Below are 57,671 nucleotides of genomic sequence, written 5' to 3' on the forward strand. Positions count from 1 at the left end.
GCCTCAGTATTCTTATTAACTTTTGCTGAAGCAGGAGCGAATTTCGATACATTTAAGAACTATAATCCGTTTAAGATGCAGCGTTCTGCCGGACTAGGAGTAAGAGTATTTATGCCGATGTTTGGAATGTTAGGATTTGATTATGGATACGGATTTGATGCAGTACCAGGAACAACTCAGAAAAGTGGTTGGCAACCTCACTTTATCTTAGGACAACAGTTTTAGTTTATTTAAAAATATAACTAAACCCATCATATAACTATGAAATTATTATTTGCTTCAATTGCGACTGTTTTAACTTCTATGAGCGTTTTTGCTCAGGGAGCTAGTGTACGTGTAGCCTATATTGACATGGAATACATACTCAAAAAAACTCCTGAATATATTGAAGCAAATAATCAATTAGAAGAAAAAGCTGCTATTTGGAAAAAAGAAGTGGACAGCAAAAAAGCAGAAATAAAGAAAATAAAAGACAATCTAAGTGCCGAAAGAACCTTATTGACCCGAGAACTAATTGAGGAGCGTGAGGAAAACATCTCGCTTTTGGAAAATGAATTATTGGAATTTCAACAAAAAAAATTTGGTGCTAAAGGTGATTTAATCACTCAGAAAATCATGCTGGTAAAACCTATACAAGACCAGGTATTTACGGTGATTCAAGAGATTGCAGACGCAAAGAGATTTGACTATGTTTTAGACAAGGGTACCGAATCAACTATGTTGTTTGCAACAAAACGGCACGATATTAGCGAACAGGTTATACAGCGATTAGCTCGTGCTAAGAAAAGGCAAAATATGACCGGTAAAGAGGTGGCTGCTTTAGAAGAGCAAGACAAAGCAAAAGACCAGGACGATTTAAGACGCGAGAGACGGGAGGAACAGGCTTTGAGAAAAAAAGAATTTGAAGACAGTAAGAAGACGCCTACAAAAGAAAATTCGGATGAATCTGAAAAAGAACCGTCCAAATCAAAAGAGGAATTGGCTGCTGAAAATCAAAAACTACTGCAAGAACAACAAAAGAGTGATGCCGAAGCTTTGAAGCAAAAGCAACTCGACTTGGCTGCTCAACGTCAAAAAGAAATTGAAGACCGCAAATCTCAATTGGAGCAAAAGCAACAAGAAATTGCTGAAACCAAACGATTGGCAGACGAACAACGAAAGCGCCTTCAACAGGAACGCTTGAAAGAACTTGAAGAACAGAAGGAAAAACTTGCCGTAGAGAACGAGAAAAAGAAACAATTGTTAGACGATTTAAAGAAACAACGCGAACAAGAAGCTTTAAATGTTGGAGGAAATAAAAACAAGGTTGATATGAATCAACTGGTTGAAGAAAGAAAACAACAACAAGATAAAATACAAAAGGAAATCGCTCGTAAGAAAGAAATCGCTTTAGCTGAAAGAAAAGCTGCGATAGAAGCCACTCGTAAAATACAAGAAGAAAAACGAGAAAGAGCGAAACAACAAAAAGAAGATGCTAAGAAAGCAAGAGAAGAATTGCTTAGAAATAGTGTAAAATAACCCAAAATAAATTATATAATAAAAATCCAAAATCAAGAAAAATGAAAAAAATGAAATCTTTATTAATTGCAGCGGTTGTATTTTTTGGAATCAGTCAAACTAATGTTATGGCTCAATCAAAAACTGCTCATATTGACGTTCAAGAATTAATGGCGCAAATGCCAGATATGAAGAACGCTGATGCTACTCTAAAAAAACTTAGTGAAGGCTACGAGAAGGATTATGGAAATATGATCACGGAGTATCAAGCAAAAATGAAAAAATTTCAAGATGAATCCAACACGGTTAGTGAAGTGATAAATAAAACACGTGTAGAGGAACTTGAAAGTATCGAAGGTAGAATTAAACAGTTTCAAACTACTGCTCAACAAGACCTTCAGAAAAAACAAGTTGATTTAACTAAACCAATCTTTGAGAAAACGAGATTGAGCATTCAAAAAGTAGCTCGTGCTAAAGGATTTGAATATGTATTAGACTCTTCTATCGGTTCTGGAGTTATTATGGCAGACGGACCAAACTTATTGGAAGATGTTAAAAAAGATTTAGGCGTTAAATAATCTAAATCCTTATAAAACTATATAAACTGCCTACTTTTGTGGGCAGTTTTTTTTTATATTTGTTTATGGACAACACAAAACCAATCGGGTTATTTGATTCTGGAATCGGAGGAACTACCATTTGCAAAGAAGTCAACCTGTTACTTCCCTACGAAAACACTATTTACTTAGCAGATAGCAAAAACGCACCTTACGGCCAACGTACCAAAGAGCAGATTATAGCCTTATCCATCAAAAATATCGATTACCTAATCAGCCAACACTGCAAACTAATTATTGTTGCCTGTAATACTGCGACAACAAATGCTATAAGTGAATTACGAGCCAAATACAGCCTTCCAATCATTGGAATAGAACCAGCAGTCAAACCAGCTACAATACTAACTAAAACAGCTGTTATTGGCGTACTAGCGACTAAAGGAACATTAACTAGTGAGCTGTTTTCCAATACCGTTAAAAAGTATTCCGATATCGTGATCGTTGAGCAAATTGGATATGACCTTGTAAAACTCATAGAAGAAGGCAAAATCAACGATCCTGAAATGGACTACCTACTCCAACAATACTTAGAACCTATGGTTATAAAAGGCATGGATACCTTAGTGTTAGGTTGTACCCACTACCCCTATTTAATTTCTAAGATTAAAAAATTAATACCCGAACATATTAACATTATCGATTCTGGAGCCGCTGTTGCCAAACACACCCGTAAAGTCTTGGAAGAGAATAATCTTTTAAACACTGGCAAAACAATAGGCAAACGACTCTTTTATACTAATAAAGAGGTTGAAATATTAAGGCTATTTGTCGAAGACAAATCTTCGGTACACTATTTAGATTTCTAATCCATACGCAAAGCATAACCAGCCCTGTGCCCCCAAACTTCTGTCGGCACGACTTCAGAGAACGGGAATAGTCACAAAACAAAACGAGGCGGTCTTTATAAGACTGCCTCGTTTTGTTTTATCTCAATACGGATTTAAGCGAAGTGACTAGCTAGTTCTTCAGAACTATTTAAACCAACTGGAATACATGACGTAATTATTCGATATACGGTCTATTTCTCCTGCGAAATTGGATTCGTCGATGTCTTTGACCTTTTTAGCCGGCACCCCTGCGTAAATCGCCCCAGATTCAACTATAGTATTTTGCGTTACTACAGCACCCGCAGCTATAATCGTATTACTATGCACTATACAATTATCCATAACAATAGCCCCCATACCGATCAAAACATTGTCGTGAATGGTACAACCGTGAACTATAGCATTGTGCCCAATCGACACATTATTACCGATTACTGTTGGATGTTTTTGATAGGTACAGTGAACCACAGCACCGTCTTGAATATTGACTTTGTTACCTATTTGAATAAAATTGACATCTCCTCTTAAAACGGCATTAAACCAAATACTACAATTCTCGCCCATACGAACATCACCGACAACGGTCGCATTTTCGGCTATATAGCAATCTACTCCTATTTGCGGAGCAATCCCATTCACTGCTTTTATTATCATGATATATTATAAATTAAAAAATCCCGATAAATATCGGGATTTTTATAAGAATTAAAAATTAACTGCTGGACAATTACAATCGTATTTACTCGGTTTACAAAAGAGATTAATCCCTAAAGTTAACTGATGAAAACCACCATTACCAAATTTTACATCGCCCGTTAAGTGTGTATAGGTATAAGCCAACATAAAGTTCTTATAGTTTATACCCACTATTGGAGTAATGTATTGCATACGTTGCGTAGCAACACTTTCCTTTTTAATATATTCCGCTCCTTCTAAATTTCTACGGTAAGAAACCCCACCCCAAACTTGTCCGAAGTTTAATTTTTGATAAACCTTCATATTGATATCAAACGCTTTTTCGCGAGTATCCTCAGTGTATTGAATCATAAAAGACGGTTCCCAGCTAAAGCCACTTCTGCTTTCAGTACCGAACATATAACCGGCAGACCACAAATACTTTCTCATATTATCGCTTTCAATATCAGAATACATATCGCGTTTACTCGCAATAGCATTCTTAACAGTGAAATGAGTATAAAACTCAAAATATTGGTATGAAGCACCAAAATCCACGTTAAAGTAAGAATCTTTCTGTTCCATACCACCAGTAATAAGCGGATCAAATCCACCAAACTTCGTTTGATCGAGGGTCGTTTGTACCATACCAGCACTCATACCAAAAGACAACATATTCAAATCATAGTAAGATCTTGAAAATTGGATATGATGTGCATAGGATAATTTACCACCAATTTGAGAATGGTAACCATTCCTGTCGTTAAAGGCAATTACTCCAATACCTGACTGCTCCCCCACTTTGGTGTTGAAACTCAAAGTTTGTAAAGCTGGTGCATCATCCTGTCCAGACCATTGTTGTCTGGCCGTTAATCTTAACTTACCGCAATTAGCTGCACCTGCCATAGACGGGTGAATCAAGTAGTAGTTGTCAGAGAGGTAGTCTGAATAGACAGACATCCCCTCTTGAGCAACACTAAATTGTGATATTATCAATGCTAATGCTAAATAGCGTTTCTTAAAAATCTTCATAAACTAATTATCTTTTTAATGAGAAATGACCTTTAAATTCTCTACGATTACCTTGGAGATCGTTATACTCTACTGTAAACCAATAATCCGTAGAAGGCACTGGTCTTCCTCCAAAAGTTCCATCCCATCCTTCTCCTGCAGGACTTACTTGTTTTAGCAATTTCCCAAATCTGTCAAAGATATAAATCTTAGCATCTGGTTGAGAAATCAATCCTTTAATGTTCCAAGTGTCGTTATGACCGTCACCGTTAGGAGTAAAGAATTTAGGATAATTCATAACAGAAACTAATTTAGAAACTGCACAAGCACCAGTTAATCTATCGCGTACCCATACTAAATGTTCACCTGCAGTAACGTCATAAAACACATTAGAATTTTGATAAACACCTTCGTCTAATGCAAACTCATAAACTCCCGGAGGTGTATTTCTGTCTAACACATTAACTACTATTGTTTGTTTTCCATCTTCTGACATTTCATCTCTATTACCTACCGTCTCATCAATGGTTACAGAGAACGGAGCAATTTTAGTAACAACAACAGTAATTACATTAAACGAATCACATCCTGTTACTTTATCGGTAGTACTTACGGTATAAGTACCTGGTGTCTTAGCGTTATAGTACGATAAATTTGCCCCTGCAATAATTCCACCATTCAACCTCCAAATAAAGTTATATAATTTAGAATCCAACCTCGTATCAATTAAGAATCCTGTAACTTCTTTAGAATTTAAATCCTCACAGATATAACCACCTGCTATAGGCAGTAATTCTGGACGTTTATGAACGATCACTTGAAACTGAACGTTTGCTTCACAAAACAACTCTGGATTTATATAACGAACAACAGCTATAATCGTCTGTGGACTGCTCGTGTTAATAAACTGTGTCGGATCAGCTATAGGTCTATTGTTTAAGAAATCTTGTTCTGAAGCAAAATAAACCACTCTAAGTTGATTCGCTGGTATATTTTGTGTACCAATGATATCAGCATCATTCACCGTCAAATCTATTCTAGTGAAACCATCATTTACAGGTACCACATCGTTATCGTCACAATAGATTAATGGCGATGTTTTAATATCAAAAGCAAATACCGCTTCTTCGACTTTAAGTCTTAAAGGAGCTACATAGAAACATCCGGTTTTCTTATTGACTAATCGAACCCAAATCGTTTCTTCTCCTTCTACCATATTCGTGTATATCAAGGCCATAGGAACAGCTATACCCTCATCAGCTAGAACACGAGTATGATAATAGAATATATCAAAATCATTGGCGTTTCTACCATTTAAAATCTCTCCATATTTATCTTTAAGATTGAAAGTATAGAAACCATCCGTCTTTTCTTCACAACCCATTAATGGTCTTAAAGGGTTTACAAATGGAACTGGGTTTACAATCAATTTTAGAGGAACAATTACAAAACAAGTATTCGCTCCAATCGTTGGTTGATTAGAAACTCTAATCCAAATTGTTCTGCTTACACTTACATATGCCTCTGGAAAATCAATTTTGCCAGCTTCGTCACCTGCAATTGCCTCTATTTCACTAGTATAATAATCTAACACTAAATTATTATCATGATTTTTAATATCCGCATCAGCTAAATGCAAGTCAAACCTACCTCTACCTCGACCCGCTTCACCTTCACAAACTTCTAGAGCTGCTGGAGTTAAATTAGGCTCTGGAAGTGGTGTTACTTTAACAGTTAGCGATACCATACTCTTACATCCTTCTCTGTTCGTAACTACTACCCAAAAAGTCTGTGGATTACTAATATTTGTATATCCATCTGGATTAGGTATGGCGTTGTTACCTCTTTCTGCATCATCTCTATTTAAGAAATATTTGAAATCGGTACCAAAGATTAACCCTCCCCCTAGAATTTGTAACTCACGTTGAGTCAAATCAAATACATGTCTACCGTTGTTTGGCAATGTTTCTTGACAAACAACAATCTGATTAGGTTGTACCAAAGGAAGTGGATTACTAATTTTAATAACAAAACTTCCAATCGCGTAACATTTAGTATCTACATTCTGTACTCTAACCCAAATTGTTTGTGGATTAACCGTATTTCTAAATGCGGTTGGGCCCGTGATACTTCTCGTAAGACCAATTTGTGCATCCGCTTCAGTCAAGTAATAACTCACTACTAAACTACCTGGGTCGTTTAGCGTTTGAGCAGCCAAGATTACTGGTGTCTTAACTGTTAAGTCAAAAATTCCGCGATCTGGTGTTCCTATTGCTGTACACTGTACAATATCGTCTAATCGTATCGGCATAATTGGTGCCGCTGTAACTACAAGATATAACGGTTTCACAACAAAACATCCCGTTGCAAAATTATTTGCTCTTACCCAAACCACTGGATTAATAGGGTTTAAGTTGTTATATTCTTGTGGATTTGGAATTCTATTTACTCTTAAGCCCTCTATAGCATTAGCTTGAGTTTCATAAAAATGAATATCCAAACCAGGAATTCCATTTTGTAAACCTTCTACTAATGAAAGTAAGTCAAAAGTACCTTGTCCATTTGCACTAGAATTACAAATAGCAACACGCGTAGTAGGAATATTTAATACCGGTAATGCAACCACTGCCAAATTCATCGGCTTAATAACTACACAACCAGATACTGTGCTTTGAACACGTACATAAATCGTTTGGTTATAAGCTACAATATTTTGGTAATTCGCAGGTAAATTCCCCGTATTATTTGCTGCATTATTTTGGTTTGCGTGGAAACTAACTAACAATCCCAATTGTCCATTGGTAATTGATGCTATTCTGTCGCTTAGATTAAATACTGCAAATCCATCACCTTCTTCACCATCACAAATGGTATAGTTAGCTATCGGTTGAATCACTGGCCCAAGAACAGATCTTAAACTGATGAAAACTACCGAATAACAACCTGTATTAATATCTTCAACTCTTACATATACAACAGCTGCAACAGCATTTGAAAAAGAAACAGGTGTATCTATAGGTAAAACCCCATTCTCGGCATGTGCTTGTTGTACGTGAAATGTAACCTGGTAATTAGCAGGATTTAATCCATTTAATATTTCTGGTATTTTTGTAGTTAAGTCATAAATCACTTCTCTTCCCAATACGTCAACACAACTTGAAAGTGGTGTAGGTTGTGCAATAACAGGTCCTTGAGTTACTCTCAATTTTACCGGTACCACTTCGAAACAAGTCGAGCGTGCAAAAGCAACTCTGGCATAAATCATTTCCTCAACAGGTCTGTTATTATTATACGGACTAGCTAAAGGTCTTAAATTTTGGCTTGCATCAGCACTCGAAATATGGTATGTAATTACCAAATCTGGAGTCATTGCTCTACCCAATATTTGTGTAGAAATTGCATCTAAAACAAATGTTCCAATACCGTCGTTATTAGCATCACAATAATCAATAACTAAACCTTGATTTAAAGCTGGTAAATTCTCAATGCGCAATTCTAATGGTCCTACATTATAGCAACCGGTTGTTGTATTTAAAGCACGTACCCAAATAATTGTCGGTCCAGAAATAAAGGTATCCGGCAGTGCAGTTAATGGATTTCCAAGTTCTGCTTCTAATTGGTTGCGGTAATACGATATTTCAACATTCGCAAGACCACCTGACAAAGCAAGATTATTTAGTGGCAGATAAAAACTAGCCAAATCTTTTTCAGGAGTAATTGGGCAACCAATTGTTGGTCCTACCGGGAAAACAGTCGGTTTTGGCGCGATGACCAATCTAAAATTTGTTGTAGCAAATTCTGTTGGTATTGCTTCATTTTGAACTCTTACATAAATAACTTGTCCGTTTGTACCCGGATAAGCCAATGTCAGTTGATCAATGATAGGACGCTGATTGTTTAACGCATCGTTTTGCGTTAAGTGATAAGTAACTTTATATCCAGGTGTATTATTAAATACTCTTGGCGTCTGCAAGGTTAAATTAAACACATTATCAACAGCATTTACAGATTCACAAATCTGAAGTGCTGGTAAAGGGTTTAGATTTAAGTCACAGTTATTAACAATCAATTTAAACGTTTCTATTAATGCACATGGTGTAACAACACCTATTTGATCCACTCTAACCCAAATTTGCTTTGGACCATCTGCGATATTAATTGTTTGTGCAAAAGGAATCGTATTAAGATTATTGGCTACCGCATCAGCTTCAGCACCGTAATATTTAAAGGTAAACTGATTGCTTACTGTTAAAGACGATTCTACATCACGCAAATCAAAAGTTGCGTTACCGATATTGTCTTTACATTGATTTAAATCGATTGGTGTTCCTAAAATAACTGGACCGACTACTTCTACAGTAATACTGTCAGTAAAGGCACAATCAAAATCATCAACCAATTCATAAGTATAGGTATAAGTACCCGGTGCACTAGGTCTAACCGTAGCATTACCTGTTGTACCTTGATTAACTAATCCTTCTGCTGGAAGCCATCTTTTAATATCTGCAACAGGAGTAAAAGATAAATCAGCTGGAGCTTGCTCATCGGAAAACTCTACCGACCACCAGAAAATATATCCGTCGTCTTGTGCTAAATTATCACGAATAAAAAGCGTCCAATTCCCATTTATAGGACTACCTATTAAGGCATCAAAGTTATTATCTATCGGTAAATAATCTCCCGGAATATAAGTTCGTCCTGGTGAATTAATGTTAGTAGGTTCGGTTTGTCCACCTGCAATCGTCGTAGCACCAGCCTCTGTAAAACAATAGGTCGATCCCAATCCTGGCCCCGAAACTAAATCATCGATAGGGTGTCCAAAAAAGTTACCTCCACCAGCTGGTCTAAACAACCAAGTAATCGCACCATTTGGTGCTTGTATCCACATATCCAAATCCCCCGTAAACGAATGCTCTAAATTAATACATATTTTAAAATCTCTCATGTGCTCTTCCTCCAAAACCTGATCTGCACAGTATTCATCTACTTTTATTGAAGTATTATATACTCTACCTAATCCATCGGGTAACCACGTAGTTCCTGCTAATGGAGGAGTGGGTACAAAAGGAAAAGCAATCATTTCCGGAGCAGCGGTCAGCTGAATATCTTCTCCTAAACAATATACTAGTTTATCGGAGGCTAAATTAAAATCTACATCTTTTGTCGTTGAAACCAAAACCGTAACTGTTGCTACTTGATCGGAACGACAGCCTGTGGGGTCTTCTATAATAAGACTTACTCTATAAGCACCCGGTTCATCGTAGGATGTTGCTACGCGTTGCCCTAAGCCACGAGTACCGTTTTTAAAATCCCACATGTATTTTGCTCCCTCCGCTGTTTCAGAGAATTCAGCTGCTCCAGTAAAAAAGATTTCTTCACCAACACAAATCTTTACAGTACCATAATCTTCCTCACATACTTTTCCCAGTGCAGGATTAGCATCCGGCGAGGTTTGTACAATTCGCGGTACCATTATTTGACAAGGCGGCGCACAAGTAATTCTAGCAGAAAAACCTGGAGCGGTATTGGTGTCATCTGAAGTAAACACTAAGGTAAGACAACCGGTAGCACCATCACCTATTAAGGCAGATACCGTACCCGGCGAATTGGTCCCGGTAAAAGGATCGAGTCCTATTTGCTGACCTCCTGTACCAATTCCATCAAAAATTGTAAGGAAATCGGCGTTATTTTCAAGTAAAAAGGTTGTGAAATCTAACCTAACGAAAGCACCGTCAACATCCGGACAGATAGTCATCGTAATGTTTTCGTCATTAGAGTAGTTTCCATTAAACCCTCCAGAATCGTATACGATTCCCGAACAAGTTCGAATGACCCGATTCTCCATCAGATAAGGAGTATTATCCTCCCCTCCCTGTGCAAAGGAAAACAATGAAGTAAATATTAAAAATAAAAATATTATTTGTTTCATCTTTATGGTTTATTATTTAGAAGTTGGATTAATCTTAATTATATAATTAGTATTATCAATACGATAGGAGATTCTAAAATTAGCGAAAAAATTCAAATCGTATTTTAGTACATTAAAATTATTGATATCAAAAGCCTCATCTCTTCTTAAGTTTCGATTGTACTTATTAAACAACGGCATGGTAGATAGCTTAACATCCTTCTCATCTGCTGAAGGAGCTACTTCAATGATCTCTATTCGCTCTGTCAGCAAACGTTCCAAAGCTTTTACTCGCCATGGATCACTTGCTAACAATTTCATATTATCCCGATATACTTCTTGGATCCGAGGATCAATTACCGCTGCTGTATCCACCTGCGCACTAGCACCGTAGAACATCATACTCGCAAGAAACAGAAAAACAAAACTAATTCCTTTCATTATTATAAGCTTTTTTGGTTGTTCAATAAAATAGGTATTTTCTCATTAATTTTCAGCTCGCTGTTAACACGGTTGTAATCAAATGTTAATTTTGAGTTTAAATTTCCAAATATAGCATTTCATACAATATAACTTCGTTAAATTTGAAAAAAATCAAAAAAAATGTCCCAAATAAAAACGATTGACAGTCAAAACCCCGCCATTGTTAAGTTTGTATTGCCAGACTTCATTATAAAAGGAGCGAGTTACGAGTTTAAAAATATCGATGAAACCGCGCTATCTCCGTTGGCAAAACAACTTTTTTATCTTCCATTTGTTAAAACTGTCTTTATTTCGAGCAATTTTGTTGCCATTGAAAAATTTTCAATTGTAGAATGGGCAGAAGTTAAGGATTTAGTTGCAGAACAAATACAAGCTTTTATAGAAAAAGGTGGCAAAGTGATTTTAGAACCGGAGAACCAACCAAAAAAACAACCCATTACTATATATGGGGAAACCACTCCGAATCCGGCTGTTTTAAAGTTTGTTGCCAATAAGATACTTACCAAGAAATCCGTTGAATACAAAAACATAGATGAGACGACCTCATCGCCTTTGGCTAAAGAACTGTTTCAACTGGCTTTTATCAAAGAAATATTTATTGACGAGAACTATGTATCCATTACCAAGTACGATACGTATGAGTGGCAAGAAATCACTTTGGAAGTCAGAACTTTTATTAAAAACTTTTTGGAAAACGGCAACTTAGCCGTAGAGGAAAGTTTGATTACAAACACTACGGAATCCGACAAAAAAACCGAAGCGCATTTTGATAGCCTGGATACCATCTCACAGCAGATTATCAACATACTAGAAGAATACGTTAAACCCGCTGTCGCCGCCGATGGTGGAAACATTGCTTTTCAGTCCTATGACGCCGATCAAAACACGGTAAATGTAATTTTGCAAGGCGCTTGTAGCGGTTGTCCTTCTTCTACTTTTACGTTAAAAAACGGAATCGAAAATATGCTAAGACAAATGCTTAACGACGAAAGTATTCGAGTAGAAGCTTCAAACGGATAATTTTTAAAAGAATGCTAAACATTTGAATTGACCATATAATAAATCAACTAAAAGACTGCCTCCTATTTGAGACAGTCTTTTTTTATACTCTATTATCTCCCCGTCTTTAAAATTCCTCTTCAATGAAGCGTTTTAAGCAAGACAATACTCCCTTCCAGCAGCCACCTTCTCAAATAACGTAGAATACTATAAAAACAAAAGAGGCTGCCTATAGACAACCTCTTTTAAAACCAAATTGATTAACCTTATTTTTTTACATGCAAATCAAATTCTCTAAACAACTCCAACAATCCCATAGTTGCTTTGATCAAGTCATCGGTCTCAAATAAAATAGAGAAATACAACTTACTGTTTTTAGGACTGGTTTCTGTCGTTCTTATACGTATAATCTGCTTTTGAATCAAACTGTCGACATAAATAATTAAAGTTTCTTTGTCCTTTAATAAATGTTCTATTTGAGAAAAATCTTCTTTGCTAAAAGTTCGTTCGATTTTTTCAAACAATTCTTGCAATTGACGGTCGGTACTTTTTAAATCGCGAATCTGATTAAACTTTAATTTCTTATGGTTGTTATCGACATGCGTATAACTGTTTTGCGCTATAAAGCTCACCGCCTTAACCATGTCTTGTAGATAACCCAAAGTCAATATATAAAACTTACTCGCTTCAACAGAGGTTTCGTCGAGATTCTTTACAAAGAAATACACATTTCCTTTTAGCTCTTCAATTTCTTTTTCAAGCTTCTTTAATTTTTTTCTACTCTGTTTTAATTTACTCAGTTCTTGCAGACCTAAACTGTCGATTACCGAGATATATAATTCTTTGGTTTTGCCGATTACCGTAGCAATTTGAGCAGAACTTTCAGACACAACACCTTGTATGGTTACGATATCATGGGAATTCAGTTCTGAGGCTTTAGTAGCATCTTTCTCTTTTGTCTTCTTTTGGTACTTCTTATTGCTTCTATACAACAATATTCCTACTAGAATAAATAAAGCCACCACAGCGTAAACCTCTCCTATTTTTAAAACATAGGCCGTAACAAAGGCTGCCAAAAAGGCAACTACAGCCGTTACTATCCATCCTCCTATTACATTAAAAACACCCGTCACCCTATATACGGCAGTATCTCGATCCCAAGCACCATCTGCGAAAGAGGTACCCATGGCAACCATAAAAGTAACATAGGTTGTGGAAAGCGGTAACTGCATAGAGGTTCCAATAGAAATCAAAATACTAGCCACCATTAAATTAACCGACGCCCGTACCATGTCAAATGCCGGCTCTTCTATTTTTTTATTTTTAACTTTATTGGGCTTTTCAAATTGTTTATCAATTTTCAGTTGAAGGGATTTCGGCAAAAAATAATTCACTCCCATTCCCAGATAAACCATCGCACGAACGATACCCTTAGACAAGACATTCGGCTTAAACTTTTCCGTAGTAGTACCCGTGTCTTGACGTGCCAAATTCATTTCTGTCTCTATAACGTTTCTGGCCTTTTTAGAAGTCCATAAGGTATATACCATAACCAGTCCGGCAATCAATAAGAAATAAAACGGAGCTTGAATATTATCGTTAGCCAACTCGCCCATCATATACGCGTTTGGATCTAAATTTCCCGAAGCCATAAAGAACTCATACGCTTGAAAAGCCGCTATAGGCACTCCTATAAAATTCACCAAGTCGTTACCTGCAAAAGCCAAAGCTAAAGCGAAGGTTCCAATAATGATAATTAATTTTAAAATATGAATTTTAAACACACTCATCAAAAGCTGCGACAGCAAGGTCCAGAAAACAAAGGACATCAGTACGATTTGAAATTGATGGTGGTTAATCCAGTAATAGGTTTCCTTAGATATAAAGGAAACGCCTTTTAATCCTTTTATTAAGATAAAAAAAGTAATTGCCGTAATCGCCACACCTCCAAACAGGGCTCCAAAATATTTTAGTCTTTTATCGATATGAAAGGTAAAAAACATTCTAGAGACATACTGTACCAGTGTACCTATAGTGAAAGACAATAAAACAGATAAAAATATACTATATACAATTTCGGATGCTTTCTCCGTATTGATATACTGTGGCAATGCCGCCAAAGTACCGTCGGTCATTACAATTTTCACTATAGCCAAACAAACCGCCGCTCCAAGTAATTCAAAAATAATAGAAACCGTGGTAGATGTAGGAAGTCCGAGGTTATTAAAAACATCCAACAGCAATACATCCGTTATCATAACAGCCAAGAAAATAATCATGACATCATTAAAGCTGAACATGCTGGGGACAAAAATACCACTTCGCGCAATTTCCATCATACCATTTGAAAACAACGCACCGACTAAAATCCCCAAAGTTGCGACCACCATAATGGCTTTAAATGGAACCGCCTTAGACCCTATAGCAGAGTTTAAAAAATTGACTGCATCATTACTAACCCCAACCGTTATATCGATTACGGCTAAAATGGCTAAAGCAATTAACATGATTACAAAAATCTGATCCATATACTCCTTTTTTATTCGCCTTGCAAAATTCAGGTATCGGTTTGAGTTTTACGTTAAGTTAATGTTATTAAACGATTAAACTCCCCAAAAAAAACATGGACTATCCACCGACTTTCCATTCTTTATTTCGTCTTGTATTTCTTATCTTTACCTTCTAATTAAGCCCTATGAATGAGCTATCCTCAGAATCCAGTCCGTATTTGTTGCAACATGCAGAAAACCCCATCTTTTGGAAGAGTTGGAATAAACAAACGTTACAAAGCGCTCTAGATGAGCACAAATTGATCGTTGTTAGTATAGGATATTCAACCTGTCATTGGTGCCATGTCATGGAGCACGAAAGTTTTGAGACCGAAGAGGTAGCACAGTTGATGAATTCGCATTTTATTTCGATTAAGATCGACCGAGAAGAACGTCCGGATTTAGATGCCTTTTATATGAAGGCAGTACAATTGATGACCAAACAGGGCGGATGGCCTTTAAACGTCGTGTGTCTTCCTAACGGAAGCCCAATTTGGGGTGGCACTTATTTCCCGAAAGAGAATTGGCTGGAAGCGTTAACGCAATTACACCATCTATTTAAATCAGACGAGGCTAAAATGAATGAATTCGCCTCGCAATTGCATGAAGGCATTACTTTTTTAAGCGGAATTCCACAAGCGAAGACAGTAGAAAACACATCGGATACAGAAGACCTTATCGACAAGTGGAAAAAGAGTTTTGACTGGGAATTTGGCGGCTACAGTAGAGCACCCAAATTTATGATGCCCAACAATCTTTCTTTTCTACAAAAATATGGCTACTTACACGAAGACGAATCCTTATTAAGTTATGTGGATTTGACTTTAACCAAAATGGCATGGGGCGGTCTTTTTGATACGGTACTCGGAGGTTTCTCCCGTTATTCCGTCGATCATCAATGGCACATTCCTCATTTCGAAAAAATGCTTTACGACAATGCTCAGCTTTTAAGTCTGTATGCCGATGCATACAAGCGAACTTCTGATGAATTGTATAAAAATTGTATCGAAAAAACAATCCGTTTCATCGAAGCTACTTGGGAAAATGGTGAAGGAGGTTTTTATTCCGCTCTAGACGCAGACAGCCTAACCAACGACAACCGACTGATTGAAGGCGCTTATTATTCGTGGACAAAAGAGGCCCTACAAGCCTTAATAGACAACGATTTTCCGCTATTCGAGCAGCTTTTTAACATCAATCCTTTTGGCTATTGGGAAGACGGTTTATATGTTTTAATTCAAAGTGAATCCTTAGAGATTATTGCCGCTAAAAACAAGCTTTCGCTAAGTCAATTAAAAGACAAAAAACAGCAGTGGGAGGAAATTTTATTAGAAGAACGCAACAAAAGACCCGCTCCGCGGCTTGACGACAAAACCTTAACCGCGTGGAATGCTTTATTGATTGTGGGATATCTCGATGCATATAGTGCATTAGACCAAGTGGAATACTTAGAAAAAGCTCAAAAGATTCATCATTTTATCTCCACTAAAATGTGGTCAGAAGAATCCGGTTTATACCACACGTATAAAAATGGAAAAGCGACTATTTCTGGTTTTTTAGATGATTATGCGATGTATATTCACGCCTTAATATCCTTATTCGAAAATACTTTAGACGAAACTTATATCAAACAGGCCAAGCAATTGACCGATTATTGTTTGGACGTTTTTTTTAACGACGCCCATCAGTTTTTTAATTTTAGTCAGCACAACGACCACAGCATCATAACCAATGCCATCGAAATAGAAGACAATGTTATTCCTTCATCCAATTCGTATATGGCGATGAACTTGATTAAACTAGGCATTTTATACGAGAATGCCCATTATAATAAGTTGGCAGAAAACATGGTAAACACCATTAAAACTCAAATTGATTATGCTTCCGCTTATTCCAACTGGCTTATAGCCGATCTATACCGCTCCAACCCGAGTGAACTAGCGATAACTGGTACCGATGCTTTAGTGCAAACTCAAGCTATCAAGAGGCATTTTATATCTAAAACCGCTATATTTGGTGCTACTACGGCCTCTACTTTAGCCTTTTTTGATCATCGATTCGATTCGGAACAAACTATGTTTTACTTTTGTCAAATGCAATCCTGTCAAAAGCCAGAAACGGATGCGCTGTTTTTACAAAATAAAATTTTATAATTCATGGAAAAAACCGACCAATTATTATCTAAGTACCTAGAAGCCATCATCGATTATATTCCCAACATCGTTGGTGCTTTAATCATTTTAGTTATAGGTTTGATAATTATTCGTCTGTTAAAGAAATTTGCTCAGAGAATTTTTCTAAAACAACATTTAGATCCGACTTCTATAAGTTTTTTACTAGACGGTATCATTTGGGCGCTGCGCGCACTACTCTTTATCGCTATTATATCCAAGCTCGGAATTGAAACCACATCTTTTGTTACCATAATCGGTGCCATGAGTTTGGCTATTGGATTATCTCTTCAGGGCTCTCTAGCAAACTTTGCCGGTGGTGTATTGATTATACTTTTTAAACCGTTTCGCATTGGCGATATCATCGAAGCACAGGCAGAGGTGGGAAAAGTATTGGAAATACATATTTTTTCAACCAAAATAGTGACTTATCAAAATCAAGTTCTCTATATACCCAACGGGATTTTATCCAATGGTAAAATAAAAAACTACTCTCAAAACAAGCTGCGAAAAACAGAAGTGCTGATTCAAGCACCTTTAACCAAAGACAGTGCTGTATTTATTGAAAAAATGGAAGTGTTGCTGCAAGCTAATGACCTGATAATAAAGAAACCCAACCCGAGAATTTTAATTAAAGAAGTATTGGATACCAAAATAACTTACAACATACAAGTTTGGGTTGAAAACCACAATCACACAGAGGTGTCGTCATTTATATTACAAAAAGGCAAAGAAATCTTTGCCACAATCGAATAGATAGAGATTATTGCTTTTTAGTCAACAACAAAAAATCTTTTAAATAAAAAGGTTCAAAATAAGCCACATCTTCAAAGTCATGATTCAAGTATTTCCCATAGGCTAAACCTCCCATATCCTTAGCAGACGGATACGTAATTCCGTCGTGATATACGAACATACCACCTTGTAAAACGTCTTTGCATTTTGCAGCACCATCGCCAATTAAATGTATTTTTTGTGGTTGTAAATAATCTAAAGCAGTTGGAGTTATAATCAATGCCTTAGTCTCTTCTACTCGCTCGTACTTCTGATTAAATACCGCTGTAAAAACTTCCATTCTTCGAGCGTCTATCATCGGAACAATCAAGCCATCGGCGTCCTTTAATTGCCGCGCCAATACATTTAGTGTATTAAGCCCTATTAATGGCAGCCCTAGAGCATAACACAAGCCCTTGACTGCAGATACGCCAATTCTAAGTCCGGTATATGAACCCGGCCCTTTGCTAACGGCAATAGCACTTAAATCACTGCAGTTTAAACCGGCCTGCTTTAAGACTGATTCGATATAGAGATGCAATTTTTCCGCATGACTAAATTGCGCTTCGGCCAATTCTTCATAGTACAACAATTCACCATTACCGGATAGGGAAACAGAACAATTTTTAGTAGCTGTTTCAACGCTTAATATATAAACCATTACTTTTTGGATATCTTTTTTATTTCTTCTTGTACTTGTTGCCCATTTTCCAATTCCCTATTCACAGTTGCATATGGACCTACGATAACGATGTCGCCTGCATCAAGACCTGCAATGATTTCAATATTGCGATCGTCTTGAATTCCCGTTTTAATCCATTTAAGCTTTGCAATTCCATTAGACAACACAAATACTGCTTCCTGCGGTTTTGTTTTATCTAAGTCCGTTAAAACCGCTTTAGGAGCATCACTTAGACTATCTTGCTCTGCCTTCATGACAATTGCACTGATGGGCACGGTATAAATACCTTCTTGCTTGTTGGTAACGATATCAACAGTTGCTGTCATTCCCGGTCTAAAAGGAGAATAATTAGAAGCTTTACCATCTAATAAATCTTCGTAGGACTCTTTTAATATTCTTACTTTAACTTTAAAATTGGTCACTTGGTCCGCTGTCAAGGTAGCACTAGCAGAATTAGAGATACTGGTAACAATTCCCTTAAACTCCTTTTTGAGATAAGCATCCACTTCAATTTTCGCTTCATTACCCACTTTGATTTTGACAATATCGTTTTCATTGACATCCACCTCTACCTCCATATTGTTCAAATTTGCAACGCGTAACAGCTCGGTTCCGGCCATTTGTTGCGTTCCCAAAACCCGCTCTCCCAATTCCACATCCAGTCTTGATATCGTTCCATCCACTGGAGCATAAATCGTTGTTCTATTTAAGTTATCCCTAGACTCTGTTAACGATGCTTGAGTACTTTGAACCGTATAATAGGCCGCATTTTTACCTGCTAAAGCCATTTCATAAGACGATACGACTTTGTCCCATTCCGCTTTAGAAATAACACCTTTTTCAAACAATGTTTGATTGCGATCGTAGTTTAATTTCGCCTCCTTCAATTGTGCCTCTGCTTGATTTAATCCGGCCTTACTATTGGACAAGGAAGCAATCATTCTATCTACTCCTGATTCATATAAATCTGGATTGATACGAACCAACAAATCCCCTTTTTTTACTACTTGTCCCTCTTTGACTGGCAGATCGATAATCTCACCTGATACTTCCGGTGAAATTTTAACTTCAATTTCCGGTTGAATTTTACCCGTTGCTGACACTATTTCGGTAATACTGCCTTTTTCTAACTTAAGGGTTTCTACCAATTTAACTTGACTCTTACTTCCCAACACATCTGTCTTATATAGGACCACGACAGCCAATATAGCCAAAACAACAAGTCCAATCCATATATATTTAGTTCTTTTTTTCATAAGTAGCTTTATATTTTTTATGGAAATACCGGATTACTGGTCTTCCCTTTACATTCGTTTCTATACCTAATTAATCAATTGATTTTAACAGTTATTAGTTTGTAAAAATAGGAATCCCAAAATAGTATTCCAGTATTTTTGTTTTAAAGATGTAATCGTATTTGGTACGAAGCACTTCGGACTGGGCGTTAACTAACAGGGTTTGCACTTGATTCAACTCAAAAATATTCATCAAGCCAACTTGATAACGTTCTTTTGCATATTCCAACGATAGATTTCGTGCCTCCAAAGTAATTTTTGCGGCCTCATAACTCTTTAATGAACTTTGAGTATCGGTATATGCGGTATAAACGGTTTGCTTTAATTTCAAATCGGTTAAATCCATGTCGTTTTTCACCTGTTGTAAAGCCACTCTGCTCATTCGAACATTATTTCTAGCACTCCAACCGTTAAAAATAGGAATCGTTATACCTACTCCAAAACTCTGCCCCTTATTACTATCAAACTGATCAAATAACGATTCAGGTCCTGAAATAATAGGAAGCATATTGGGTTGTACCACATTTTGACCGGTATTTTCGACCACGCCAATAACACGTGTCGGCGAGTTGGGATCCAAAGTTTGTCCAACAACCCTATCATTGTAAGCCGCACGAGTTGCAAAACTATAAAACCCCCTGATGCTAGGCAAAAAGACACCTCTCGCAATAGCAACTTCTCTTTCAGCTATAGCTACTTTGGTTTGCGCCAAACGTAAATCGACCTGAGTAACTTTGGCTTGCTCTAAGATTTCTTCTGCTGTTTTCAACAACACCTCACTAGGCGCTATTTCATAATCCTGATCGATAATATCAAATGATTGAAAGTCCTCAATTTGCAACAATTGAGCCAAGGCTAATCTGGAAATCAAAAGATTGTTTTCTGCTACTATCACTTTTTGCTGTGAATTAGCAACGGTAGCTTTTATGTCGAGTAAATCACCGGCAGGTACTACACCGGCAGTTACCAATTGTTGTGTACGACTTAATTGTTGGTTATCGTAAAGCAACTGAGCCCTATTGGTTAGCTGCAATTCCTTGTTAAAAATAATTTGAAGATAGGCATTGATTACATTCAAAGAAATATCTTCCCGCATTTTTTGAGATTGATATTGAGAAGACAACAAACTTAAACGCGATTTTAGCAATTGATTTTGATTCTGCAATCCTTTAAAAATATCAATACTCACATCCAAACCGGCTGATGTAAATTGAGTGGTTTGATTTTCCAATATTCCCGTGGTAATATTCTGATTCAGACCTAAAGTCCACGAGTGATTGGATTGTGCACTCAATGCCGGCAAAAAGTTCCCCCAAGCTGATTGCTTATTAATAAGAGCGCGATCTTGATCTAAGTCGATTTGCTTGATATCAATATTATGTTCTAAGGCATAGGAGATACAATCTTGTAAGCTCCAATTTTTATTTTGAGCGTATGTGTTGCAATTCCCCAAAAGGAACATAAAAAACAACAACCCTACAAAAGCAGCTTTAGTATGTTTAACTGTATTTTTAAAATCCATATGCAAGATACATTTTCTTATTTGACGCGAAAAACCGCTTTGCGTTACAAGTATTTAATATAAAAAAAAACCGTCTTAGAGACGGCTAATTATATCGTTTTTTTTTGTTTCTTTTTCTTCACTACTTTGTAAACAAAATATCCGACTACACCAACCAACAAATAGGGAAATATCATCAAATAAACAATCCCATCATTGACTGCCGCCGCTTGTACACCGGTTTCTTCGGTTTCCAAAGCTGCTCTACACATGGCACATTGAGCCGATACACTAACCGTAGATAAAATAAAGAATAGAAAAACTAAAATGGCGTTTTTCACAAAGGACGCTTTCATAAGCTTTTTTTTTATGGTCTTACTATATACCGTTCTAGATTAAAAACAGGAACAGCTGTATAAGGTTTATAATTTACTGTTTAATAAACATAATATGGAGAGATCATCAGATACACCACAACGCCAGTAACAGCTACGTATAGCCATAACGGAAAAGCATATCTCGCTATTTTTTTGTGCAAATCAAACTTGCCCAAAACAGCTCTTACATAAGTCACCAACACGATTGGAATAATAATAACCGACAGTATGATATGACTGATTAAGATAATAAAATACACGTTTTTCATGATGCCCTCACCCCCATAAGAAGTTGAATTGGAAGTCATGTGATAAGCGACATACATTCCCAAAAACAATACGGAACACAAGATACAAACCTTCATTAAATTTTCATGAAGTTTTCTATTGCCATTTTTAACAGCGATAACAGCCGCTATAAGCAATACCGCAGTAATACCATTGATGGTGGCATAAATAGGAGGTAAAAACGACAAGGGCTCTACATTGGGAATCTTAACTCCAAACAAAATAACAACTACTATAGGAATCACTATAGACAGTATGATGATCCAGGTATTATACCTTTTTTCTAATGTTTTATCCATTACTCTTCTAATAACAATTTAATATCTTCTTTTATCATTTTCACACCGGTGTCGTCAGTGCCATCGTAATACAAAATCGGGTTTCCAAATTCATCTTTTCTACAACGGATATTGCCTTCTTTATCAATTAAAGCAAATAAACCGGAGTGTTCAAATCCGCCAGGAACATTTTCATTAGCAGCTGCATACAAATTAAACTTTTTAGACAAGCTAAAGATATAATCGGCATCACCGGTTAACAAATGCCAGAAGGGCAACTTTACCCCTAACTCTTCTGCGTGCGCTTTTAAAGCTGCAGGTGTATCGTTGGTAGGATCAATTGTAATCGACGCCACACCAAATTTGAGGTTGCCGTAAAATTCTTTCTGAATTTTAAGCATATTTTGATTCATGATAGGGCAGATTGTTGGACACTTTGCGAAAAAGAATTCCAACACATAAACCTTTCCCTCATAATCTTTATTAGTTATGATTTTCTCATTTTGATCGGTTAGTTTAAACTCTGGCGCAGGTCCAATAACGCTTAAGTCTGCTTTTTCAAATTTTGCCACTATTTTGGGAACCGCCCAAATTCCAAAAATCAAGATGATAAACGAAATTCCGATATATGATTTATTTTTCATGAGTAACTTTTATTATTTATTAGAATCGCTAACAATTTTATTATACTTCTTAAGAGCAAGTCGGTATTCCGCAAGAATGACCTTCATATCATCCATCATTTCATTGTGTAATTCAGCCGCAGAAATGGTATTATAACCTTCTTTATACTCTTCAACTCCCTTTTTATCTTTTCCTTTTCTACCGCGAAGATTACGTTCTTTATCCAAGATATATACATTAGGAGTTCCTAAGTTTTGATCAAGCTGCCCTTGCATTTTAAACGAGTCGTAGAATTCTTGAATTTGCTCCGGTTCTAAAAACACATAATCCCATTTTTCTAAATCTGAAATGGGTTCCAATTCTTCACGAACTCTTTTCACTTCTTCTTCCGTGCCAATAGGCGCCACAAAAACAACTTGAAAATCGTTAAAATCTCTATAGCGTTTGTATATCTTTTGATCTAGGTTAAAAGCATTTCCACGGTCTCTAAACATATCCCTTCCAGGAAAACCAATCACCGTAATTTTATCTTTTAAAACAATAGGTTTCCCCGACCAGGTTTTACCTTCAGGTAATTCGTTGACCTTTTCTGTTAGGGTGGGTAGTTTTGCAAATTGGTTAACACCTGTTGCAAAAAAGAGATATGCACAAATTGGCATAATAAACAAAACTATAAGTATAGCGTACTTTTTCATATGTAAATAATATTTTCGCACTAAGGCCCTAGAATGCCGTATAAGCATTCCCCCGGTATCCATTACAACAAATACCTTTTTCTGGACACTATGCTAAGACGATAGCGCACGCTCCAAAGATACAACGCAAATGTTAAACCTCAATATAAATAGTTCAATAGTAAGTCCGCTTTTAAGCAACGAAACCGACAATTAACAAACTATACAAAAATAAAAAAAGGCGATTAATAAATCGCCTTTTAAATACTTAATATGTTATTAAAATATCCACTTGTAAATGGAGTTATGATTGAATACATCATATATATATGCACCTTCAACCAATAGCAAGGTAACTAAATAAGCAATTAAAAATGCTAGTATCCCTACAACGGACCATCTCAATGCTGCGGTCTCACCTTCTAAGTGCATGAACGCCCACATGATATAATAAGCTTTCCAAAGTGTCAATAAGATAAAAATCCAGTTTAATAAACTTAAATGAACCAGATGTGTAAAGTGTAAAACGTCTGGTTTAAAAATACCAAAAATCACCTCTACTATAGTAATCAAAGAAAGAATTACGAATACTTTCCAGATTCTCTTTGTATTTGAATGATGTGCTGTAGCTGTTGATGCCATTTTCTTAAATTTTAAAAAATTAAACTAAGTAGAAGAAAGTAAATACGAATACCCACACTAAATCTACAAAGTGCCAGTACAAACCTCCTTTTTCAACCATTTCGTAAGACCTTCTTTTTTCATAAGTTCCCAATAATACGTTGAAGAAAATCACTATATTAATCAATACTCCTGTAAAAACGTGGAATCCATGGAATCCAGTAATAAAGAAAAAGAAATCAGCAAATACTTTATGACCGTATTCGTTGTGTTTAAGGTTTGCACCTTCTACAACCATAACCGCATCATTCAAGCTTTTTTCCGAAGCTTCTCTTGACAATATTATTTTGTGTTTTGTCTCGTCCACAAATTGCGTTCTGATACGCACTGTAGGATTAGCTTCAAAACCAGCTTTTACCTCTTCCAAAGAATAAGTAGGAACCGTAGAGCCACTTATAAACCAAGCTCCCGTATTTCTTTCTTTTTGCACTCTTTCTTTATCAGCAGAAGGAATAGCGAAATCTGCCAAGGCAATTTGCTTACCGTCTTCACCAACGAATTGTAAAATAGATCCTCCTCGGGTTTCCACCGCTCCGTAAGATCCGTTAATAAAGTTTTTCCATTCCCAAGCTTGAGATCCTAAGAAGATAAATCCTCCAATAATCGTCAAAAACATGTAAAAGGCTACTTTACTCTTTTTAAGTTGATGTCCTGCATCTACGGCCAAAACCATAGTAACTGAAGAGAAAATCAAAATAAAAGTCATCAATGCCACATAGTACATTGGCGCATTTACTCCGTGTAAAAATGGAAAGTGATTAAACACCTCATCGGCAATTGGCCAAGAGTCCATAAATTTAAATCTCGAAAAACCGTAGGCAGCAAGGAATCCTGCAAATGTTAATGAATCAGACAATATGAAATACCACATCATCATTTTTCCATAGCTTACACCAAGAGGCTCATTTCCGCCGCCCCAAATTTTTTCCTTAGTAGCTGCTGTAGTAACTGTCGCTCCCATATAAAGTTGTTAGTTAAAAAGTTCCCAAATTTAAGTCTTTTTTCTATTTATAGAAAGTAAAAAACAAAAACAAATAAATCCAAATCAAATCTAAAAAATGCCAAAACATCCCACATAACTCTATTCCAAGAGTTTGACCCGAATTATACTTTTGTTTAAAATGATTATAAATTACAATTACTAGCGATATCAAACCACCAAATAGGTGGGCAAGATGCGCAATCACTACAACATACAAAAATGAGGTTGTAATGGTACTTTCACTACCCGTAAAAAAATAACCGGATTCTATAACTTGTCCAAATCCTTTGAACTGCAAAAAAACGAATAATAAACCTAATACCAAAGTAGAAATCAAGTAAATTGTTGTCTTCTTACGATCATCCACCTTAATAGCCCTCTGAGCCATTGTAATTGTACCACTACTTAGCACGATTGCTATAGTACTGTATAAAAAAGCTACCGGCAGATCAAAGTCTGTCAACCAATCTGGTCTTGACTTACTGATAACATAAGCACTAGTAAGTCCTGCAAAGACCATAATAATACTCCCCATAGCAAAAAGCAACATCACTTTGAGCGCTTTGCCTTTTTTCTCTACTTGTTCTTCAATACTTACATCCATAATTATCGCAAAAATTTATCTAATATATATATAATCTGAATCAACGAGATATAAGAAACACTGACCAACATGAGTGATCGCGCTGCTTTCTCTGTTCGAGTTCTATATAACTGTATTGCTGCGTAGAGCATCCACAAACCAGCTAAAAATACCAGTACAGCCGAAACTGGAGACAAAAACAATCGTCCCGTCAATCCCGTTGCTGGAAATATCGAAATAACAATTAACCAAACGGTATATAATATAATTTGCAAGGCTGTTTTTTTATCGCGTTTTCCAGTCGGAAGCATCGAAAACCCACCTCTTTTATAATCGTCATATAAAAACCATCCTATAGCCCAGAAATGCGGGAATTGCCAAAAAAACTGAATTAAAAACAGCGTTCCTGCCTCTATTCCAAAATTATTTGTGGCCGCAACCCAACCCAACATAAAGGGGATAGCACCTGGAAAAGCTCCAACAAAAACCGACAAGGGAGTAATGGTTTTTAAAGGGGTATAAATACTGGTATATAGAAAAATAGAAATTGCACCAAACATGGCTGTTTTCGGACTCACCACATATAAAATCACAATCCCTATAATCGTCAAAGCTACTGCCAATACAAAAGCAGCCGAAGGCTTCACACGTCCTGCTGCAATCGGTCTATTTTGAGTACGCTTCATCTTAGCGTCTAAATCTTTTTCTATAATCTGATTATAGACATTGGAAGCACCAACCATACAATAGCCACCAACAGCCAACATAGCTAAGGTCCATAAATTGACTTCACGCCAATCTAATACCGCTAAAAAATAGCCCGCAATAGTAGAAAAAACGACACTAATAGCCAAACCGGCCTTGGTCATTTCTTTAAATTCCTTAAATATAGATGTCTTGGTATCTTGTGGTGTGTTCAAAGCAGTTTTCATTTCAAATAAAAAGGGTCTGCAAATATACTCCAATTTTTAAAATAACTTCTAAAAACTGCGGTAGTTACTGTTAATCTTTATTTAAGTTTGGATTTAATAGGCCTGATTAGAATCGGAATTTTCAACAATTGCTTTTGCGGAAGAGGTTCCGAGTCTTTTTACTCCCAAAGCAATCATTTCTTCAGCATCCTGTCTGTTTCTTATTCCCCCTGCGGCTTTTACTGGTAAAGGATTGGCATTTTCCATCATCAATACCACAGCCTCAACAGTAGCCCCATTCGGTTTACCATCCGTTGTAGGATAAAATCCTGTTGAAGACTTTATAAATATTTTTTCAAACTGCCTTTCGTCAAACTTAGACAGCGCCACTTTCTTAATTAGAGTAGTTAACTGAACGATTTCTTTATTGCTCAATGCAGCAACTTCAATAATCCACTTTATGGTTTTTCCCGCATCTAAAGTCAATTGAGTACACTTCAAAATTTCTTGACGTACTTCTTCTACTAATCCCATCTGAAACAACCGATAATTAACCACAAAATCCAATTCATCCGCACCTGCTGCTATCACGCGCCTCGCCTCCTCCATTTTCTCGTGTAAACTCGCCTTCCCCTCTGGAAAATCAATTACAGTACCCACCAAGACCTTAGATTCCTGTTGATCAATATACGCTCGTGCTTGAGCAACATATTCCGGTCTTAACATGACCAACTTAAAAGACTCCTCTACAGCCTCTTCAATAACTCGACTTACAACAGCCGCATTTTCCTCTTCACTAATTCCAGCTTGGATTGCCGTTTTCAAATAGGTCGAATCCATGTAATTTTTCAAATCCATAATTCTTTAAAATGAAAAACCCCGCATAAGCGGGGTTTTGGTTATTTTTTTATTGTTGCAAATACAAATACGCATAAAAGTCCCAAAAAACTGCCTGAGCAATTTGCTAAAACATCTGCCAAATCCGCTCCTCTCGTCTCTGTGCAGCACCCTTGCAATAATTCAATAATTATCCCAAACACACTTGCACTGATAAAAACAGTAGCGTATATCTTTATCCTTGTCCATTTTTGGGCGTATAACAAATACTTAGCCCACAATATCGAAAAAACAAAATAAAAGCAAAAATGAACGATTTTGTCTTTGTTTGGAATATTAATACTGGGAACTGTCGGAATAGCACGAGCGTCTACCAAACAAGCAACTCCAATTAAAACAGTCCAGACCAATGCGATCCATAAATAAATATTACGCCCCAATTAATTCTTTATATGCTGCATCAGAAAGCAATTCTTCCACTTGTGAAAGATCTGAAATCTTAACTTTTATCATCCATCCTGCACCGTAAGCATCTGTGTTTACCAATTCAGGAGTACTCTCTAAAGTCTCATTAAACTCAATAATTTCACCTGAAAGAGGTAAAAATAAATCAGAAACCGTTTTTACTGCTTCCACTGTTCCAAAAACTTCGTCTCTGTCTAATGTTTGATCCAAAGTTTCTACTTCTACGTAAACGATGTCTCCTAACTCCTTTTGAGCGAAATCAGTAATTCCTACTGTTGCAACATCTCCTTCAATAGAGATCCACTCGTGATCTTTAGTGTACTTTAAATTAGCTGGTATATTCATTATATATTAGTTTTTAGCAAATGTATGATAATTAAAATAACTTAAAAATTTTTGGCCTTGAATTTAACCAAGAATCCGGTTTAGTCTAAGTGTTTTTACCATTTTAGACGTATCGCAATGAGCAGACTACGTCTAAAAGTATTTTATAACTTAACCGATTTTATTTAAAAACACGCTTAGTCCACGATAACCGTGTTACCTAAAGTGTGTTAAAAATTATAACGCATGGTAAATCCAGAACGAATATTTGTCATCGGGAATGTTGTTGATATGACCGCTTTTGAAAAAGTGTGTTCGTAAAAGAAGATGGCGGTTAAATTTTGACTTAAGGCATAATCCGCAGCCATTCTCAACGACCAAATATCTTGTCCCGCCCCCAGTTGATTGTTGTTATAATCCAAATAGCGAATAATCGTTTCATTCTTACGCCATGTAAAGTCGGCCTTAAGGTTGATATCACTTGTAATAACACCTCCTTGACCGTCGTTGGCTAGATCCGAATTAAACGATACATCTTTGATTCGATAACCAAACCCAACGATATAATCCACTCCTCGAACTTCTGTTAATAAGTTATTGTCAAAACTCAAAGACAGAGCTCTATCTTTTCTAATTTCTGCCAATATTTTAAAAGCATTTTTCATTTCAAAATCAACGCGAACTAAAGGATTAAATCGCTCTACCAAGGTGGCGTTATTCACTATGGTTTTTACCGGATAATTCCCGTAATCGTTCACTTGATCTGGCTTTGCATAATATTCAAAATTAGAACTAAAAGAACCTATAGTATATCCAGCCGCATAACCGTGGTGTAAAGAAAATCTTCTAAAATTATTCTTAAACCACCCTATTTTCATCAAACCAGTATATTTCATATTCCAATTTGGCAATGGAATATTTCTAAAAATCCCAGTAGAAACACTTGATGCACTCGAACCGGAATAAGCCGCTAAAAACGCAGGCAATAATACCGACTGGTTATTTTTTCCATATCCAATAGGAAAACCGTCCCCATCTAAATTAGCCGAATTAGAAAGATCAATACCCCTAGAACCCGCCAAACGATTGGCAATAATCAATCTGTTTTCCCTAAATTTATCAAAGGGTACAGAACTGTTGATATCACTTTTACTAAAAGCTGTTTTAATCAATACGGTAGAAATGGTGAAGTTTCCGAAATCGTTTGGAGAACGCGGATTATACTGTCCGTTTTCCACATCGTATTGTTCAGAAGCATTTTTAGTCATGGTTCTATCCGCAGACAAATCAATCATCAAATCGGGAATCAATTCAATCTGTGCCGTAATATTTAAAGTTTTATTATTCACTTGAGTAAAACTCTGATTGAATTCCGGATAATTGGTTAAATAACCCGATCGAGCCGCATCATAACGAATGTCACTTTGACTACCAAAAACAAATCCCAACGACGGCTTAGATGTTCCGAAAAATCCCAATCCAGGCATAAATCCAGGCAATAGTGTACCGTTATTTTCAGCATAGTTGACTTGCACACTACGCACACTGGTCACCAAGCCAATTAACGCATCGGTAATCGCATTGCCCCCATTTTCTTCGTCTTCCGGTTTTACAACTGCATTTCGAACTACCTTTTGCCCCGGAACCAAAGCAGCTGTTTTTACTGTTGGTGCTTTTTTACTTCGTTCCGAACTCTTTACTAAACCTACATAGCGATACAGTCTATCAAACGAAAACGTAGTGTTTAGACGGTGTGAATTTGCATTTTGAATAGTATTACCCAAATGATATACATTTCCGTTGTCTTCAATAGAAGAGAAAGCATCCGAAGCTCTTTGCCAGTTAAAGTCGCCCGTATAAGAATAGGTCGATTTAATAAACGACAAAATCGGTATTTTATTGATTGGCAACTCGTAATTAACCGCCAATTGCTGCATGTGCTGATTCGCTTCTCCTACATCAAAATAATTATCCCAAATCGTGTTGTCGTTATTTATTCTGTTATTGTGATCATAATAGTTCCGAACGATATTACTGGTTCCAGCAGTATAAGAAACCCTCAATGATTTTGTCAAATTGTAATTGAAACCGTAATTGTAATTAAACAAATAATTACGTCTGTAAAGCGGTTCAAAGCCGATACCTTCTACATCTATCAATCGGTATTGTTGCTTGTTGTATTGTCTTAAAACATTCGTACTAAACGATACGTTTGACGGCAAATAATTAAGATTAAAATCACTTAACACCTTCCAATAGTTGCTCTTTTTCATAAAGGCAGTCTTTTTAAAAGGCTCTAAAGGTTTTGGCGTAAAGGTATAAGCATAGTCCACCGAGGTTCTCGTTTGTTGATCTAACAAGCCCTCAATTTCGAAATCGTGACGCTCCATTTCATTATAGGAATGAGAGAATGTCAAGTTTTCCACATCGTATATCTGCGCCTTTTTCTCTGAATTCCGCTGTTTATTTACACCTATAAAGTTGATGCTTTTTCGCTTGGTATAATCTTCAGCTCTATTTTGAATGGCTTGCCGTTCCGCTTCGGAATTGGCTCCATCCTTCATCATTTTAAGTTTAATATCTGGATTAAACGGATCATATTCTGGTGTAATTGTCTCTTCCCCTATAGCGTAATTAAAGGGTAAATTAACCCCCCACTTTTTAGGTAATAATTGCCCCAAATTGACATTGGTTACTAAATTATACTGCAAAAGATCTTCTCTACTACGTTCGTTTGGTCCTTGTTCTAATCCTCCGAATCCGATGGTCGATCGACTTCCGGTTGCAGACAGGTTCGCAAAATCTGCAAACTGCGCATCTACATTGGCTACTGCAGCCCAACCGCCTTTGTTTTCCATGTCGGACATACGCAACTCATTAAACCAAACTTCACCTCGCAAATCCTTTGGAGCCCCCAAGACGTCTGTTTGATTTTTCAATCCTAACATGATTGTTCTAACCCTTCCAAAGTTTGGACTTCCTTTTATTCCCAAACGCAATTTGTTGGGTTTATTCGATAGAGAACCATCTAGTTCCTCTTCATTTTTAAAATATATAAAATTAGGATCATGAGAAGCATCGTTCATCTTTAAGACTTTTAACTTGGTCAATAATTCCAAAGCAACTTCAATCTCATTTTCTAACATCCAAATTCTATCCGGCGATTGTTCGCCGAATGTTGTCAGTTTTAAAGGAATTTCAACTTGATAAAAGTTATCCGTAAAGTCATTACCAAATCGGATAAAAGCCACCATTTCATCATCGCGTAAACGATCTGATACCCCTTGTGGTTCTAAAGCCTCAGCGTGTAAAAACATACGCATTTTTTTATACTGACGCATATCGACACTTACGTTTTTAAATACGGCCTTGGAGTCGCCCGGTTCCAATCCGCTTGGCGTCATGATTGCAGGATCTCGCTGATAGACTTTTAAAGACAAGGATTGCTCGTTTTGATTAATCAAGGAGTTGTTGTTATAAACCTGCTCGCGCACTACTCCAGGTGGTGTAACATATGGAATTGGATTTCTTTCAAAGTTATTTTCCAGATTGACTGATGTTACATCAAAACCTACATTTGCCCCTTTAACAGGTGCATTAGGATCTTCTTGCAAACTTCCATCAAAACGACGCCATTCGCTACGCACTAAATTCAAAGTACCAAATCGAAGGGTCACTTCTTCCTTAAATCCCGTTACAAACATTCTCATAAAACGCACCGATCTCAAATCTGAGATAGGTCCTACCGCATTATTTTCATTGGCGTCAATTGGAATTTTATATTGAATCCAACGCACAGGAGTTGTCGATCCATCGGGTAATTTAGCCGAAGACGTTCTTATATCTACTATGTTGTTTTCACCAATTTTTAAACCGGCTTTTACATCAACCGAAAATTCGTAATAAGCATTAATAGTATTCATGGTATTATCGCCATCAATATCTTCGGTATCTGGCAAGGTACTCGAACCTCTATCCGTTCCAGAAAGACTTACTGGCGAGTTTCTTTCCAATCCATTATAATTTCTATAACGATCTAAAACGTTTCCTTCGGCAGTAAGGAAATATTCGTAATTATCCGCCGCAGGATCACTTAAATGCGCAAAAGACGGAAACATAGCAGCCTCTTCTGCATCGGATAAACCGTCCATACCAACATCCTGAGCAATTCTATTTTGCTCGTTGGTATCAAAGGCATAGATCAAAGAAGTAGAGGCCGGAACCTTACCCCAAATCGTTTTGATTACCGGTTGATTTCCGCCAGCTGTTGGAAGTCCGTTTTCATATTGTTTGTGTCCATCTTTTAAGATGTCTTCTGATATAAAACCCAAGTTGAATTTTACTTTACCCTGATTCATCTCACTAGACACATCTCCTGGATTTCCCGTGTAGGGATCCATCATCCAAAATTCGATAAACTCCACATTGGCCTGTTCGAAATTCGTAGAATTAAGCGCCCGCATAATTCCTCCCCAATTTTTCTCTGGGTTTAAAAACTGATTGGTATTCGCATATTCAGGATTGTAATTATAGGGCCCTCTTTCGTTAGGAGAATAGGTTAAGTCTAGTGTGGTTATCACGCGGCTTTCTCCGTAGGCAATATCTTTAGAAGGGAAGAGTTCTTCGCTAAAAATACGTCGAGTACGATTCGATGAAAGATCTTGTTCGGTAATCCCACTAGGTCTTCTTGCACTAGCATAAAACACCGGATCTATCGAATACCAAGCCAATTTTCCACGACGATAACCGTAAGACAAGTCGTTGGCTTCCTCTCCATATCCCACCGGAGTACTAGCCAAATGCCAAGCCTGAGGCGAACGAACATCTATATTGGATTGAGAACCTTCGAAATCATCTATATAAGAAGTGGCTTCTCCTCCAAATTGATCGGCTTTAGAGCTTCCCGGCATCAAATAAGCAAACTCTCCTCTAAATGAAATACTCGATTCGGCATCGGTATCCACATTCGGCAATTTATTTACCAAACGGGTAAAGAAAGGAACCTCCGTAGAAAAGTTAACATTCATCCCCATGATGGTATTGTTTACCGATTCTTCCCCATAACTCGATTTTTGAGTCATCGGTTTTTCAGATAATCTTAAGTAAGTAGCTCCTAATAAAAATTTATCGCTGAATTTGTGTTCCACATTAAAACCAAAAAAGCGTTTGGTTTGTTGTCCAAATACCGCATTATTCTCTACTGAGATATCAATTGGCGTGTTGGAAGCTTGCAATGAGGGATCTAATATTTTTACTCTTCCTCTCGCATAATCTACCGTATAGTCAGCTCCTTCAATAAGCAAACGCCCACCAGCTTGTACAACAACAGAACCCTGAGGCACATTATATGCGCCAATCGGAATACCGTCGCCCATAGAGCTTTTATAACGTCCTTTTAATTGAAATTTATTTTTATCCGCCTCTTGAAGTGCTGAGGCCTGAGTACCTCTATACATTTTTCTAAAAACGTATTTTCGCTGATTGGAATTGTAACTAGCTGGAAAATTATAATCTTCTGAATTTCCTTTAGACAACTTATTAAATAAATGAGTTCCAAAAGGCTCTACGGTCGTAAAGATTATTCGGCCGTTTTGCGCATCCATAGTGATCCCTTCAAAGGTATTGTTATTCGTTTGATTTGAATTTAAGTTACCCATTCCACCGGTGTTACCCGTATTGGATCCGAGACCTCCTCCAACGCCAGCACCCATTGCATTCATTGGATTTTGACCTACTGCATTGGCAACAAAGTCAAAAAAACCGTCACCCCCTTCTTGAGGGTCATTGGTGAAATTTAATCGATCCAAATGAAACACTCTTAGCAAAGGTGTTTTCTCTACATCTGCGGGTAATGGATCTGATCCAACTGCAGAGATATAATTTAATGGAGATGGGTCGGTATATAAAATATTAAATCTAAAGTCTTGTTGTTCCAACTGCATCGCTCCCGGAATCTGATAAATATTTTTCATCATTAAATTCCACAAAGGTTGCTCTACCGATGTTAAATTACTCTTTAACATTTTTAAGATCAAACTTTGAGAACTCGGAATTGGAGATTGTGTAGGATCTAAGTTAGGAGTTACCGTAGTAGGGTCTCCACCATCTGTACCAAATTCACCTACTTGATAAACTTGATCCCCTATAGTATATTGATACGACACGGCTAAAACCTCGTCATTGGACAAGCGTTGTTGTAAAGAAATATAACCTAATTGAGGATGAAAAGTAAATTCATTGGCAGACAATTTTCGAGCACTTTCCAATTTCGAAAAATCTCTACCCTCGGTAACCGGAATGGTAAAACCGGCTGTTCCTGAAGTTATTGTTCTAATGCTTGCATTCAAAAAATTACTTCCTATTTTTCCCGGATCGAATTTGTTATTTCTATTATCCGTCGGAACGTCGGGTTGTGGGTTTACAATAAAATCGGGATAAGCTTGTGTATTCACACCAATGATATCAAAGTCATTAATACCGTTTAACCTTCCTTCACCCAAATCTTGTATGGCGATAACATTTCGCATATTGTTATCGACTTGACTGACTCTATTTTGCCTATTGGTAATCCATACCTCTACTCTATTAATACGCACTCTACTATTAATATACGGATAATTTTTTAAACTTTCATCGTATTTATTTCTAAAATACTGTGACAGAAAAAAGTGCCGATCCGCATCGTAATCCAAACCAAAAATTTCAAACTCTTCCATAGTTCCCCCACCCTCCGCGACAACAGATCGGGTTTGAGATTTTTGTTCAGAAAAGACTCCAGTAAAGGTGGTTTTTCCAAATTGCAATTCCGTTTTTACACCAAATAAACTTTGAGCTCCACGAATTAGCGAGCTACTTATAGGCATACTCACGTTACCTACTTCAATTTTTTTAACGATATCGTCTTCATCTGGGGTGTATTCCAATTTGATTAAATTCTGAAAATCAAATGTAGATTGGGTATCGTAATTCGCATTTACATTTAGACGCGTCCCTACCTTACCCTGCAAACTCATGCTGATTCGCTGGTTAAAATCAAATGTAAACACTTTTCTATTTCTAGGAGAAATAGCTGGGTTATCTTGTTTGGTGTAGCGCATTCCCAAATCAATTTCAACAGAACCTTGCGGTTTTACATCTATGGTATTGGAACCAAAAATCCCTTCAAAAAGACTTGAATTTACATAATAACGCGGCAACATATCTCTCAACACCTCTTCTTCATCGGCATTGCGGCCGTCGACGGTGTTGAATTTCTGCATAAAATACAAGCGCATTTGCTCGCGTAGTACCAGGTCTTCGTATTGTTTGCGCGTTAAAATCAAGGGGTAGTCAATGTTAAATCCGTCAATGGATTTGGTATATATATAGCGGTCGCCAGTAGGATCATAAGTATATGATTCTACAATGCTCTTAGGATCTGGTAAGTTAATACTCCCTACATCAAACTTTTTACCCGTAATGGTATCAGCAACTTGATTAGGTTGTTGAGCTAAAACCAATTGGGTTATAAAAAACAAACCAATAAGCCAAACCCATTTAGGGCAATAAAATCTTTTTTGAAAATTCACTTTCAAGTATTATAAGTTTTTTAAAGCTTGTTTAATAATCATCTCTACTGTAGCATCTGGGGTTTGTTTGGAAATTTTATCTACAACTCTTTCCGCCGCTTTTCTTACAAAACCCAAAACTTCTAAAGCTGATAACGCTTCTTCTACATTTGTATTGTTAACAACTAGAGAAACATCGTCAATATTATACAATTTAATTACTTTCTCTTGTAAATCAAGTATTACACGTTGGGCCGTTTTTGCCCCCACTCCCTTTGCAGACTGTATGGTTTTAACATCATTTGAAGCAATTGCCTGTAATAATTCTCGGGGTGTAATTGAGGACAACATCCCACGAGCCGTACTACCTCCAATACCCGAAACCGATATTAAAAGTTTAAAAAGTTCTCGTTCAATCTTCTCCATAAAACCAAAAAGCGTATGCGCATCTTCCTTAACTTGAAGAAATGTAAACAATTTAATGTTTTCTGAACTGGTGATTTGCGAATAGGTATGCAGAGAGATATGAATAAAATATCCAACTCCCCCACAATCTATCACTACATCAGTAGGCGTTTTTTCAACCAGTCTTCCTTGAATATGTGCAATCATCTTTTAGGCAAATTTTATCCAAAAATAGCAAATATATTTTAACTATTTTCTAACAGAATTATTTCCAATGCTTTTTTAGGCGATAAAGTGTAAAAACGGGTATTTGTATTAACGAAAACAAGCCATTTAACAGCTATAAAAACGACAAAAGAGACTGTCCTTAGGAGACAGCCTCTTTTATTTTTACTTAAAAATAGAATTTATTTCTTTTTTCTCATTTCTTTAACTTGTGCATCAACGACTGCTACAGCAGACATATTGACCATTTCTTCGACACTAGCACCTAATTGAAAAACGTGAACAGCCTTATCTAATCCTAAGACGATTGGACCAATAGAAGTCACTTTATCCAATTCCTTTAGCATTTTATACATCATGTTGGCGGCATCTAGATTTGGAAAAATAAGGGTATTAACCTTTTTATTTACCAATTTAGAAAAAGGAAATTTAGCTTTAAGCATATCCGGATTTAAAGCAAAATCTATTTGAATTTCACCATCAACAATCATATCAGGATGATTTTCATGTAAATAAGCAACTGCTTTTCTCATTTTTGCAGGCGACTCATGGTCAGCTGATCCGAAATTAGCAAAGGACAACATCGCAATTACGGGATCCAAACCAAACAAGCGAACAGTACGTTCTGTCATCAAAGCAATTTTAGCCAAATCTTCAGCTGAAGGATTAGGATTTATAGCGGTATCCGCCAAAAACATAGGTCCTCTTTTTGTCATCATGACATTGGTAGTTGCTACCTTAGAAACTCCAGCGGCTTTAGGTATCAATTCTAATATGGGCTTAATCACCGACGGATAAGATCTTGAATAACCCGTTACCAAAGCATCCGCATCACCTTCATTGACCATCATCGATGCAAAGTAATTACGCTCGCGCATCCATTTTTCCGCATCGTAAAATGTGGTGCCTTTTCTCTTTCTAGATTCCCAATATGAAGTAGCAAAACGATTTCTACGCTCGGTTTCTTCATCTGTTTTTGGATCGATAATTTCAACATCGGCATCAAAACCGATTTCTTTCATCAATTCCAAAATTATTTTTTTATTCCCCAATAATACGGGTATTCCAATACCTTCTTCTGACACGATTTGAGCCGCTTTTAACACATCTAAATGATCAGCCTCTGCAAAAACCAAACGTTTAGGGTCTGTTTTAGCTCTAGTCGTAAGCATTCTAACAATTTTATTGTCAGAACCCATACGCTCATACAATTCATTTTTATATTTTTCCCAATCGGTAATCGGCTCCGTAGCAACCCCACTTTCCATAGCCGCTTTAGCTACTGCTGGAGGAACTACTGTAATCAAACGTGGATCGAAAGGTTTTGGGATAATATATTCTCTACCAAAGGTCAATTTGGTTTCGCCATAAGCAATATTAACTTGCTCGGGTACCGAGGCTCTGGCCAATTCAGCCAAGGCAACAACAGCAGCCATTTTCATCTCTTCATTAATCTTAGTAGCACGAACATCTAAAGCACCGCGAAAGATAAAAGGAAACCCCAAAACATTATTAACTTGATTAGGATGATCCGATCGTCCCGTAGCCATTATAATGTCTTTACGCGTATCCATAGCTAACGTATACGATATCTCTGGCGTCGGATTTGCCATTGCAAAAACCACCGGATTAGCCGCCATAGTCAACAACATTTCAGCGGTTAAGATGTCACCACTCGATAAACCGATAAAAACATCGCTATCTACCATCGCTTCCGCAAGAGTAGTTATATTAATATCCGTTGCAAAATCTCTTTGCATCTCCGAAATCTTAGGATCGTCTTTTTTCAAAACACCTTTGCTATTTAACATGATGATGTTTTTGGGATCTACACCAAAAGCAACATAAAGTTTAGCACAGGCAATAGCAGCAGATCCCGCTCCAGAAATGACCATCTTAACTTCCTGCATCTTTTTACCTGCCAACTCTACTGCATTAAGCAAAGCGGCACATGAAATAATAGCAGTTCCATGTTGGTCGTCATGCATGACTGGAATATTCAACTCCTCCTTTAATCTTCTTTCGATTTCAAAAGACTCGGGCGCCTTAATATCTTCCAGGTTAATACCCCCAAAAGTAGGAGCTATATTTTTTACTGTTTCAATAAATTTTTCAACATCTTTAGTATCTACTTCAATGTCAAAAACATCAATATCTGCAAAAATTTTAAACAGTAGGCCCTTACCTTCCATTACGGGTTTAGACGCTTCTGGTCCGATGTCTCCTAAGCCCAAAACGGCTGTTCCATTCGAAATTACAGCAACTAAGTTCCCTTTAGCAGTATATTTATAAACGTTTCTTACATCTTTTGCAATTTCTAAGCAGGGTTCGGCAACCCCAGGAGAATAAGCCAAGGCTAAATCTCTCTGAGAAGCATATTTTTTTGTCGGTACCACTTGAATTTTACCAGGAGTTGGTTTCGCGTGATACAATAATGCCTCTCTTCGTTTGCTGTCTTTATGCATATTTTTAAGTTTAGAGAAACAAATATACTGCTATTGATTGAAAAAAGAACCGATTGTGTTAGGTGAATTTCAAACTTAAATACGCACACAATCTTTAAGATTTCTTTAATTTTTTAAACATAAATCATAAATATAGAATTTAAAGCCGCATTTTTTTCAGAATATCACTATAAAGAAACCCCTTGAAAAAAAAATTATACTAAAACGAAAAACGCGAACATCTTTTTTGCCAATAAAAAGATTATAAGCAATCCAAAAAAAAACGATGAACCTACATTTAGGCCCATCGTACTTATATAATTTTGTGCTTTTAATCTAATGTCTAAACAATAAACAACAGCTTTTAAAAAAGTCCCCCTTGCGTACTAGGACGAAATAAACCCAAATGTTTAAAAGCCAAATCGGTCACTTCTCTTCCACGAGGAGTACGCATAATAAATCCTTGTTGAATTAAAAAGGGTTCATAAACCTCTTCTATGGTTTCGGCATTTTCAGAAACAGCAGTAGCCAAAGTGGAAAGCCCTACCGGACCTCCTTTAAATTTTTCTATGATGACTCTTAAAATTTTATTATCCATTTCATCCAAACCGTGAGCATCGACATTAAGCGCATTTAAGGCATATTTGGCAATTTCAATATCAATAGTGCCATTCCCTTTTATTTGTGCAAAATCTCGTACCCTACGCAACAAAGCGTTAGCTATACGCGGCGTTCCACGACTACGTCCAGCTATTTCAATTGCCGCTTCCATAGAAATGGGCATTTTTAAAATTCCCGAGCTGCGTTCGACTATACTGGTCAATAATTCGGTATTATAATATTGCAACCTGCTCTGAATTCCAAAACGAGCCCGCATAGGAGCTGTTAACAATCCCGAACGCGTAGTGGCTCCGACTAAAGTGAAGGGATTTAAATGAATTTGAACGGTACGTGCATTGGGCCCCGATTCGATCATAATATCAATTTTAAAATCCTCCATAGCCGAGTACAAATACTCTTCCACTATAGGACTTAAACGGTGAATTTCATCGATAAACAAAACATCACGCTCCTCCAAATTGGTTAATAAACCAGCCAAATCACCCGGTTTATCTAAAACAGGTCCCGAAGTAATTTTAATCCCAACCTGCAATTCATTGGCCAAAATATTGGCCAAAGTTGTTTTTCCAAGACCTGGAGGTCCGTGAAATAACGTATGATCCAAGGCTTCGTTTCTCAAATTTGCCGCTTGCACAAAAACCTTTAAATTATCTAAAACCTGGTCTTGTCCCGCGAAGTCATCAAAAGAAAGCGGACGTAATCTCTTTTCAACATCTAAGTCGTCGGAAGAAAAATTCTGATTGGTGGGATTTAAATTCTCATTCATAAATACAAAGGTAATTGATTTTTTTTAATAGCGGATACGCGGATACGCGGATACGCGGATACGCTGATACGCTGATACGCTGATGGGCAAATGGGCAAATGGGCAAATGGGCGTATAGACGAATGAACGTATAGACGAATGGACGTATAGACGAATGGGCATATAGACAAATGGGCGTATAGACGAATGGACGTATAGGCGTATAGGAAATAACTAAAAATGACAAAAGCCACTTAAGAAATTAAGCAGCTTTTGTCGTTATATAAGTAAGATATGTTCTAGTGATGTAATTCAGTTTCACCTTCTCTCATCGGTAAATTTTGCGGTGCAAAATCTTCTTCAAAACCAGGTTTACTATAATCATAAGGCCATCTGTGTACTGTTGGTAATTCACCAGGCCAGTTACCATGAATATGTTCTACTGGAGTAGTCCATTCCAAAGTATTTGATTTCCATGGATTTTGTGAAGCTTTCTTACCGTAGAAAATACTAATAAAGAAGTTCCATAAAAACACCAATTGGAAAGCTGCACCCACTAATGCGAAAACCGTGATAATAACGTTAACATCGGCTAAGTCATCAAATAATGGGAAAGCGGTATTAGAATAGTAACGTCTTGGAAGACCTGCCATTCCGATAAAGTGCATTGGGAAGAAAACCCCATAAGCACAAACTGCTGTTACCCAGAAGTGAATATAACCTAAGTTTTTATTCATCATTCGGCCAAACATTTTAGGGAACCAGTGGTAAATACCAGCAAACATTCCGTAAAGTGCAGAGATACCCATTACTAAGTGAAAGTGAGCAATAACGAAGTAAGTATCGTGAACGTTAATATCCAAAGTACTGTCTCCTAAAATAATTCCAGTTAATCCTCCTGTAATGAATGTCGAAACAAAACCAATACAAAATAACATACCTGGATTCATTTGTAAGTTACCTTTCCAAAGAGTCGTAATATAGTTAAAAGCTTTTACTGCCGATGGAATCGCAATTAATAGGGTTGTAAATGTAAATACAGATCCCAAGAATGGATTCATTCCCGATACAAACATATGGTGACCCCATACGATAGTAGAAAGGAAAGCAATAGCTAATATAGATGCAATCATCGCACGGTAACCAAAAATAGGTTTACGAGCATTTGTAGAAATAACTTCTGATGTAATTCCCATCGCTGGTAAAATTACGATATATACCTCTGGGTGACCCAAGAACCAGAACAAGTGTTCAAAAAGAACTGGAGACCCTCCTTGATAATGCAATACTTCTCCAGCCAAATAGATATCAGATAAGAAGAATGAAGTACCAAAACTTCTATCAAAAATCAACAATAAAGCTGCTGACAAAAGAACTGGGAAAGAAACGATACCGATAATTGCTGTAACAAACAATGCCCAAACAGAAAGCGGTAGTCTAGTCATAGACATTCCTTTAGTTCTTAAATTGATTACTGTAGCAACATAATTTAATGACCCCATCAAAGACGAAGCAATAAATATTGCCATAGAAATCAACCACATGGTCATACCTGTACCTGATCCAGGTATCGCTTGAGGCAAGGCACTTAAAGGCGGATAAACTGTCCATCCTGCAGAAGCTGGTCCAGACTCAACGAATAATGAAAGAATCATTATCAAAGAAGAGATAAAGAACAACCAATAAGAAACCATATTTAAGAAACCAGAAGCCATATCTCTAGCTCCAATTTGCAATGGAATTAAAAGATTACTAAAAGTTCCACTTAATCCTGCTGTTAAAACAAAGAACACCATGATACTACCGTGCATGGTAACCAATGCCAAGTAAACATCATTTTTCATTACTCCGTCCGGAGCAAATCTATCACCTAATAACCAGTTGAAAATCTTAAAAGACTCATCCGGCCAAGCGATTTGCATTCTAAATAAAAGAGACATTGCCACACCGATAATTCCCATGATAATACCAGTAATCAAATACTGTTTAGCGATCATCTTATGATCTAAACTAAAGACGTATTTGGTAAAGAAATTACCTTTATTGTGATGCTCGTGATCGTGGTCGTGGTCGTGACCATTTGTTATTTCGTGTCCTACTGCTGACATAGTATAATTTTTTGAATAGATAAAACGTGAGAATTATTTAATTCTGTGGGCTATAGCCGTTGAATCAACAACAGTTTCAGTAACAGGCGTAACTGTTTCTACAGGAACTTTTGGAGCTGCTGCTTCCAATGCCGCTGCTTTTTCAGCCTTAACTTGATCACCCAATGTTGGTAATTCTTTTAACCATTTATTGAATTGTTCCTCAGTTTCAACAACAATTTTAATTTGCATGTTGTAGTGAGAAGCACCACAAATTTTATTACAAAGCAATAAGTAATCAAAAGTATAAGGATCTAGACCCTCTTTTCCTTCAGCGATTAACTGTTTACTTTTTTCTCCTCTAATTTTATTAATATTATTTACTTTCTTAACAATTTCAGCTCTTTCACGCATTTCTGCAGTTGTAACTGAAGGAGTTAAAGCAAATTGCGTTACCATTCCAGGAACACAGTTCATCTGTGCTCTAAAGTGAGGCATATAAGCAGAGTGAAGAACGTCTTGAGAACGCATTTTCAATACTACTTTTTTACCAACTGGTAAATGCAATTCTTTAGCCATCATATCGTCTTGTGAATTGGGGTCAGACATGTCTGCACCAACTACATTGATTCCTTCAATATAACGAACGTTTGCTTTTCCAAGCGTGTTGTCTTTTCCAGAATAACGGATGTCCCAGCTAAATTGTTTTGCGTAAACTTCTACATAAATTACTTCTTCTTCCTCGTCAACAAACATAATGTCGTTCCAAGCAAACAATCCGTATAAAATCAATCCAGATAAAACGATTACCGGAATAATAGTCCAAACGGCTTCTAATTTATCATTATCAGAGAAATACAAAGCTACATTTCCTTCTTTACCTCTATAACGGAAAGCAAAATAGTGTAATAAAGCTTGAGTGATAATCTGAACGATGAAAATCAAAATCATTGAGATCCACATTAAATTATCAACGTGCACTCCGTGCTCAGAAGCTGGATTATCCATCAAAGGTAAATCACCGTAGTAATATAAACAATAGATAGTAATCACATAAATAAAGGCTAAGAATCCGAAGGCTAAATATCCATTGATATTATTGTCTTTGTCGTTAGCGATCTGGGAATCTGCATCATTTGAAGAAGATCCGATCTGCGTTAGGTCAAATATTTTAGTCAATTGCCAAACAGCAATTCCCAACAATATTACAACGGCTAATATTAATAAACTTGTCATTTGTTTATTACTTTAAATATTAATAATGAAAATGTTTACTCTCTTCAATCAAAGGATTGCCTTTCGCTAATAACGGAGCTTTTGTAAGTGCCGTGAAAACAACAAAGATAAACAAACCAGCAAAGAATAAAAGCGATGCGATCTCAGATACTCCAATAAACCATGAACCTCCTACAGTTCCAGGCGCAATCATATTGAAGAAATCCAAATAATGTCCTACTACGATCAAAGAACCAGCCATAACAATAATCCAAGTTAATCGTTTGAAATCAGTATTGATTAACAATAACAAAGGAAGTACAAAGTTAAGAACTAACATACCAAAGAAAGGTAATTTATATTCTTGAATTCTAAAGATAAAGTAAGTAACCTCTTCCGGGATATTTGAATACCACATCAACATGAATTGAGAGAACCACAAATACGTCCAAAAGATACTGATACCGAACATGAATTTTGCCAAATCGTGAATATGACTTGTGTTTACATATTCTAAAAGACCTTTAGATTTTAAGTATAAAGTTGTGAAAGCAATAATTGTAATACCCGTTACAAAGAAACTAGCGAATACATACCATCCGAACAGCGTACTGTACCAGTGTGTATCGATAGACATGATCCAGTCCCAAGACATCATCGACTCTGTAACGATAAAGAACACTAGAAATGCTGCAGATAATTTAAAGTTCTTTTTGTAGAATTTCAAATCATTCGTTTCGTCAAGAGCTCTTGAGTTCTTAACAGCATAGTGTCTGTATAGGTTCCATCCAGCCAAGAACACTACTGCTCTAATAAGGAAGAAAGGAACGTTTAAAAATCCTGTTTTAGCTTGGATAATAGGGTCATTGGCAACAACCTCTGGATCCATCCAAATAAACAAGTGATTTAAATTCATGCTTGACAATACCAACAGTACAAAGAAGATAAGTGATCCCGGTAGTAAATACGCGGTGATTCCTTCCATTACTCTAAATAATACTGGTGACCATCCTGCTTGTGCAGCATATTGGATTGCATAGAATGCTAAAACCCCAAGGGAAATCAACATAAAGAAAATACAAGCAATATATAAGGCTGCCCAAGGTTTGTTTTGCATTTGTTGCAGAACGTGCTCTAAGTGGTGTTGATGTTCTGCATGTTCAGCGGCACTCACTTCAGCGTGATGCCCAGCATCTGCAGCTACATCATGAGCTCCTCCATGGTGCTGTTCTGTTAAAATACGCTCGACGTCATTAACCGTTTTTGGTGCACTGATAAACCCGTAAACGATTCCTATTAATCCTAAGATCATTAGAATCATTGCAAAGGTTTTCAATCTTTTTGAAAATGTGTACATATCTAAACTTCAAATAAGTTTTACAATTATAATTCTGATTTCAATTTCAACACGTAATCTGAAACCAACCAACGTTCATGTTGATTTAATTGGTTTGCATGAGAACCCATGGAGTTCAATCCATAAGTAATCACGTGGAATATACCTCCTTCAGTTAACTCACGATCAGCGTAACTAGGAACCCCAAGAAATTTCTCTCTTTTAACTAGATTCCCTTTTCCATCACCTTTATCGCCGTGACAAACACCGCAATAAATTGTAAACAACTCTTTTCCTTTTTCACTAGCTCTTTCGTCAGCTGTCAAAGGGGATTTAAGATTAGCTTTTGCAGCCTCTAATCCTTCTGTTGTGTTTTCGTATTCATAAGGCTCAAAACCACGAGGCACAGTGTGCTCTGCAGGTAATTGACCTTCTTTACCATTTTTAAAAGCTGTTGATTCAGAATATGTTTCGTAAGCTACTGATTCGTACATATTCGGAAAAAACTGGTAGTTGGGTCTTTCTTTATTAAAACAAGAAGTAGTCAATACAGAAACCCCTACTAAAGCTGCTATTTTGTATATAGTTTTCATTTCTACCATTATTCTTTATCGATTACTTTTACCTCTACCGCACCAGTTTTTTTAAAGAACTCTACCGCTTCTTCTTCGTCACCTTTTAAGGCAACTTCCATCAAGAAATGGTCGTCAGTTGTTCTAACATCTGGATTTTCAGCTTCTTTAAAAGGCCATAATTTACTTCTAAGATAAAAAGTAATTACCATTAAGTGGGCAGCGAAGAACACCGTTAACTCAAACATAATTGGCACGAAAGCCGGCATGTTTTGAATATAACTAAAACTTGGTTTTCCCCCAATGTCTTGCGGCCAATCTTCAATCATAATATAATTCATCAGGAACGTTGCAAATGAAAGTCCCACTAATCCATATAAGAATGAAGCTATGGCAATTCTAGTAGGCGCTAAGCCCATAGCTTTGTCCAAACCGTGAACTGGAAAAGGTGTGTAAACCTCTTCGATATGATGATGAGCAGCTCTAGTTTCAGCAACTGCGTGTAACAAAACGTCATCATCATTATAAATCGCGTGTATAACTTTAGTACTCATACCGAATTAATGATTTAAAGATTGATTGTTATCGTGATTGGCAGCTCTTGCTCTTTTAAAATTATCTCCAGATGATTTAAGAATCGTTTTCACCTCCGCTTGCGCAATTACAGGGAAACTTCTAGAATATAATAAGAAAAGCACAAAGAAAAATCCAATAGTTCCAATATAAATACCCGCATCTACAAAAGTAGGCTGGAACATAGTCCATGAAGAAGGCAAGTAATCTCTATGTAAAGACGTAACAATAATAACGAAACGTTCAAACCACATCCCAATATTTACAATAATAGAAATAATGAAAGAAGCCATAATACTTGTTCTAATTTTCTTAAACCACATTACTTGTGGAGAAATTACGTTACAAGTCATCATTAACCAATATGACCACCAGTAAGGTCCTGTTGCTCTATTCAAGAAAGCATATTGCTCATACTCTACTCCAGAGTACCAAGCTACCCACAATTCCGTAATATAGGCAACCCCTACGATAGATCCTGTGATCATCACAACGATGTTCATCAATTCAATATGTTGTACCGTAATATAATCTTCTAAGTTAGACACCTTTCTCATAATGATCAACAAGGTATTTACCATTGCAAATCCAGAGAAGATTGCCCCTGCCACGAAATATGGAGGTAAGATTGTAGTGTGCCATCCCGGTATAACAGAGGTTGCAAAGTCAAAAGATACAATGGTGTGTACTGAAAGTACCAATGGTGTAGCCAAACCAGCTAATACCAAAGACACCTCTTCAAAACGTTGCCAGTCTTTTGCTCTACCACTCCAACCAAAACTTAAAATAGAATAAATTCTTTTAGTAAATGGCGTGATTGCTCTATCTCTTAACATAGCGAAATCGGGTAATAATCCAGTCCACCAGAAAACTAATGATACCGATAAATACGTTGAAATCGCAAATACGTCCCAAAGTAATGGGGAGTTAAAGTTCACCCACAATGATCCAAATTGATTTGGAATAGGTAATACCCAATACGCCAACCAAGGGCGTCCCATGTGAATAATTGGAAATAAACCCGCTTGAACAACAGAGAAGATGGTCATGGCTTCCGCAGAACGGTTAATAGCCATTCTCCATTTCTGTCTGAATAGTAAAAGTACTGCTGAAATCAATGTTCCTGCGTGACCAATACCTACCCACCAAACAAAGTTAGTAATATCCCAAGCCCATCCAACTGTTTTATTTAATCCCCACGTACCGATACCTGTACCGACAGTGTAGATCATACAACCTACTCCCCAAAGAAAAGCGGCTAAAGCAATCGAAAAAACTATCCACCATTGTTTGTTAGCTCTCCCTTCTACAGGTCTAGCCACATCAACAGTTATATCGTGATAAGATTTATCACCTATAACTAAGGGTTTTCTAATGGGTGCTTCGTAATGTGACGACATAATCCTTTATAAGTTTCTTAATTAATAATTAGTTATTTTAGTTATTTCTAACTTTTACGTGATAAAACACGTTTGGTTTTGTTCCAATATGCTCCAATAAATGATACATTCTATCATCCTCAACTAATTTAGCCACATCCGATTCTTTGTCGTTGACATCACCGAATACCATAGCCCCACTAGAACAAGCTGCAGAACAAGCCGTTTGGAATTCATCCTTACTTACCGCTCTACCTTCTTTCTTGGCAGTTAAAATTGTTGCTTGAGTCATTTGGATACACATAGAACATTTCTCCATAACCCCACGTGAACGAACATTTACGTCTGGATTTAATACCATACGTCCTAAATCGTCATTCATGTGATAGTCAAACTCGCTATTTTTATTATATAAGAACCAGTTAAAACGTCTTACTTTATATGGACAGTTGTTTGCACAATATCTCGTACCAACACAACGGTTATAAGCCATGTGGTTTTGACCTTGACGTCCGTGAGATGTTGCCGCCACTGGACATACTGTCTCACATGGTGCGTGATTACAGTGTTGACACATTACCGGTTGGAACACCACTTGTGGGTTGTCTGCTGATTCTTCAAGACCTTTGAAAGTATTGAAATTTTCAGAGAAACCTTTAGCATTATTCTTAACATCTACATCACCTGCAAACGTATCTTCAGAAGAATAGTAACGGTCAATACGCAACCAGTGCATATCTCTACTTCTACGGATTTCATCTTTTCCTACAACCGGAACGTTGTTTTCAGCATGACATGCAATAACACAAGCCCCACATCCAGTACAAGCGTTTAAGTCGATAGACAGATTGAAATGGTGTCCAACACTACGGTCAAAAGACTCCCAAATATCCACAGAACTTGCCGGAACAGATTGGTGATCTAAAGAAACCATAGGAATGATATTCCAATCCCTAACATCTTTAGAGTTAAATACCTCTAGAGTTGTTTCTTTAATAATATCCCCTCTACCCATTAACGTATTCTGCAACTGAACACAAGCAAACTCGTGATCACCCGTCGATTTCGCAATAGATACCGTCTGAACCGTATTAAAATCATTATACAATTGGTAAGCATTAATACCTACCTGCATTTCTTTTTTCATTGCCGCTTTACGACCATAACCGAAAGACAAACCAACTGTTCCAACAGCCTGACCTGGTTGAATCAATACAGGAACGTTTTCCAAGGTTACGCCATTAACAGTTACCGAAGCATAACTTCCGTTAAGTCCACCGTTAGCAACATGATAATTTTTAAGATCAAAAGAAGCTGCATCTGACTTAGAAATAGTCAAATAATTATCCCAAGACACACGAGTCAATGGATCTGGAAACTCTTGCAACCAAGGATTGTTTGCTTGTTGTCCATCACCCATTCCAGTTTTGGTATACAATACCAATTCCAGACCTGCCGCTTTTTTAGTTTGACCTAAAGACGCTGCAGCTGCTGCATAATCATGTCCTGCATTTTGGTCGTTGGAAGCAGAAAATTCCGCAAAACCATCATGAACCAATTTATTCCAACTCACCCCGTCTAACACAGAACTTCCCACTGATTTTAAATAATCATAATAAGCAGTAGTACTTCCGTTCCATACCAACAAAGCGTCTTGTAATTGTCTTGTATCAAATAACGGGCGAATCGTAGGTTGCACTACACTGTAGTGTCCTTTGCGAATCATAACATCTCCCCATGACTCTAAGTAATGAGGCAAAGCCGCCGCTATTTTAGTATGTAGTACTGTTTCATCCTCTTTCATAGAGAACGACACAGATGTTTTAACCTTTTTAAGCCCGTCTTCAAAAGACTTAGCATTTGGCAATGTGTAAACCGGGTTTACCCCACTCATGATTAACGTATGCACTGCACCCGCATTCATATCTTTTACCAATTGCGCTACTTCAGCAGCATTTCCTTTACGAACGTATTTAGGTTTTGATGGTAAAAACGCCTTAGATCCCAAAGCTTGATTAATTGCAAACACCAATAATTGCGCATTTACATCTTCCAATCCTGAAACTAAAACCCCACCTGTACCAGCAGCTTTCAATTGTTTAGCCGCTATTTCAATCTCTTTATCTCTAGAAGTTGCTCCAGCAGAAACAGAACCACCAACAATTGCATTGTAAATCTTAACCAAGGCTAATTTTTGCTCTGCAACAGTCAAAGAAATTCTCTTATCTGCATTTGCACCAGACAACGACATATTAGCCTCAATCTGAATGTGCTTTGACATTTTACCGTTTTTCGGAATTCTCTTCATTCCGTAAGCCGTATCATATCCACCACCTTGCCAGTCACCCAACAAATCAGCCCCTACTGAAAGAATCAAATCAGCCTGACCAAAATCATAGTCAGCTAAAGCGCGTTCTCCATAAACAGTTTGGTAAGCATCTAATGCAGCAGTTGAAGAAACCGCATCATAAACAATGTGTTTCGCAGATGGATTTAGAGTCAAAAACTCTCCAATCAATCGGTCCGTAGATGGACTTGCCATTGTATTTGTCAACAAAACCACTTTAGCTCCTGTTGTTTTTGCTTCATCTAAACTCGCTTTGATTTTAGAATTTACATCTTCCCAAGAAGTTGCATTGCCTTCAATTTTCGGTTGCTTTAAACGAAGATTATCATATAAAGACAGTACCGATGCATGCACACGAGCGTTAGCTCCTGACAAAGCACTTGACAAATTATTATTTTCAACTTTAATCGGACGCCCTTCACGGGTTTTAACTAAAATATTTGTAAAATCAAAACCATCAGCAATCGTAGTAGCATAAAAATCTGCTACTCCCGGAATAATTTCTTCCGGCTGAACAACATAAGGAATCGACTTAATCACCGGTCCTTCACAAGCCGCTAAAGAAGCTGCTGCTGTAGAAAAACCAACGTATTTCAAAAAGTCCCGACGAGTAGTTGATGAAGTAGACAAAGTATCTTTATCTCCAAGAAATTCATCTGTAGGAATCTCCTCAACAAACTCATTGTTTCTTAGCGTCTCAACAATAGAACTATTATCATTCAGCTCTTCAACACTTTTCCAGTATTTTTTGTTTGATGCCATTGTATATATATATTAGCTTCTTAAATTATTTTTAATAGTGGCACTTTCCACACTCTAAACCACCCATTTGCGCAACGGTCAATTTCTCAACTCCGTATTTCTTAGACAATTCTTCATGAATTTTCGCATAATACTCATTGTTTTCCATTTTGACATCCGTTTTACGGTGGCAATCAATACACCATCCCATAGTTAATGGAGAATGTTGTCTCATTACTTCCATTTCCTCTACAGGACCATGACAAGTTTGACACTCCAATCCAGCTACAGAAACGTGCTGAGAGTGATTATAGTACACAAAATCTGGCAAATTGTGAATTCTAACCCATTTCACCGGTTTTTCTTCACCAGTATACTTTTGAGTTGCAGCATCCCAACCTACAGCAGCATATAATTTTTGAATTTCAGCTGTATAGAATTCCGGGCTGTAGTTTCCATAATCTACACCTTCATCACCTTGAAATTCACTAATGCTCTTATGACAGTTCATACAAACATTCAATGAAGGAATTCCAGAGGTTTTACTCACACGTGCAGAAGAGTGACAGTATTTACAATCAATACCGTTGTCACCAGCGTGAATTTTATGAGAGAAATGGATAGGCTGTACCGGTTCGTACCCTTTATCAACCCCTATTTGCATTAAATAACCGTAAGCAAAATAAGAACCTACCAAAATAAATACAATTGTCGTTAGAACAACCATAAATTGATTTTTAGCAAATGCCTTCCAAATTGGAACACTCTGACGAACTTCCGGAGTCAATCCGTTAGCCTCAACGACTTTATTTAAAACTTTCTTAACAAAGAACAGCATCGCTACCAAAAGCAACAACACCAATACCAATGCCCCCAAGACTACCATATTCGAAACATCGTTCGAACCACCGCCTTGAGCACCTCCAGCAGCAGCAGTTGGCGCAGGCGCCACCTTTGCAGGCTCAGAAGTATAAGCTAAAATATTGTCGATATCCTCGTCAGAAAGAGCGGGAAAGTCATTCATCACGACTTTATTCCACTCATTGAAGAGCTTTACAGCAGCTGCATCCCCTGATTTGATCAAGGACGAACTACTCTTAATCCATTTGTGCAACCAAGCGGTGTCGTGTCTTTCGACTACACCACGTAGCGCAGGCCCTGTTGAATTTCCATCCAGCTTATGACATGCCGCACAGTTTGAATTAAATACTTCTCTACCTTTTGCTGCGTCTTGAGCAAACGAAACTGTAGAGAACGATAGCATTAACGCTAAACAAAAGAAAAAAATCTTTGAAAACGAATTATGGTTACCCACTTTTTCCATAGTTATAAAATGATTATCAACTAAATTAGATAGTTTTTTTGTGCTAATATTAGCTTTCTATTAACTACCCTATTTATAAACTCCGACAAAAATACAATTTATGAATTACTCTTAAAACCTTTACCAGACTTAAAATGTAATTTATACCTATTCTAAATAGACCACTCTTGTGTATTTATTTATATATATCGTACTTTTGCCTCAAATATAATTCATTATGAGAATTTTAAGAAACCTTTTAGCAACAACCTACTTAATTTGTTGCGCAAATGTATGCTTCGCTCAACAACAAAAAGTTACTATTCAAGAAGACCCAAGCTTCCAAACCTTACTAAATGAGAAGCGAAAAGTCAATTCTTCGACTACAGTGAACGATCGTTTTAAAATTCAGATTTTTTACGGCAGCAATTCCGAAGCGAGAAACAGACTTAGTCAATTCAATCAACAATACTCACAACTCGATGGTAGTATTGTTTACACCAATCCCTCTTACAAAGTATGGGTTGGAAATTTCAACACCCGCATCGAGGCTGAGCGGAACCTACAAGCGATTAAATCATCATTCCCCAATGCTTTAATCATCAGACCTAATAAATAAAAAAGACCGCTTTAGAGCGGTCTTTTTTATTTAACTGTTAGTAGCAATAACAGTTCCTTTATTTTAAAATCCTTAGCCTACCAAATTAATGATTTTGCCCGGAACAATGATGACCTTTTTAGGAGCTACACCATTTAACTGTGCCACTGTACGCGCATCTTTCATCACGATTTCTTCAATTTGAGCAGCAGTTAAATCCATTGGCAATTCTAATTTAAATCGCATTTTACCATTAAAAGAAACGGGGTATTCCTTAGTACTCTCAATTAAGTACGACGCAATGAAATCTGGAAAAGCTTGTTTTGACACCGATTCATGATGCCCTAAAATAAACCAAAGCTCTTCTGCTATATGAGGCGCATAAGGTGCTATTACAACTGCTAAAGGCTCTAAAATGGCACGGTGATGACATTTTTGCTGGCTCAATTCGTTTACACAGATCATAAATTGAGAAACCGAAGTATTAAATGAGAAGTTCTCTATATCCTCTGAAACTTTTTTAATGGTTTTATGAAGGCTTTTATACATTTCTGTCGTAGGCTCATCATCGATAACCGCTATACCGTTATCATCGGCATACAACCTCCACAATTTTTTTAAAAACCCAAAAACTCCGCTGATTCCAGCGGTATTCCAAGGCTTAGCCTGCTCTAAAGGACCTAAAAACATTTCATACAAACGCAAGGTGTCTGCGCCATATTCTTCGCAAATATCATCAGGATTAACTACGTTAAACTTCGATTTGGACATTTTCTCCACCTCATGTCCAACGATGTATTTCCCATTGTCATCAAAAACAAAACTAGCCGAAGCAAAATCTGGACGCCAGGCTTTAAAGCCCTCCACGTCCAATTCACTTGATGCATTCACCAAACTGACATCCACGTGAAGCGCCTGTACTTTTTGATCGCTTATCGCATTTTTTGAAATAAAGGTATTACTACCTTCTAAACGGTAAACAAAAGCACTATTCCCAAGTATCATTCCTTGATTGATCAGCTTTTTAAAAGGCTCCTCAACTGCAACAATACCGATATCTTTTAAAAACTTATTCCAAAAACGAGCATACAACAAATGCCCTGTAGCATGTTCGTTTCCTCCTATATATAAATCTACGTTCTGCCAATATTGAATTGCCTCTTTTGACGCAATTTCATCCTGATTATTCGCCTCCATATAACGCAACCAATAAAACGAACTACCCGCCCATCCTGGCATGGTATTCAATTCTAATGCAAACACCGTTTTATTGTCGATTTTAGCATTTTCAACTACTTGATGAGCCACGGTATCCCATGCCCAAACAGTAGCATTCCCCAAAGGAGGCAAACCTTCTTCTGTCGGTAAATATTTCTCTACCTCCGGCAATAATATCGGCAAATATTGAACGTCAATCATTTTGGGTAATCCATTGACGTAATAAACTGGAAAAGGTTCTCCCCAATAGCGTTGTCTCGAAAAAACAGCATCTCGTAAGCGGAAATTCGTTTTTCCTTTACCTTGTTTTAAAACTTCTAATTTTTCAATTGCCAAAGCAGTTGCTTCTTTATATCCCAAACCATTTAAAAAGTCGGAATGCTCCAAAACCACTCCTTGCTTTTCTCCATATGCCCCTTCCGATAAATCAATACCTTCAAAAATATTTTGAATACGTATATCAAAATGTTTAGCAAATGCAAAATCCCTTTCATCACCAGCCGGAACAGCCATTACAGCTCCTGTACCATAACCCGCCAACACATAATCACCAATCCAAACCGGAATGGCTTCTTTAGTAAACGGATGCTCAGCATAAGCTCCTGTAAAAACACCAGAAATCGTTTTAACATCGGCCATACGTTCGCGCTCACTTCGCTTTGAAGTTGCTTCGACATAGGCACTAACTGCCGGTTGCTGTGCTGTAGTAGTTATTTTTGACACCAAATCGTGCTCCGGTGCCAAAGTCATAAAAGTAACGCCAAAAATAGTATCGGGACGCGTAGTAAACACATCTATAACCTCTGTAGAATCTTTTAATTTAAAAGTCACGGAAGCTCCAACGGATTTTCCAATCCAATTGCGTTGGCTCTCCTTTAAACTATCACTCCAATCAATGGTATCCAATCCTTCTAACAAACGATCGGCATAGGCAGAAATGCGCATACTCCATTGTGTCATTTTCTTTCTAACCACCGGATGCCCTCCTCTTTCAGACAAACCGTTAATGATTTCGTCATTAGCCAATACCGTTCCCAGCGCTGGACACCAATTCACTTCGGTTTCCGCCAAATAAGTCATTCGATATTGCAACAAAACCTGCTCTTGTTCGTCTGCCGTAAAAGCAGCCCATTGTGCAGCGCTAAACAAAGAAATCCCCTCGTCGCAAACCGCTTGTACAGTTCCATTACCCTCAGCAGCGAATACAGTTACCAAATCCTCTATAGACTCGGCACGATTTGTAATTAAGTTATACCAAGAATTAAACAATTGTATAAAAATCCACTGGGTGTGTTTATAATAATCCGGTTCTGAAGTCCGCACCTCTCTACTCCAATCAAATGAAAAACCGATTCGATCCAATTGTTCGCGGTATCTCAGAATATTAGCCTCTGTGGTTACTGCCGGATGCTGTCCTGTTTGAATAGCATACTGCTCTGCCGGCAAACCAAAACTATCATACCCCTGAGGATGCAACACATTAAATCCTTGATGTCTTTTGAAACGCGCATAAATATCTGAGGCTATATACCCTAACGGATGCCCAACATGCAGTCCTGCTCCCGAAGGATAAGGAAACATATCCAATACAAAATATTTGGGTTTATCAGAAACGGCTTCTGTCTTAAAGGTTTGATTTTCGCTCCAATATCTTTGCCACTTGGCCTCAATTTCATTTGGAATGTACTTCATATCTCGTTATTATTATTTAAGATCATGTGGTATCGCTTTATCGTCATTACGGGTTGCTTCCGCAAACTGTCGTTAATGGCGATTTCACATCTATTTGCTTGTAGTAAAAAATTTAGATTTCAATAGATTCTTGATTTTAACCCACAACCCACTCCCTTACAGGGTTTAGATGGCAATGAATAAATCAATTCCCGCAAAAATACACTATATTTATAAGAAATATAAATCTTTAGCCGTTATTATCGTTTAAAGACGTTTTTGTTTATTATTTTTACCGCTTAAAAAAAGAACTATGGCTTCATCTTTTGAGAGATATCAAAAAAGAAAATTAATTTCTTCCTATTTTTCAGTCATATTGAGTATTTTTCTAGTGCTTTTCCTGTTGGGAACCTTGGGATTATTCATTATGAATTCTGAAAAAATCTCTAATAATTTTAGAGAAACCATTCCGATGTCTGTCTATTTTAACGACAAAGCCACCAGCTCCGATTTAGATCAATTTCTAAAAGAAATGCAATCAGCAGCCTATGTTAAAGACGTTCATTACGTTTCTAAGGACTCTGCTGCCAAATCACATCAAGATATTATAGGCGAAGATTTTCTTCATTTCTTAGGTTTTAATCCCTTAGAAAACTCTTTCGACATTCACCTTAAAGGAGACTATGTCGTAGCCGACAGCATTAAAAAAATTGAATTAGAATTTAAAAACAACGATTTAATAAGCGATACCGTGTATGACAAACAACTGGTAGAATTGGTTAACGAAAACATCAAAACCATTACGTTTTGGATGTTGGTTATCAGTGGCTTTTTAGCAGTGGTCGCGATGCTATTGATCAACAGTTCTTTGAGGTTATTGATTTTCTCCAGTCGATTTATTATAAAAACCATGCAGATGGTAGGTGCAACAAAATCATTTATACGCCGCCCTTTTATTTGGCATAGTATGAAACTCGGCATCATCGGTTCTTTACTTGCCATAGCTGGAGTATTTGGTGTATCTTATTATTTAGATTTAAAATTCCCTTCATTGGGATTGGGATTCCAAGAGGATTATATGCCGATATTATTTATTTCCGCGGGAATATTTATAGTGGGAATTATTATAACATCGATAAGTACGTTTTTTGCAACACAGCGTTTCTTAAATTTAAAATCAGACGAATTATATTAAGACCATATCATGAATAAAAACGAAAAACAACCCAGCGAATTTCTATTTGACAAAACCAATTATATCTTTTTAATTGCGGGCGTTCTCATTATTGCTTTGGGATATCTATTAATGTCTGGCGGGGGTAATGACAACCCAGCAGAATTCAATGATGCCATTTTTAACTTTAGAAGAATTCGACTAGCACCAACCGTTATTTTTATTGGTTTTGGTGTTTGCATCTACTCTATATTTAAAAAAACAGCGAAATAGCTAATCACCCATAAACCCTTTTTAAATGGATTTAATTCAAGCCATCCTTCTTGCTATTGTAGAAGGACTGACCGAATATTTACCGGTATCTTCTACCGCCCACATGATTTTCACGAGTTCTTATTTCGATATACAAAACGACGATTTCGTAAAACTATTCCAAACCGCTATACAATTTGGTGCAATATTGGCTGTAGTAGTCCTATACTGGCGTAAATTTTTCGATTTCACACGCCTCAATTTTTATGTAAAACTGGCATGTGCTGTAGTACCGGCTTTGGTTTTAGGCTATATCTTTGACGAAAAAATCGACGCAGTACTGGGAGAACCAATTCCCATTGCGATTGTATTAATCATCGGTGGCTTTGTATTGCTGTTTATCGATAAATTCTTTCAACACCCAACCATCATCAAAGAAGAAGACATTACTATCAAAAAAGCCATAACCATTGGTTTTTGGCAATGTTTGGCCATGATGCCGGGAACAAGTCGTTCTGCAGCTTCCATTATCGGCGGTATGCAACAGGGCTTATCCAGACAAACCGCAGCAGAATTCTCTTTCTTTCTTGCTGTACCAACCATGTTAGCTGTAACGGTTTATTCGATTGTATTAAAGAAATATGAGACTACCGGACTAAAGGGCTACGAGCTGTTATTACAAAATCCAGACAACATAAAATTGTTTATATTAGGCAATGTAATTGCCTTTATAGTTTCTATTTTGGCGATTAAATTTTTTATCGAAATCATTAAGAAATACGGCTTTAAACCTTGGGGTTGGTACCGTATTGTTGTTGGTTCGCTTTTGTTAATCTATTTTGTTTACGTAAAATAATACGCATGAATTTATCCGCTGAAGAATTTCAAAACGGTCAAATTTTATTGATCGACAAACCTTTAAACTGGTCGTCTTTTCAGGCCGTAAACAAGATTAAATGGGCTTTAAAAAAACATAGAGGCTTAAAAAAAATCAAGGTTGGACATGCCGGTACACTTGACCCGTTAGCAACGGGTTTATTGATTGTTTGCACGGGAAAATCGACCAAGCTGATATCCGAATTACAAGGGCAAATAAAAGAATACACCGGAAGCTTTCACATCGGAGCAACCACGCCATCGTATGACTTGGAAACCGAAATTGACAAGACTTTTGAAACCGATCATATCCATACCGATCTAATAGA

General features: G+C 37.1%; 44 protein-coding genes (2 of these 44 cut by a window edge). 12 read left to right on the top strand and 32 right to left on the bottom strand.

Annotation, left to right across the window (positions count from 1 at the left end; genetic code table 11):
• The 4 genes from KO524_RS03385 to murI all read left to right on the top strand — a co-directional run.
• Nucleotides 1-225: the end of an outer membrane protein assembly factor gene (locus KO524_RS03385; RefSeq protein WP_219290050.1), read on the top strand. 2,430 nt of this gene lie to the left of the window's left edge; the window shows 225 of its 2,655 coding nt (coding positions 2,431-2,655); the start codon falls outside the window, past its left edge; it ends in the stop codon at nucleotides 223-225.
• A gap of 36 nt (nucleotides 226-261) precedes the next feature.
• Entirely contained in the window at nucleotides 262-1,518 is a 1,257-nt protein-coding gene (locus KO524_RS03390) for an OmpH family outer membrane protein (protein WP_219290067.1), read from the top strand.
• Nucleotides 1,519-1,559: 41 nt separating this feature from the next.
• Nucleotides 1,560-2,075, top strand: coding sequence for an OmpH family outer membrane protein (locus KO524_RS03395; RefSeq protein ID WP_219290069.1), 516 nt, complete (start codon nucleotides 1,560-1,562; stop codon nucleotides 2,073-2,075).
• Between the two features lie 65 nt (nucleotides 2,076-2,140).
• Nucleotides 2,141-2,920 carry a glutamate racemase gene (murI, locus tag KO524_RS03400; RefSeq protein WP_219290072.1) on the top strand — a complete coding sequence of 260 codons (780 nt, stop codon included), beginning with the start codon at nucleotides 2,141-2,143 and terminating at the stop codon, nucleotides 2,918-2,920.
• 165 nt (nucleotides 2,921-3,085) lie between these two features.
• Here murI and KO524_RS03405 read toward each other — a convergent pair whose 3' ends face one another.
• Genes KO524_RS03405 through KO524_RS03420 form a run of 4 tightly spaced genes read right to left on the bottom strand, consistent with a single transcriptional unit; the run spans nucleotide 3,086 to nucleotide 10,976 of the window.
• On the bottom strand, nucleotides 3,086-3,595 hold the full coding sequence (locus tag KO524_RS03405; RefSeq protein WP_219290089.1) for a gamma carbonic anhydrase family protein: 510 nt from the start codon (nucleotides 3,593-3,595) through the stop codon (nucleotides 3,086-3,088).
• A gap of 51 nt (nucleotides 3,596-3,646) precedes the next feature.
• Nucleotides 3,647-4,648 (bottom strand): type IX secretion system membrane protein PorP/SprF, encoded by a 1,002-nt coding sequence (locus tag KO524_RS03410; protein WP_219290092.1) that lies wholly within the window; start codon nucleotides 4,646-4,648, stop codon nucleotides 3,647-3,649.
• A gap of 7 nt (nucleotides 4,649-4,655) precedes the next feature.
• A complete protein-coding gene (locus KO524_RS03415) occupies nucleotides 4,656-10,556 on the bottom strand; it encodes a T9SS type B sorting domain-containing protein (RefSeq protein ID WP_219290095.1) in 5,901 nt (1,966 codons plus the stop codon).
• A gap of 12 nt (nucleotides 10,557-10,568) precedes the next feature.
• Nucleotides 10,569-10,976, bottom strand: a complete 408-nt coding sequence (locus KO524_RS03420; RefSeq protein ID WP_219290096.1) for a hypothetical protein — start codon at nucleotides 10,974-10,976, stop codon at nucleotides 10,569-10,571.
• 162 nt (nucleotides 10,977-11,138) lie between these two features.
• Here KO524_RS03420 and KO524_RS03425 point away from each other — a divergent pair, with 162 nt between their 5' ends.
• Complete coding sequence (locus KO524_RS03425; RefSeq protein WP_219290099.1) at nucleotides 11,139-12,038, top strand: NifU family protein; 900 nt, start codon at nucleotides 11,139-11,141, stop codon at nucleotides 12,036-12,038.
• 245 nt (nucleotides 12,039-12,283) lie between these two features.
• Here the strand turns inward: KO524_RS03425 and KO524_RS03430 are convergent, their stop codons facing one another.
• Nucleotides 12,284-14,545 carry an inorganic phosphate transporter gene (locus KO524_RS03430; protein WP_219290103.1) on the bottom strand — a complete coding sequence of 754 codons (2,262 nt, stop codon included), beginning with the start codon at nucleotides 14,543-14,545 and terminating at the stop codon, nucleotides 12,284-12,286.
• A gap of 167 nt (nucleotides 14,546-14,712) precedes the next feature.
• Between KO524_RS03430 and KO524_RS03435 the strand changes: the two genes are divergently transcribed.
• Both KO524_RS03435 and KO524_RS03440 read left to right on the top strand, forming a co-directional pair.
• The gene (locus KO524_RS03435) at nucleotides 14,713-16,719 is read left to right on the top strand and encodes a thioredoxin domain-containing protein (RefSeq protein ID WP_219290106.1); all 2,007 of its coding nucleotides are present in this window, start codon (nucleotides 14,713-14,715) and stop codon (nucleotides 16,717-16,719) included.
• Nucleotides 16,720-16,722: 3 nt separating this feature from the next.
• Nucleotides 16,723-17,493 carry a mechanosensitive ion channel family protein gene (locus KO524_RS03440; protein WP_219290110.1) on the top strand — a complete coding sequence of 257 codons (771 nt, stop codon included), beginning with the start codon at nucleotides 16,723-16,725 and terminating at the stop codon, nucleotides 17,491-17,493.
• Between the two features lie 7 nt (nucleotides 17,494-17,500).
• On the opposite strand, the gene tsaB is transcribed toward KO524_RS03440, so the two are convergent.
• The 26 genes from tsaB to KO524_RS03570 all read right to left on the bottom strand — a co-directional run bounded on the left by tsaB (nucleotide 17,501) and on the right by KO524_RS03570 (nucleotide 51,574).
• Nucleotides 17,501-18,172, bottom strand: a complete 672-nt coding sequence (gene tsaB / locus KO524_RS03445; protein WP_219290113.1) for a tRNA (adenosine(37)-N6)-threonylcarbamoyltransferase complex dimerization subunit type 1 TsaB — start codon at nucleotides 18,170-18,172, stop codon at nucleotides 17,501-17,503.
• The gene (locus KO524_RS03450; RefSeq protein ID WP_219290116.1) at nucleotides 18,172-19,449 is read right to left on the bottom strand and encodes an efflux RND transporter periplasmic adaptor subunit; all 1,278 of its coding nucleotides are present in this window, start codon (nucleotides 19,447-19,449) and stop codon (nucleotides 18,172-18,174) included. The genes tsaB and KO524_RS03450 overlap by 1 nt, the downstream gene beginning before the upstream one ends.
• A gap of 94 nt (nucleotides 19,450-19,543) precedes the next feature.
• Nucleotides 19,544-21,010 (bottom strand): TolC family protein, encoded by a 1,467-nt coding sequence (locus tag KO524_RS03455; protein ID WP_219290119.1) that lies wholly within the window; start codon nucleotides 21,008-21,010, stop codon nucleotides 19,544-19,546.
• A gap of 89 nt (nucleotides 21,011-21,099) precedes the next feature.
• Entirely contained in the window at nucleotides 21,100-21,345 is a 246-nt protein-coding gene (locus tag KO524_RS03460) for a hypothetical protein (RefSeq protein WP_219290122.1), read from the bottom strand.
• A gap of 80 nt (nucleotides 21,346-21,425) precedes the next feature.
• Nucleotides 21,426-21,953 (bottom strand): DUF420 domain-containing protein, encoded by a 528-nt coding sequence (locus KO524_RS03465; protein ID WP_219290125.1) that lies wholly within the window; start codon nucleotides 21,951-21,953, stop codon nucleotides 21,426-21,428.
• Nucleotides 21,953-22,576 (bottom strand): SCO family protein, encoded by a 624-nt coding sequence (locus tag KO524_RS03470; protein WP_219290128.1) that lies wholly within the window; start codon nucleotides 22,574-22,576, stop codon nucleotides 21,953-21,955. Before KO524_RS03470 ends, KO524_RS03465 begins: the two co-directional genes overlap by 1 nt.
• 12 nt (nucleotides 22,577-22,588) lie before the next feature.
• A complete protein-coding gene (locus KO524_RS03475; RefSeq protein ID WP_219290130.1) occupies nucleotides 22,589-23,251 on the bottom strand; it encodes a hypothetical protein in 663 nt (220 codons plus the stop codon).
• 258 nt (nucleotides 23,252-23,509) lie between these two features.
• Nucleotides 23,510-23,872, bottom strand: a complete 363-nt coding sequence (locus KO524_RS03480; RefSeq protein WP_219290134.1) for a cytochrome C oxidase subunit IV family protein — start codon at nucleotides 23,870-23,872, stop codon at nucleotides 23,510-23,512.
• Nucleotides 23,873-23,891: 19 nt separating this feature from the next.
• Complete coding sequence (locus KO524_RS03485) at nucleotides 23,892-24,872, bottom strand: cytochrome c oxidase subunit 3 (protein ID WP_219290137.1); 981 nt, start codon at nucleotides 24,870-24,872, stop codon at nucleotides 23,892-23,894.
• A gap of 43 nt (nucleotides 24,873-24,915) precedes the next feature.
• Complete coding sequence (locus KO524_RS03490) at nucleotides 24,916-25,497, bottom strand: cytochrome c oxidase subunit 3 (RefSeq protein ID WP_219290140.1); 582 nt, start codon at nucleotides 25,495-25,497, stop codon at nucleotides 24,916-24,918.
• Between the two features lie 2 nt (nucleotides 25,498-25,499).
• A complete protein-coding gene (gene cyoE, locus KO524_RS03495) occupies nucleotides 25,500-26,396 on the bottom strand; it encodes a heme o synthase (RefSeq protein ID WP_219290143.1) in 897 nt (298 codons plus the stop codon).
• A gap of 105 nt (nucleotides 26,397-26,501) precedes the next feature.
• A complete protein-coding gene (deoC, locus tag KO524_RS03500; protein ID WP_219290147.1) occupies nucleotides 26,502-27,245 on the bottom strand; it encodes a deoxyribose-phosphate aldolase in 744 nt (247 codons plus the stop codon).
• A 41-nt stretch (nucleotides 27,246-27,286) separates the two neighbouring features.
• A complete protein-coding gene (locus tag KO524_RS15485; protein WP_219290150.1) occupies nucleotides 27,287-27,664 on the bottom strand; it encodes a VanZ family protein in 378 nt (125 codons plus the stop codon).
• Nucleotides 27,654-28,034, bottom strand: a complete 381-nt coding sequence (gene gcvH / locus KO524_RS03510; RefSeq protein WP_219290153.1) for a glycine cleavage system protein GcvH — start codon at nucleotides 28,032-28,034, stop codon at nucleotides 27,654-27,656. Before gcvH ends, KO524_RS15485 begins: the two co-directional genes overlap by 11 nt.
• A gap of 209 nt (nucleotides 28,035-28,243) precedes the next feature.
• On the bottom strand, nucleotides 28,244-35,587 hold the full coding sequence (gene sprA, locus KO524_RS03515; protein ID WP_370629714.1) for a cell surface protein SprA: 7,344 nt from the start codon (nucleotides 35,585-35,587) through the stop codon (nucleotides 28,244-28,246).
• A gap of 3 nt (nucleotides 35,588-35,590) precedes the next feature.
• Entirely contained in the window at nucleotides 35,591-36,172 is a 582-nt protein-coding gene (gene ruvA / locus KO524_RS03520) for a Holliday junction branch migration protein RuvA (protein ID WP_219290156.1), read from the bottom strand.
• Nucleotides 36,173-36,372: 200 nt separating this feature from the next.
• Nucleotides 36,373-38,655, bottom strand: a complete 2,283-nt coding sequence (locus tag KO524_RS03525) for an NADP-dependent malic enzyme (protein ID WP_219290159.1) — start codon at nucleotides 38,653-38,655, stop codon at nucleotides 36,373-36,375.
• Nucleotides 38,656-38,998: 343 nt separating this feature from the next.
• A complete protein-coding gene (gene ruvB, locus KO524_RS03530; protein ID WP_219290162.1) occupies nucleotides 38,999-40,021 on the bottom strand; it encodes a Holliday junction branch migration DNA helicase RuvB in 1,023 nt (340 codons plus the stop codon).
• A gap of 278 nt (nucleotides 40,022-40,299) precedes the next feature.
• Nucleotides 40,300-42,108, bottom strand: a complete 1,809-nt coding sequence (locus tag KO524_RS03535) for a cbb3-type cytochrome c oxidase subunit I (RefSeq protein ID WP_219290165.1) — start codon at nucleotides 42,106-42,108, stop codon at nucleotides 40,300-40,302.
• A gap of 33 nt (nucleotides 42,109-42,141) precedes the next feature.
• The gene (locus KO524_RS03540; RefSeq protein WP_219290168.1) at nucleotides 42,142-43,323 is read right to left on the bottom strand and encodes a cytochrome c oxidase subunit II; all 1,182 of its coding nucleotides are present in this window, start codon (nucleotides 43,321-43,323) and stop codon (nucleotides 42,142-42,144) included.
• Between the two features lie 19 nt (nucleotides 43,324-43,342).
• Complete coding sequence (locus KO524_RS03545; RefSeq protein WP_219290171.1) at nucleotides 43,343-44,659, bottom strand: quinol:cytochrome C oxidoreductase; 1,317 nt, start codon at nucleotides 44,657-44,659, stop codon at nucleotides 43,343-43,345.
• Between the two features lie 26 nt (nucleotides 44,660-44,685).
• The gene (locus KO524_RS03550; protein ID WP_219290174.1) at nucleotides 44,686-45,231 is read right to left on the bottom strand and encodes a cytochrome c; all 546 of its coding nucleotides are present in this window, start codon (nucleotides 45,229-45,231) and stop codon (nucleotides 44,686-44,688) included.
• Between the two features lie 8 nt (nucleotides 45,232-45,239).
• Nucleotides 45,240-45,764 (bottom strand): DUF3341 domain-containing protein, encoded by a 525-nt coding sequence (locus KO524_RS03555; protein ID WP_219290177.1) that lies wholly within the window; start codon nucleotides 45,762-45,764, stop codon nucleotides 45,240-45,242.
• Nucleotides 45,765-45,770: 6 nt separating this feature from the next.
• Nucleotides 45,771-47,183 carry an NrfD/PsrC family molybdoenzyme membrane anchor subunit gene (nrfD, locus tag KO524_RS03560; protein ID WP_219290180.1) on the bottom strand — a complete coding sequence of 471 codons (1,413 nt, stop codon included), beginning with the start codon at nucleotides 47,181-47,183 and terminating at the stop codon, nucleotides 45,771-45,773.
• 37 nt (nucleotides 47,184-47,220) lie between these two features.
• On the bottom strand, nucleotides 47,221-50,271 hold the full coding sequence (locus tag KO524_RS03565; protein ID WP_219290183.1) for a TAT-variant-translocated molybdopterin oxidoreductase: 3,051 nt from the start codon (nucleotides 50,269-50,271) through the stop codon (nucleotides 47,221-47,223).
• 31 nt (nucleotides 50,272-50,302) lie between these two features.
• Complete coding sequence (locus KO524_RS03570) at nucleotides 50,303-51,574, bottom strand: c-type cytochrome (RefSeq protein WP_219290186.1); 1,272 nt, start codon at nucleotides 51,572-51,574, stop codon at nucleotides 50,303-50,305.
• 217 nt (nucleotides 51,575-51,791) lie between these two features.
• Between KO524_RS03570 and KO524_RS03575 the strand changes: the two genes are divergently transcribed.
• Entirely contained in the window at nucleotides 51,792-52,172 is a 381-nt protein-coding gene (locus tag KO524_RS03575) for an SPOR domain-containing protein (protein WP_219290189.1), read from the top strand.
• Nucleotides 52,173-52,244: 72 nt separating this feature from the next.
• Here the strand turns inward: KO524_RS03575 and leuS are convergent, their stop codons facing one another.
• Nucleotides 52,245-55,061, bottom strand: coding sequence for a leucine--tRNA ligase (gene leuS / locus KO524_RS03580; RefSeq protein ID WP_219290192.1), 2,817 nt, complete (start codon nucleotides 55,059-55,061; stop codon nucleotides 52,245-52,247).
• Nucleotides 55,062-55,353: 292 nt separating this feature from the next.
• Here leuS and KO524_RS03585 point away from each other — a divergent pair, with 292 nt between their 5' ends.
• The 4 genes in view from KO524_RS03585 to truB are tightly spaced (at most 25 nt apart) and all read left to right on the top strand, a layout consistent with a single transcriptional unit that may run on beyond the window.
• Nucleotides 55,354-56,235, top strand: coding sequence for an ABC transporter permease (locus KO524_RS03585; RefSeq protein ID WP_219290201.1), 882 nt, complete (start codon nucleotides 55,354-55,356; stop codon nucleotides 56,233-56,235).
• 9 nt (nucleotides 56,236-56,244) lie between these two features.
• Entirely contained in the window at nucleotides 56,245-56,487 is a 243-nt protein-coding gene (locus KO524_RS03590) for a DUF3098 domain-containing protein (protein ID WP_219290206.1), read from the top strand.
• 25 nt (nucleotides 56,488-56,512) lie between these two features.
• On the top strand, nucleotides 56,513-57,322 hold the full coding sequence (locus KO524_RS03595; protein WP_219290209.1) for an undecaprenyl-diphosphate phosphatase: 810 nt from the start codon (nucleotides 56,513-56,515) through the stop codon (nucleotides 57,320-57,322).
• Between the two features lie 5 nt (nucleotides 57,323-57,327).
• Nucleotides 57,328-57,671, top strand: the start of a protein-coding gene (gene truB, locus KO524_RS03600) for a tRNA pseudouridine(55) synthase TruB (RefSeq protein WP_219290212.1). The gene runs 385 nt beyond the window's last position; 344 of the gene's 729 nt are visible here — the first part of the coding sequence; its start codon is at nucleotides 57,328-57,330; the stop codon falls past the right edge of the window.

This window comes from Flavobacterium sp. NKUCC04_CG, assembly GCF_019345525.1.
Lineage (GTDB): Bacteria > Bacteroidota > Bacteroidia > Flavobacteriales > Flavobacteriaceae > Flavobacterium.

What these genes read in the sequence shown, in the direction of transcription:
- tsaB (WP_219290113.1), bottom strand. Translation starts at nt 18,172, where the DNA reads ATGGTTTATATATTAAGCGTTGAAACAGCTACTAAAAATTGTTCTGTT.
- KO524_RS03545 (WP_219290171.1), bottom strand. Translation starts at nt 44,659, where the DNA reads ATGTACACATTTTCAAAAAGATTGAAAACCTTTGCAATGATTCTAATG.
- KO524_RS03490 (WP_219290140.1), bottom strand. Translation starts at nt 25,497, where the DNA reads ATGGATGTAAGTATTGAAGAACAAGTAGAGAAAAAAGGCAAAGCGCTC.
- KO524_RS03590 (WP_219290206.1), top strand. Translation starts at nt 56,245, where the DNA reads ATGAATAAAAACGAAAAACAACCCAGCGAATTTCTATTTGACAAAACC.
- KO524_RS03555 (WP_219290177.1), bottom strand. Translation starts at nt 45,764, where the DNA reads ATGAGTACTAAAGTTATACACGCGATTTATAATGATGATGACGTTTTG.
- KO524_RS03395 (WP_219290069.1), top strand. Translation starts at nt 1,560, where the DNA reads ATGAAAAAAATGAAATCTTTATTAATTGCAGCGGTTGTATTTTTTGGA.
- leuS (WP_219290192.1), bottom strand. Translation starts at nt 55,061, where the DNA reads ATGAAGTACATTCCAAATGAAATTGAGGCCAAGTGGCAAAGATATTGG.
- KO524_RS03435 (WP_219290106.1), top strand. Translation starts at nt 14,713, where the DNA reads ATGAATGAGCTATCCTCAGAATCCAGTCCGTATTTGTTGCAACATGCA.
- KO524_RS03465 (WP_219290125.1), bottom strand. Translation starts at nt 21,953, where the DNA reads ATGGATAAAACATTAGAAAAAAGGTATAATACCTGGATCATCATACTG.
- KO524_RS03535 (WP_219290165.1), bottom strand. Translation starts at nt 42,108, where the DNA reads ATGTCAGCAGTAGGACACGAAATAACAAATGGTCACGACCACGACCAC.
- KO524_RS03460 (WP_219290122.1), bottom strand. Translation starts at nt 21,345, where the DNA reads ATGAAAGCGTCCTTTGTGAAAAACGCCATTTTAGTTTTTCTATTCTTT.
- KO524_RS03420 (WP_219290096.1), bottom strand. Translation starts at nt 10,976, where the DNA reads ATGAAAGGAATTAGTTTTGTTTTTCTGTTTCTTGCGAGTATGATGTTC.
- ruvB (WP_219290162.1), bottom strand. Translation starts at nt 40,021, where the DNA reads ATGAATGAGAATTTAAATCCCACCAATCAGAATTTTTCTTCCGACGAC.
- KO524_RS03540 (WP_219290168.1), bottom strand. Translation starts at nt 43,323, where the DNA reads ATGACAAGTTTATTAATATTAGCCGTTGTAATATTGTTGGGAATTGCT.
- KO524_RS03450 (WP_219290116.1), bottom strand. Translation starts at nt 19,449, where the DNA reads ATGAAAAAAAGAACTAAATATATATGGATTGGACTTGTTGTTTTGGCT.
- KO524_RS03550 (WP_219290174.1), bottom strand. Translation starts at nt 45,231, where the DNA reads ATGAAAACTATATACAAAATAGCAGCTTTAGTAGGGGTTTCTGTATTG.
- KO524_RS03585 (WP_219290201.1), top strand. Translation starts at nt 55,354, where the DNA reads ATGGCTTCATCTTTTGAGAGATATCAAAAAAGAAAATTAATTTCTTCC.
- KO524_RS03575 (WP_219290189.1), top strand. Translation starts at nt 51,792, where the DNA reads ATGAGAATTTTAAGAAACCTTTTAGCAACAACCTACTTAATTTGTTGC.
- KO524_RS03430 (WP_219290103.1), bottom strand. Translation starts at nt 14,545, where the DNA reads ATGGATCAGATTTTTGTAATCATGTTAATTGCTTTAGCCATTTTAGCC.
- KO524_RS03405 (WP_219290089.1), bottom strand. Translation starts at nt 3,595, where the DNA reads ATGATAATAAAAGCAGTGAATGGGATTGCTCCGCAAATAGGAGTAGAT.
- KO524_RS03440 (WP_219290110.1), top strand. Translation starts at nt 16,723, where the DNA reads ATGGAAAAAACCGACCAATTATTATCTAAGTACCTAGAAGCCATCATC.
- KO524_RS03415 (WP_219290095.1), bottom strand. Translation starts at nt 10,556, where the DNA reads ATGAAACAAATAATATTTTTATTTTTAATATTTACTTCATTGTTTTCC.
- gcvH (WP_219290153.1), bottom strand. Translation starts at nt 28,034, where the DNA reads ATGAATATACCAGCTAATTTAAAGTACACTAAAGATCACGAGTGGATC.
- KO524_RS03565 (WP_219290183.1), bottom strand. Translation starts at nt 50,271, where the DNA reads ATGGCATCAAACAAAAAATACTGGAAAAGTGTTGAAGAGCTGAATGAT.
- KO524_RS03475 (WP_219290130.1), bottom strand. Translation starts at nt 23,251, where the DNA reads ATGAAAAAGTACGCTATACTTATAGTTTTGTTTATTATGCCAATTTGT.
- KO524_RS03480 (WP_219290134.1), bottom strand. Translation starts at nt 23,872, where the DNA reads ATGGCATCAACAGCTACAGCACATCATTCAAATACAAAGAGAATCTGG.
- KO524_RS03425 (WP_219290099.1), top strand. Translation starts at nt 11,139, where the DNA reads ATGTCCCAAATAAAAACGATTGACAGTCAAAACCCCGCCATTGTTAAG.
- KO524_RS03525 (WP_219290159.1), bottom strand. Translation starts at nt 38,655, where the DNA reads ATGCATAAAGACAGCAAACGAAGAGAGGCATTATTGTATCACGCGAAA.
- murI (WP_219290072.1), top strand. Translation starts at nt 2,141, where the DNA reads ATGGACAACACAAAACCAATCGGGTTATTTGATTCTGGAATCGGAGGA.
- KO524_RS03485 (WP_219290137.1), bottom strand. Translation starts at nt 24,872, where the DNA reads ATGGGAGCGACAGTTACTACAGCAGCTACTAAGGAAAAAATTTGGGGC.
- KO524_RS03390 (WP_219290067.1), top strand. Translation starts at nt 262, where the DNA reads ATGAAATTATTATTTGCTTCAATTGCGACTGTTTTAACTTCTATGAGC.
- deoC (WP_219290147.1), bottom strand. Translation starts at nt 27,245, where the DNA reads ATGGATTTGAAAAATTACATGGATTCGACCTATTTGAAAACGGCAATC.
- ruvA (WP_219290156.1), bottom strand. Translation starts at nt 36,172, where the DNA reads ATGATTGCACATATTCAAGGAAGACTGGTTGAAAAAACGCCTACTGAT.
- KO524_RS03455 (WP_219290119.1), bottom strand. Translation starts at nt 21,010, where the DNA reads ATGGATTTTAAAAATACAGTTAAACATACTAAAGCTGCTTTTGTAGGG.
- KO524_RS03470 (WP_219290128.1), bottom strand. Translation starts at nt 22,576, where the DNA reads ATGAAAAATAAATCATATATCGGAATTTCGTTTATCATCTTGATTTTT.
- KO524_RS03595 (WP_219290209.1), top strand. Translation starts at nt 56,513, where the DNA reads ATGGATTTAATTCAAGCCATCCTTCTTGCTATTGTAGAAGGACTGACC.
- KO524_RS03570 (WP_219290186.1), bottom strand. Translation starts at nt 51,574, where the DNA reads ATGGAAAAAGTGGGTAACCATAATTCGTTTTCAAAGATTTTTTTCTTT.
- KO524_RS03410 (WP_219290092.1), bottom strand. Translation starts at nt 4,648, where the DNA reads ATGAAGATTTTTAAGAAACGCTATTTAGCATTAGCATTGATAATATCA.
- nrfD (WP_219290180.1), bottom strand. Translation starts at nt 47,183, where the DNA reads ATGTCGTCACATTACGAAGCACCCATTAGAAAACCCTTAGTTATAGGT.